This is a genomic window from Clostridium sp. AF36-4, from assembly GCF_003435975.1.
In the GTDB taxonomy this organism is placed as follows: Bacteria; Bacillota; Clostridia; order Lachnospirales; family Lachnospiraceae; genus Eubacterium_F.
In genome coordinates, this window is sequence record NZ_QTVH01000002.1 from 1 (window position 1) to 57,671 (window position 57,671).

Annotated in this window: 52 protein-coding genes and 1 tRNA gene (1 of these 53 running past the window's edge); 40 read left to right on the forward strand and 13 right to left on the reverse strand. The window is 41.3% G+C overall.

All coding sequences use genetic code 11. The annotated features are described in order from the left end of the window. Positions 1 to 57 precede the first annotated feature (57 nt). Genes pfkB through ptsP form a run of 4 tightly spaced genes read left to right on the forward strand, consistent with a single transcriptional unit; the run spans position 58 to position 4,971 of the window. Positions 58 to 972: a 1-phosphofructokinase gene (gene pfkB / locus DW005_RS01170; RefSeq protein ID WP_022377382.1), complete on the forward strand. Its 915-nt coding sequence runs from the start codon at positions 58 to 60 to the stop codon at positions 970 to 972. A 15-nt stretch (positions 973 to 987) separates the two neighbouring features. Continuing rightward, complete coding sequence (locus DW005_RS01175) at positions 988 to 3,036, forward strand: fructose-specific PTS transporter subunit EIIC (protein WP_117477838.1); 2,049 nt, start codon at positions 988 to 990, stop codon at positions 3,034 to 3,036. A gap of 19 nt (positions 3,037 to 3,055) precedes the next feature. Continuing rightward, the gene (locus DW005_RS01180; RefSeq protein WP_022377380.1) at positions 3,056 to 3,313 is read left to right on the forward strand and encodes an HPr family phosphocarrier protein; all 258 of its coding nucleotides are present in this window, start codon (positions 3,056 to 3,058) and stop codon (positions 3,311 to 3,313) included. A gap of 41 nt (positions 3,314 to 3,354) precedes the next feature. Next, positions 3,355 to 4,971, forward strand: coding sequence for a phosphoenolpyruvate--protein phosphotransferase (gene ptsP / locus DW005_RS01185; RefSeq protein ID WP_117477839.1), 1,617 nt, complete (start codon positions 3,355 to 3,357; stop codon positions 4,969 to 4,971). A gap of 167 nt (positions 4,972 to 5,138) precedes the next feature. Here the strand turns inward: ptsP and DW005_RS01190 are convergent, their stop codons facing one another. The 4 genes from DW005_RS01190 to DW005_RS01205 are packed head-to-tail and all read right to left on the reverse strand — an operon-like array spanning position 5,139 to position 8,417. After that, a complete protein-coding gene (locus tag DW005_RS01190) occupies positions 5,139 to 6,005 on the reverse strand; it encodes a phosphatidylserine decarboxylase (protein ID WP_117477840.1) in 867 nt (288 codons plus the stop codon). A 12-nt stretch (positions 6,006 to 6,017) separates the two neighbouring features. Beyond that, a complete protein-coding gene (locus DW005_RS01195) occupies positions 6,018 to 6,641 on the reverse strand; it encodes a CDP-alcohol phosphatidyltransferase family protein (protein ID WP_022377377.1) in 624 nt (207 codons plus the stop codon). Between the two features lie 17 nt (positions 6,642 to 6,658). Continuing rightward, on the reverse strand, positions 6,659 to 7,699 hold the full coding sequence (locus DW005_RS01200) for a lysylphosphatidylglycerol synthase transmembrane domain-containing protein (RefSeq protein ID WP_117477841.1): 1,041 nt from the start codon (positions 7,697 to 7,699) through the stop codon (positions 6,659 to 6,661). Next, positions 7,683 to 8,417, reverse strand: coding sequence for a phosphatase PAP2 family protein (locus DW005_RS01205; RefSeq protein WP_242989334.1), 735 nt, complete (start codon positions 8,415 to 8,417; stop codon positions 7,683 to 7,685). The genes DW005_RS01200 and DW005_RS01205 overlap by 17 nt, the downstream gene beginning before the upstream one ends. Positions 8,418 to 8,570: 153 nt before the next feature. On the opposite strand from DW005_RS01205, the gene DW005_RS01210 reads away from it, so the two are divergent. Beyond that, positions 8,571 to 9,407 (forward strand): undecaprenyl-diphosphate phosphatase, encoded by an 837-nt coding sequence (locus DW005_RS01210; RefSeq protein WP_022377374.1) that lies wholly within the window; start codon positions 8,571 to 8,573, stop codon positions 9,405 to 9,407. On the opposite strand, the gene DW005_RS01215 is transcribed toward DW005_RS01210, so the two are convergent. Then, on the reverse strand, positions 9,396 to 9,980 hold the full coding sequence (locus DW005_RS01215; RefSeq protein ID WP_117477842.1) for an N-acetylmuramoyl-L-alanine amidase: 585 nt from the start codon (positions 9,978 to 9,980) through the stop codon (positions 9,396 to 9,398). The genes DW005_RS01210 and DW005_RS01215 overlap by 12 nt on opposite strands. 66 nt (positions 9,981 to 10,046) lie before the next feature. Here DW005_RS01215 and DW005_RS01220 point away from each other — a divergent pair, with 66 nt between their 5' ends. Together DW005_RS01220 and DW005_RS01225 are read left to right on the forward strand one after the other, a co-directional pair. Further along, entirely contained in the window at positions 10,047 to 10,754 is a 708-nt protein-coding gene (locus tag DW005_RS01220) for a 16S rRNA pseudouridine(516) synthase (protein ID WP_117477843.1), read from the forward strand. 1 nt (position 10,755) lies between these two features. Further along, the gene (locus tag DW005_RS01225; protein WP_117477844.1) at positions 10,756 to 11,343 is read left to right on the forward strand and encodes a ribonuclease H family protein; all 588 of its coding nucleotides are present in this window, start codon (positions 10,756 to 10,758) and stop codon (positions 11,341 to 11,343) included. Here the strand turns inward: DW005_RS01225 and DW005_RS01230 are convergent. After that, positions 11,333 to 13,393 (reverse strand): RNA degradosome polyphosphate kinase, encoded by a 2,061-nt coding sequence (locus tag DW005_RS01230; RefSeq protein WP_117477845.1) that lies wholly within the window; start codon positions 13,391 to 13,393, stop codon positions 11,333 to 11,335. The genes DW005_RS01225 and DW005_RS01230 overlap by 11 nt on opposite strands. Before the next feature lie 4 nt (positions 13,394 to 13,397). Then, positions 13,398 to 14,912, reverse strand: coding sequence for an exopolyphosphatase (locus tag DW005_RS01235; RefSeq protein WP_181974905.1), 1,515 nt, complete (start codon positions 14,910 to 14,912; stop codon positions 13,398 to 13,400). A gap of 173 nt (positions 14,913 to 15,085) precedes the next feature. Here DW005_RS01235 and queA point away from each other — a divergent pair, with 173 nt between their 5' ends. Together queA and DW005_RS01245 are read left to right on the forward strand one after the other, a co-directional pair. Continuing rightward, positions 15,086 to 16,117, forward strand: coding sequence for a tRNA preQ1(34) S-adenosylmethionine ribosyltransferase-isomerase QueA (queA, locus tag DW005_RS01240; RefSeq protein ID WP_117477847.1), 1,032 nt, complete (start codon positions 15,086 to 15,088; stop codon positions 16,115 to 16,117). A gap of 12 nt (positions 16,118 to 16,129) precedes the next feature. After that, complete coding sequence (locus DW005_RS01245; protein WP_117477848.1) at positions 16,130 to 17,023, forward strand: diacylglycerol kinase family protein; 894 nt, start codon at positions 16,130 to 16,132, stop codon at positions 17,021 to 17,023. Between the two features lie 3 nt (positions 17,024 to 17,026). On the opposite strand, the gene DW005_RS01250 is transcribed toward DW005_RS01245, so the two are convergent. Then, a complete protein-coding gene (locus tag DW005_RS01250; protein WP_117477972.1) occupies positions 17,027 to 18,130 on the reverse strand; it encodes a prephenate dehydrogenase in 1,104 nt (367 codons plus the stop codon). Positions 18,131 to 18,272: 142 nt separating this feature from the next. On the opposite strand from DW005_RS01250, the gene DW005_RS01255 reads away from it, so the two are divergent. Beyond that, on the forward strand, positions 18,273 to 19,724 hold the full coding sequence (locus DW005_RS01255; RefSeq protein ID WP_117477849.1) for an aminoacyl-histidine dipeptidase: 1,452 nt from the start codon (positions 18,273 to 18,275) through the stop codon (positions 19,722 to 19,724). Between the two features lie 64 nt (positions 19,725 to 19,788). Here the strand turns inward: DW005_RS01255 and DW005_RS01260 are convergent, their stop codons facing one another. Continuing rightward, positions 19,789 to 20,433 carry a phosphoribosyltransferase gene (locus tag DW005_RS01260; protein ID WP_022377364.1) on the reverse strand — a complete coding sequence of 215 codons (645 nt, stop codon included), beginning with the start codon at positions 20,431 to 20,433 and terminating at the stop codon, positions 19,789 to 19,791. 149 nt (positions 20,434 to 20,582) lie between these two features. On the opposite strand from DW005_RS01260, the gene DW005_RS01265 reads away from it, so the two are divergent. Then, positions 20,583 to 22,439: an alpha-amylase family glycosyl hydrolase gene (locus tag DW005_RS01265; protein WP_117477850.1), complete on the forward strand. Its 1,857-nt coding sequence runs from the start codon at positions 20,583 to 20,585 to the stop codon at positions 22,437 to 22,439. Here DW005_RS01265 and DW005_RS01270 read toward each other — a convergent pair. Continuing rightward, positions 22,436 to 22,627, reverse strand: coding sequence for a hypothetical protein (locus DW005_RS01270; protein ID WP_117477851.1), 192 nt, complete (start codon positions 22,625 to 22,627; stop codon positions 22,436 to 22,438). The two genes, DW005_RS01265 and DW005_RS01270, sit on opposite strands and share 4 nt — an antisense overlap. A gap of 89 nt (positions 22,628 to 22,716) precedes the next feature. Between DW005_RS01270 and DW005_RS01275 the strand changes: the two genes are divergently transcribed. From DW005_RS01275 to DW005_RS01320, 10 genes are all read left to right on the forward strand, one after another. Next, the gene (locus tag DW005_RS01275) at positions 22,717 to 23,163 is read left to right on the forward strand and encodes a DUF5721 family protein (protein ID WP_117477852.1); all 447 of its coding nucleotides are present in this window, start codon (positions 22,717 to 22,719) and stop codon (positions 23,161 to 23,163) included. Positions 23,164 to 23,252: 89 nt separating this feature from the next. Continuing rightward, the gene (gene htpG, locus DW005_RS01280) at positions 23,253 to 25,295 is read left to right on the forward strand and encodes a molecular chaperone HtpG (protein WP_117477853.1); all 2,043 of its coding nucleotides are present in this window, start codon (positions 23,253 to 23,255) and stop codon (positions 25,293 to 25,295) included. Between the two features lie 173 nt (positions 25,296 to 25,468). Continuing rightward, positions 25,469 to 25,541 (forward strand) — tRNA-Thr (locus DW005_RS01285). Between the two features lie 103 nt (positions 25,542 to 25,644). Then, a complete protein-coding gene (locus DW005_RS01290; RefSeq protein WP_117477854.1) occupies positions 25,645 to 25,941 on the forward strand; it encodes a hypothetical protein in 297 nt (98 codons plus the stop codon). 109 nt (positions 25,942 to 26,050) lie between these two features. Beyond that, a complete protein-coding gene (acpP, locus tag DW005_RS01295) occupies positions 26,051 to 26,281 on the forward strand; it encodes an acyl carrier protein (protein ID WP_022377358.1) in 231 nt (76 codons plus the stop codon). Positions 26,282 to 26,427: 146 nt separating this feature from the next. After that, positions 26,428 to 27,360 carry an ACP S-malonyltransferase gene (gene fabD, locus DW005_RS01300; protein ID WP_022377357.1) on the forward strand — a complete coding sequence of 311 codons (933 nt, stop codon included), beginning with the start codon at positions 26,428 to 26,430 and terminating at the stop codon, positions 27,358 to 27,360. A gap of 22 nt (positions 27,361 to 27,382) precedes the next feature. Then, a complete protein-coding gene (fabG, locus tag DW005_RS01305; protein WP_117477855.1) occupies positions 27,383 to 28,126 on the forward strand; it encodes a 3-oxoacyl-[acyl-carrier-protein] reductase in 744 nt (247 codons plus the stop codon). Positions 28,127 to 28,146: 20 nt separating this feature from the next. Further along, positions 28,147 to 29,382: a beta-ketoacyl-ACP synthase II gene (fabF, locus tag DW005_RS01310; protein ID WP_117477856.1), complete on the forward strand. Its 1,236-nt coding sequence runs from the start codon at positions 28,147 to 28,149 to the stop codon at positions 29,380 to 29,382. A 21-nt stretch (positions 29,383 to 29,403) separates the two neighbouring features. Continuing rightward, the gene (fabZ, locus tag DW005_RS01315; RefSeq protein WP_117477857.1) at positions 29,404 to 29,838 is read left to right on the forward strand and encodes a 3-hydroxyacyl-ACP dehydratase FabZ; all 435 of its coding nucleotides are present in this window, start codon (positions 29,404 to 29,406) and stop codon (positions 29,836 to 29,838) included. Between the two features lie 454 nt (positions 29,839 to 30,292). Further along, on the forward strand, positions 30,293 to 30,796 hold the full coding sequence (locus DW005_RS01320) for a CarD family transcriptional regulator (RefSeq protein WP_181974906.1): 504 nt from the start codon (positions 30,293 to 30,295) through the stop codon (positions 30,794 to 30,796). A 60-nt stretch (positions 30,797 to 30,856) separates the two neighbouring features. Here DW005_RS01320 and DW005_RS01325 read toward each other — a convergent pair whose 3' ends face one another. Continuing rightward, positions 30,857 to 32,590 carry a proline--tRNA ligase gene (locus DW005_RS01325; RefSeq protein ID WP_117477859.1) on the reverse strand — a complete coding sequence of 578 codons (1,734 nt, stop codon included), beginning with the start codon at positions 32,588 to 32,590 and terminating at the stop codon, positions 30,857 to 30,859. 173 nt (positions 32,591 to 32,763) lie between these two features. On the opposite strand from DW005_RS01325, the gene DW005_RS01330 reads away from it, so the two are divergent. The 7 genes from DW005_RS01330 (at position 32,764) to DW005_RS01360 (ending at position 40,669) form a co-directional block, all read left to right on the forward strand. Then, on the forward strand, positions 32,764 to 33,417 hold the full coding sequence (locus DW005_RS01330) for an HAD-IA family hydrolase (protein ID WP_022377351.1): 654 nt from the start codon (positions 32,764 to 32,766) through the stop codon (positions 33,415 to 33,417). Between the two features lie 81 nt (positions 33,418 to 33,498). Continuing rightward, positions 33,499 to 33,810 (forward strand): hypothetical protein, encoded by a 312-nt coding sequence (locus DW005_RS01335; RefSeq protein WP_022377350.1) that lies wholly within the window; start codon positions 33,499 to 33,501, stop codon positions 33,808 to 33,810. A 218-nt stretch (positions 33,811 to 34,028) separates the two neighbouring features. Next, positions 34,029 to 34,433, forward strand: coding sequence for a hypothetical protein (locus DW005_RS01340; protein ID WP_117477860.1), 405 nt, complete (start codon positions 34,029 to 34,031; stop codon positions 34,431 to 34,433). Between the two features lie 68 nt (positions 34,434 to 34,501). Further along, positions 34,502 to 35,332: a prolipoprotein diacylglyceryl transferase gene (locus DW005_RS01345; protein WP_117477861.1), complete on the forward strand. Its 831-nt coding sequence runs from the start codon at positions 34,502 to 34,504 to the stop codon at positions 35,330 to 35,332. Between the two features lie 65 nt (positions 35,333 to 35,397). Continuing rightward, positions 35,398 to 36,681 (forward strand): serine--tRNA ligase, encoded by a 1,284-nt coding sequence (gene serS, locus DW005_RS01350; protein ID WP_117477862.1) that lies wholly within the window; start codon positions 35,398 to 35,400, stop codon positions 36,679 to 36,681. Between the two features lie 124 nt (positions 36,682 to 36,805). Then, positions 36,806 to 38,251 (forward strand): NlpC/P60 family protein, encoded by a 1,446-nt coding sequence (locus DW005_RS01355; protein WP_117477863.1) that lies wholly within the window; start codon positions 36,806 to 36,808, stop codon positions 38,249 to 38,251. Between the two features lie 228 nt (positions 38,252 to 38,479). After that, positions 38,480 to 40,669 (forward strand): hypothetical protein, encoded by a 2,190-nt coding sequence (locus DW005_RS01360; protein WP_117477864.1) that lies wholly within the window; start codon positions 38,480 to 38,482, stop codon positions 40,667 to 40,669. Positions 40,670 to 40,763: 94 nt separating this feature from the next. Here DW005_RS01360 and DW005_RS01365 read toward each other — a convergent pair whose 3' ends face one another. Then, positions 40,764 to 42,032, reverse strand: coding sequence for a diaminopimelate decarboxylase (locus DW005_RS01365; protein ID WP_117477865.1), 1,269 nt, complete (start codon positions 42,030 to 42,032; stop codon positions 40,764 to 40,766). Positions 42,033 to 42,064: 32 nt separating this feature from the next. Then, positions 42,065 to 42,940, reverse strand: coding sequence for a phosphoribosylaminoimidazolesuccinocarboxamide synthase (locus tag DW005_RS01370; RefSeq protein ID WP_117477866.1), 876 nt, complete (start codon positions 42,938 to 42,940; stop codon positions 42,065 to 42,067). A 393-nt stretch (positions 42,941 to 43,333) separates the two neighbouring features. Here DW005_RS01370 and DW005_RS01375 point away from each other — a divergent pair, with 393 nt between their 5' ends. The 12 genes from DW005_RS01375 to fliD form a co-directional block, all read left to right on the forward strand. Further along, positions 43,334 to 43,567, forward strand: a complete 234-nt coding sequence (locus DW005_RS01375; protein WP_117477867.1) for a hypothetical protein — start codon at positions 43,334 to 43,336, stop codon at positions 43,565 to 43,567. Positions 43,568 to 43,806: 239 nt separating this feature from the next. Next, positions 43,807 to 45,735: a DNA gyrase subunit B gene (locus tag DW005_RS01380; protein ID WP_022377342.1), complete on the forward strand. Its 1,929-nt coding sequence runs from the start codon at positions 43,807 to 43,809 to the stop codon at positions 45,733 to 45,735. 15 nt (positions 45,736 to 45,750) lie between these two features. Further along, positions 45,751 to 48,033, forward strand: coding sequence for a DNA topoisomerase (ATP-hydrolyzing) (locus tag DW005_RS01385; protein WP_117477868.1), 2,283 nt, complete (start codon positions 45,751 to 45,753; stop codon positions 48,031 to 48,033). A 110-nt stretch (positions 48,034 to 48,143) separates the two neighbouring features. After that, on the forward strand, positions 48,144 to 48,413 hold the full coding sequence (gene flgM / locus DW005_RS01390; RefSeq protein ID WP_022377340.1) for a flagellar biosynthesis anti-sigma factor FlgM: 270 nt from the start codon (positions 48,144 to 48,146) through the stop codon (positions 48,411 to 48,413). A 20-nt stretch (positions 48,414 to 48,433) separates the two neighbouring features. Beyond that, positions 48,434 to 48,949, forward strand: a complete 516-nt coding sequence (locus DW005_RS01395; RefSeq protein WP_022377339.1) for a flagellar protein FlgN — start codon at positions 48,434 to 48,436, stop codon at positions 48,947 to 48,949. 83 nt (positions 48,950 to 49,032) lie between these two features. Continuing rightward, positions 49,033 to 50,856, forward strand: a complete 1,824-nt coding sequence (gene flgK / locus DW005_RS01400) for a flagellar hook-associated protein FlgK (protein ID WP_117477870.1) — start codon at positions 49,033 to 49,035, stop codon at positions 50,854 to 50,856. A 4-nt stretch (positions 50,857 to 50,860) separates the two neighbouring features. Continuing rightward, positions 50,861 to 52,741, forward strand: coding sequence for a flagellar hook-associated protein FlgK (gene flgK, locus DW005_RS01405; RefSeq protein WP_117477871.1), 1,881 nt, complete (start codon positions 50,861 to 50,863; stop codon positions 52,739 to 52,741). A 56-nt stretch (positions 52,742 to 52,797) separates the two neighbouring features. Continuing rightward, a complete protein-coding gene (gene flgL, locus DW005_RS01410; RefSeq protein ID WP_117477872.1) occupies positions 52,798 to 54,285 on the forward strand; it encodes a flagellar hook-associated protein FlgL in 1,488 nt (495 codons plus the stop codon). Between the two features lie 16 nt (positions 54,286 to 54,301). Further along, a complete protein-coding gene (gene fliW, locus DW005_RS01415) occupies positions 54,302 to 54,757 on the forward strand; it encodes a flagellar assembly protein FliW (protein WP_022377335.1) in 456 nt (151 codons plus the stop codon). A gap of 1 nt (position 54,758) precedes the next feature. After that, the gene (gene csrA / locus DW005_RS01420; protein ID WP_022377334.1) at positions 54,759 to 54,983 is read left to right on the forward strand and encodes a carbon storage regulator CsrA; all 225 of its coding nucleotides are present in this window, start codon (positions 54,759 to 54,761) and stop codon (positions 54,981 to 54,983) included. Between the two features lie 124 nt (positions 54,984 to 55,107). Further along, entirely contained in the window at positions 55,108 to 55,521 is a 414-nt protein-coding gene (locus tag DW005_RS01425) for a flagellar protein FlaG (protein ID WP_022377333.1), read from the forward strand. Positions 55,522 to 55,532: 11 nt separating this feature from the next. Beyond that, a protein-coding gene (gene fliD, locus DW005_RS01430) for a flagellar filament capping protein FliD (protein ID WP_117477873.1) crosses the window boundary here: on the forward strand, positions 55,533 to 57,671 show its 5' portion. Its footprint extends 12 nt past the window's final position; only the first 2,139 of its 2,151 coding nucleotides appear in the window; the start codon lies at positions 55,533 to 55,535; the stop codon falls past the right edge of the window.

Genomic DNA, 57,671 nt, shown 5'->3' on the forward strand with positions numbered 1-57,671 from the left:
AAAGGAGAATAATCCATTACCCTCAAAAGAGGATAATTGGATTATACGTGACAAAGAATGATTTACACGGTAACATTTAATCCTTCCTTAGACTACACCATTCATGTGGAGAATTTTGAACTCGGCAAAGTAAACCGCACGGTGCAGGAAGATATTTATGCCGGAGGAAAAGGAATTAATGTATCTATGGTGCTCAAAAACCTGGGATATGAAACGACGGCATTTGGTTTCCTTTCCGGATTTACCGGACAGGAGATTGAGCGGCTTCTGAAAGAAAAGGGAATCTCAACCGAATTTATTCATATTGAAAATGGAACTTCGAGAATTAACCTTAAGATTCGTTCCGATGTGGAAAGCGAAATCAATGGAATGGGACCAGTGATTCGGAAGGAAGATTTGGAATTGTTGTATGAGCAGCTGGATACATTGAAAGACGACGATGTGCTTGTTCTTGCGGGAAGCATACCTTCCGGAATGCCGCAGTCGATTTACAGAGATATCATGTCAAGGCTTCAGAGCAAGCGGATTAAAATTGCTGTGGATGCGACAAAGGATCTTTTGATGAATGTGCTTGCGTATCATCCATTCGTGATAAAGCCAAATAATCACGAGCTTTCGGAAATTTTTGATATCATGATTGACAGTAAAGAAAAAGCGGTTGTATATGCAAAGGAATTGCAGAAAAAGGGAGCACAGAATGTCATTGTTTCCATGGCTGGGGAAGGCGCTGTATTTGTTGGCAGTGATGGCAGCGTATTTACCAGTGAGGCACCGCATGGTGTTGTGAAAAATTCAGTGGGAGCAGGAGATTCGATGGTAGCCGGGTTTCTTGCCGGGTATTTAGCCAAAGGCGATTATGCGGAAGCCTTTAAAATGGGACTTTGCACGGGAAGCGCAAGCGCATTTTCAGACCAGTTGGCAACGAGAGAAGAAGTGGAGCAGGTACGACGTTCACATATATTTGATTTTTAAGAAAGGAGAATTAGTATGAAAATTATTGATTTATTAGATGACAGAAGCATTTTGCTGGATGGTAGAGTGGCAGACAAAAAGGCAGCACTTGACCAAATGGTGGAACTGATGGATGCGAGCGGAAAGTTGAGGGACAAAGAGACGTATCGTCAGGGTGTGTATGCAAGAGAACAGGAAGGAAGCACTGGTATTGGTGAGGGAATTGCTATTCCGCATTGCAAATCGGATGCGGTTATCAAACCGGGACTTGCAGCTATGGTTGTAAAAGATGGGGTTGAATTTGAATCGTTAGATGGACAACCGGCACATTTGTTTTTCCTGATTGCGGCACCAAACACAGAAGATAATGTGCACTTGGATGTGCTGAGTCGTTTGTCAGTTCTTCTGATGGATGAAGATTTTACCAATAAACTTCGTCAGGCAACGAGTGTTTCTGAATTTAAACAGATTATTGAAGAGGCAGAAAAAGGTTCGGAAAATGAGAATGATACTGTTGTAGAACAGTCGAATTCCGAACACTATATTGTGGCAGTGACCGGATGTCCTACGGGAATTGCACACACCTATATGGCGGCAGAGGCACTTGAGAAAAAGGCGAAAGAATTAGGTTACTCGATTAAGGTAGAGACAAGAGGAGCCGGCGGTGCAAAAAATGTATTGACGACAGATGAAATTGAGCGTGCCGATGGTATTATCGTAGCGGCAGACACGCAGGTGCCGATGGATCGTTTTCAGGGAAAACCAACCGTTGTTACTAAGGTTGCCGATGGAATTAATAAACCGGAAGAATTGCTTCGTGAAATCGTAGACGGAAAAGCACCGTTATATGAGGGCGGCGGAGAAACTGCTCCGAAAGAAGAAGCAGCGGAAAAAGAGGGTATTGGACATGCGACCTATAAGCATCTGATGAGTGGTGTTTCACACATGCTTCCATTTGTAATTGGTGGCGGTATTATGATAGCTATTGCATTTTTGATTGATACACTTTGTGGCTATGGTGGTACCGGTGGTGGAAATTTTGGCACATGTACACCATTATCCGCATTGTTTAAGTATATTGGCGATTTTTCCATGGGACTTATGGTTCCGGTATTGGCCGGATATATTGCCTATTCAATTGCAGACAGACCGGGACTTGCTGTTGGTTTTACCGGTGGTTTGTTAGCAGCAAATGGAAATGCAGTCCTGGCGAAATATGTATTTGCCAATGAAAGTCTTGGTGGATTTTCAAAATTCATTTCAAATTTTGCTTTTGTTGGAGAAAATGGTGGGAATACCGTATCCGGATTCCTTGGTGGTATTGCAGCCGGCTTTGTGGCAGGATTTATCGTTTTAGGACTAAAGAAATTGTGCAGTAAATTGCCGGATTCCTTGGAAGGAATTAAACCGACACTGATTTATCCGCTCGTTGGTATTTTCCTGATTGGTATATTGATGACAATGGTATTTAATCCACTGATTGGTTTGATTAATACAGGACTTAGCAATATGCTGACAAGCATTTCCGATGCCGGTATGATTACAGTTCTTGGTTTGATTCTTGGTGCTATGATGGCGATTGATATGGGAGGTCCGATTAACAAGGCAGCTTATGTATTTGGCTCCGGTATGTTAGCAACCGCATCGCAGATGATGGCACAGGGAGCACAGGCTTCTGACCCGGCAGTTCAGGCATGTTATATGGCAATGGCTTCCATCATGGTAGGTGGTATGGTTCCACCGGTTGGTATTGCAGCAGCCTGCAAATTGTTCCCTCGGAAATTTACAAAAGCAGAGCAGGGTTCCGCCGTTTCCAACATTGTAATGGGATGCTCGTTTATTACCGAAGGCGCAATTCCATTTGCAGCATCTGACCCACTGCATGTCATTCCGTGTACAATGGCTGGTGCCGGTGTGGCAGGTTTGTTATCCGCCCTCTTTGGATGTACCTTAATGGCTCCGCATGGTGGTGTGTTCGTATTCGCTACCGTTGGACAGCCGTTATTATATATTGTCGCATGGCTGGTTGGTTCCGCTGTGACGGCAGTGATGTTAGGATTTATCAAAAAGGATGCGAAAGCATAAGTAAAAGGAGGAAATGAAGATGAAAGAGTTTAAGTATGTAATTAAAGATGAGCAGGGGATTCACGCAAGACCGGCAGGAATGTTTGTAAAAGAGGCAGCAGCCTTTTCAAGCAAAGTAACAATTAGTAAAGATGGCAAAGAAGTGGATGCCAAAAGAATCCTTGGTGTTATGGGACTTGGCGTAAAGAAAGACCAGGAAATTGTACTGAGAGCAGATGGTGATGATGAAGACGCAGCAATTGAAAAATTGAGCGCATTTTTACAGGAAAATCTGTAATGTGTTAAGGTAATTGTTAGATACCTTAGATTGGAGGTACTATGATTGTATTGGATGGAAAAAGTGTTTTTGGTGGAATCGCAATCGGAAAAATCGCCCTTTTTGAAAAGGGCGATGACCCGGTAAAACGTAAGACAATTGAAGATACAAATGAGGAAATCAAACGCTTTGAGAATGCAAAAGAAAAAGCAAAAGAGGAATTAAAGGCACTGTATGAGAAGGCACTCCTAGAAGTAGGAGAAGCCAACGCCATGATTTTTGATGTACATCAGATGATGTTGGATGATTTGGATTATATCGAATCTATCCGCAATATGATTGAGACACAAAAGGTAAATGCAGAGTTCGCAGTGGCAACGACAGGAGACAATTTTGCTGCGATGTTTTCCGGTATGGATGACGCTTACATGAAAGAGCGTGCAGCGGATGTAAAAGATATTTCCAATCGTGTGATTCGTGTTTTAATGGGAAAGCAGAGCGGTGGAATAACCGGAAATGAGCCGGTGATTCTTGTGGCAGAGGATTTGGCACCAAGTGAGACGGTACAGCTTGATAAAAGTCTTGTCCTTTCGTTTGTTACAAAACACGGTTCGACCAATTCCCACACAGCAATTCTAGCCCGTACAATGAATATTCCGGCATTAATCGGCGTGGATTTTCCGGGAGATATTTCCGGTAAAATGGCAATTGTTGATGGATTTGACGGAAAGGTTTACATTGAACCGGATGAAGAAACACTTGAACGCTATCAGAAACAGAAGGAAGAAGAAGAAAAGAAACAGAAACTTCTTCTGGAACTGAAAGGCAAAGAGACTATTACAAAGGGTGGAAAGAAAATCAATCTGTATGCCAACATTGGCGGTGTATCGGATGTTGCCGAGGTGCTGGCAAACGATGCCAATGGAATTGGTTTGTTCCGCAGTGAGTTTTTGTATCTGCAAAGCGAGACATTTCCAACGGAAGAAGAGCAGTTTCGGGCTTATAAGACAGTTGTAGAAACGATGGCCGGTAAAAAAGTAATCGTAAGAACATTGGATATTGGGGCGGACAAACAGGTAGATTATTTCGGTTTAGACAAAGAAGACAATCCGGCACTTGGATATCGTGCGATCCGTATCTGCTTAAAGCAACCGGATATTTTCCGCACACAGCTTCGTGCCATTTACCGTGCGAGCCACTATGGTACATTATCGATTATGTTTCCGATGATTATTTCAGTCGATGAAGTGCGAGTGATTAAACGAATTGTAAATGAAGTCAAGAGCGAACTTGATGAGCAGGAAATTCCGTATGGAACAGTAGAACTGGGAATCATGATTGAGACGCCGGCAGCGGTAATGATTAGCGATTTACTTGCTAAAGAAGTTGATTTTTTCAGCATTGGAACCAATGATCTGACTCAGTATACGTTAGCAATTGACAGGCAGAATCCGAAATTGGACGACTTTTATAATTCTCACCATGAAGCAGTTCTCCGCATGATCCGTATGGTCGTTGAAAATGGACATAAAGAGGGATGCTGGGTTGGTATTTGCGGAGAACTTGGAGCAGACACGTCCTTGACAGAAACATTTGTTTCAATGGGAATTGATGAGTTGTCCGTGAGTCCGTCGATGGTTTTAAAAGTTAGAGAAGCAGTCAGAAATATTGAAGATTAAAGAGAAAAAAGCCAATAAAAAAGTGCACGTTTTATTGTACACCTGTCTGTGATATCATCCTCTCATAAAATATGTGAGAGGATGATTGTTATGTTGAATGAATTTCATGATATGTTGATTTTAGCCTGTGGCTTTAGTGTGATTTTGGCGTATTTAATCTTTCTTCATTAATGAGGAAGAATACCAAGTGGATGTGCCTGAAGGACTTTTGTCTCATAGCCGTTTTTACTGTTTGTCAGCAAGTCAGAACGAGGTGTAACACGGCCTTTCTGAGTGAGCACGACGATTGTAGAACCACCGTACTCAAAGAATCCTTTTTCTTCTCCACGGGTTACGACTGTGCTTTGTTTGTGGTTTGAAATTTTGCCAACTAAGAGAGCACCGACTTCCATCTGAAGTACATCGCCAAATTCTTTTGAGCGAATCACTGTGTATTCGCGCGTGTTTTCTTTATAAATTGGAAGGTAATCGTTGGCAATCGGATTTACCGTGTGGAAAGTTCCGTCGATGTGATAATTTTTCGACTGTTTCCCGGACACAGAGTAAAGATAGCGGTGATAATCTTCCACGGTTAAGCGGAGTACGTAGGCATACCCGCCACGGAAACGTTTTGCTAAGCGTGGACTGCGAAGCAGAGAACGCAGGGTGTATTCTGTATTTTTGATGGAAAATGTTGTGTTTTCCTGAATCGGATAAACCGTTGCCAGACAGTCACATGGACTGATAAGCACGTCAAGGTCTTCCGGAACAGGCCGGCAGTCCGGCTTAATTTTTCTGGTGAAAAAATCATTAAAAGAAGAGTAGTCACACTCTTCATAAATATCCATGTCAATTTCATTGCGCTCAATAAATTTAGGAATCAGCCATTTCGAGAGGGCAGACGAAAGATAGCGTCCGGCAAGTTTGGAAACCTGCGGCTGAATCAATGGTTTTAAGAGCATACGCCCCAAAATGTTGGTGTATAAAAAGGATAATAATTTATCCTGGTTTGTTATATTACTTACTTTTTTCCCTTGTAAATCAATGTAATCCATAAGTCCTCCTTATTATTCGACAAATAAAATGCAAACCATCACAGCGGTCACAAGTACCATCATGGCTGCAATTACACTGTTGCCCGGTTTTTTGAGTTTAAAATCAAGAACGTACAGGAAAGCAACTACGATGTGCATGATGGCAAGGAATAAAAGAAATGTTTCATGGCTGACCAATGGGTGAAACAAATATACAATTGGATAAATAATTGTAATTGTTGTAATTGGCAGACCACGATAGCCTTTTGCCTGGTCGGTTTCAGGATTGGTATGTTTTAATTCTTCCAATACATTAAAATAAGCAAGGCGGATTACACCACATAGAACAAACAAAATTTCAATTGCAATACCCCAGACAGAATTCAGACCCATCTGATAGGAAATGATAACCGGAGTTACTCCAAAGCACACCATGTCGCAGAGAGAGTCGATTTGAATGCCGAAAATTTCCATTTCTTTTGTCCGGTTTTTCATAGCACGTGCAATTTTTCCATCGAAAGTATCACAGGCGCCGGCAAGTGCCAGACATAAAATGGCAAACTTAAACTGACCGGTGCTGGCAAGTGCCATACCGCTTACGGAAAGCGCTACACCTATGTAGGTAACAATTACTGAATAATTATAAAATCCAATCATAAATATCCTCTTTTCTTTTACTCTGTTTTTTTACTTTTATCTGTGACAGTCAAATGTGTGATAAAGGAAACAATACCACTAACAATTACAAGGATGTAATAACTGAATCCGCGGCTGACAAGCAGCGAAGCGGTTGTCATAGCCGTTCCGTGGAAAATCGGGGTAAAGATACGCAGGTAAAGTCCCTCGCTGATTCCCATTCCACCCGGCAGTGGTAACATATCAACAGAAATGGATATGACTGCCTGTAAAATTGTAATAGTGAAGAAAGTCTCCGTATTCAGCCCAAAGCTTCGGTATACAACATAAGTAATCGCAAAAAGGAAGAAGCGCTGGATAAAAGAAATAATCGTTGTGTTAAAAATCGCAAGTTTATTTTCCTTTAAGAAGCGAGAGGCTCCCTTATAAGTTTCCATCGACTGCTCTAAGCGCTCGGTGCGGTTATTTTTCTCTTTCATCAGGTGAAGTTTCTTTAAGAGAGCAAATCCCTTGGTGATTAAATATTTTGCCGTGCCGGGCAGGAATACCAGTAAACTCATAAATAGTACACAGAATACGTTGAGTGCAATTCCTAAATAAAGAAAAAACTGAACGTCAACACTCAGCGATGTGATAAGATCCTGTCCGAATATGGCAACCGCCAATCCGATGAAAACAAGTACAAATTTATATTCAATCGTTACTAACATTAATATGATAGTAGCCGTTGGAATATCAATGTTTTGTTTTTTCATGTAGTAAATCTGCATCGGCTGTCCGCCTGTTGCTGACGGGGTGATACAGCTGTAGAAAAAACCTACAAAAGAATAACGGATGCAGTTAAATAAAGGAACTTTAATCTGCACGGTACTTAACAGGTATTTAATAATAACAGACTCACTGCACACATACACAATTACCAGAATAAAGCCAGCTAACAAAAATCCCGGTGCAATCTGGGAGAGTGTGTGTAAAATAACGCCAAAGTCCTGGTCTTTAAAAACAGCCCAGATGGTTAAACCAAGCAAAGCTACCAAAAATAGAGCGTTAAATAAATTTCTTTTAGTTTTTTTGCTCACGTGCTACTCCTTTTGTTCGAATCAATACATAAAGCAACCGCCGGTTTACCCAAGTGAAGATTAACTTTGGTGCGCGATACCAGCTAACTCTGCGTGTGAGAAGTGAAAGAACTTCTGCGAGCAGGATACCGGCAATGGCATCGGCAATATAATGCTGTTTAGTGAACTGTGTTGAAAGGACAACCAGCAGAGCAAAAATGCAGGAAAATGCACGGTACCAGGCAGGTACTTCTTTGCGTCCCCGGATGCCGGTGTAACAAAACCAGCTTACCAGACAGTGAATGGATGGAAACAGGTTTGTCGGCTGATCCAATCCGTATAAAAACTGAAGCAGAAAGACACTAAATCCTGTGCCTGTTACTTCCGGTCGTACATTTGTTGTTGGAAATACCATAAAAATAACTCCGCAGACAAGGCGGGAAATCATATCGGCTGCAACAAAACGATAAAACGTGTCCGGGTCATTCCGGTTAATTCTGGCAACCATAATATAATTCACAGTCCAGAACAGGAAACATCCAAAGTAGATGTGCATCCAGCCCGGAACAAGTGGTATTGCCTGATCCAAAGAAGTGGTAAGGTCATAATGATACCAGTCTGCACACATTACCATCGTTCCACTGTAAATAAGCATATTTAATCCAAAACAGGATAACAGTGGCAGGATGGCAAAAAGTGGACAAATTGGATCAAGGTACTTTTTCATCCATTGATACATAATCATATCCTCTTTTTTGTTCATTTTGAAAACATACTCTTCTTATTCTACAATATTTTTTTTCTTTTTGCAACTTATGATTGTTTTGAGACAGGGGATGTGCTAAAATATGGGACAGTAGAAAATATATTGCTTAGCAAATGGAGGATAAAAATGGGAATTTTCGATGTTTTCGTTGCGGTGATCTGGGGTATTGTGGAAGGAATTACCGAGTGGCTGCCGGTAAGTAGTACCGGACACATGATATTAGTGGAAGAATTTTTGAAATTTCAGGATGAACAGTTTTCTCAAATGTTTTTGGTTGTTGTGCAGTTAGGTGCTATCTTAGCCGTTGTTCTTTTGTTTTGGAGCAGGATATGGCCATTCCGTTTTACAAAGAGAGAGCGGGGCGAATCCATTATTGACTGGAAGATTATGCAGATGTGGTTTAAGATTATCGTGGCATGTCTTCCGGCAGCAATTGTAGGCATTTTGTTTGATGACTGGATTGACGAGGTGTTCTACAATGCGTATGTTGTGGCAGGTGCGTTGATTGTTTATGGTATTTTATTTATTATTGTTGAGAACTGGAATAAGGGAAGAAAACCGGCAATTACTTCGGTAACGGAAATCGGATATGACACTGCGCTTATCATTGGTATTTTTCAGTTATTAGCGGCTGTTGTGCCGGGAACTTCTCGTTCCGGTGCTACCATCATTGGTGCCTTGCTTCTTGGTGTGGCTCGTGGTGCAGCAGCAGAATTTACTTTTTATCTGGCAATTCCGGTTATGTTTGGTGCAAGTGTCTTAAAGATTATAAAGAGTGGATTAAGCTTTGGTGCCATGGGTTATGTGACCTTACTCGTTGGTATGTTAGTTGCCTTTGTGGTGTCTCTGTTTGTAATCCGATACCTCATGAGTTATATCCGTAAACACGATTTTAAGGCATTTGGTTATTATCGAATTGTGTTAGGTGTTGTTGTCCTTGTTTACTTCTTCCTATTCAAATAAAGGGATTTGAGGAAGACCAAGGTAATTCAGAAGACCAACATAAATGGCATAAGCAAATTCATATGGTTTATCGGCTAAGAGGGCGGCGTCGCCTTCATTTGAGAGATAAGCCAGTTCAATGAGGACGGCGGGCATATTGGTCCGCCGTAATACGTAGAGGGAAGGACGGGCATAGATACCGTTGTTTTTTGTACCTAAACGTTTTACAATTTCATTTACGATATTGACGGCGAGTTCATAAGAAGGCGTGTTGACGGCATAGACGTATGCTTCCGTACCGTTGATGGCGGGATTTACATTGGCATTTGTGTGAATGCTTAAAAAGTAGTCAGCCCCCCATTGATTTGCCTGCTCGGTGCGGGTTCTGAGACTTGAGTTGGTGTCGTAACCTAAAATTTCATCCGGTGATGTGCGGGATGTGATAGCAGTGAAGCGGGAATCCGCATTTAAAATGTTTGCAAGATAAGCACCAACTAAATAGGTGATATCCTGTTCCCGTAATCCAAATCCTTCGGCACCGGCGTTAAAACCATAGGGATTGTGTCCCTGGTCGATATAAATACGAATGGGCATAAGTTTGCTCCTTATCCGGTAAAAGAGTTTGCTATCAATATATGCAGTTAGAAAGGTGCGGTGAAAATGGGGAGGCAGATGAGGTTAGACCAGTATATTTCTACTTATGTAGAATTAACGAGAAAAGAGGCAAAAGAGGCGATTCGGCGCGGACTTGTCTGCGTGGCTGGAACAGTCGTAAAACAGGCGAATTGTAAAATTGACAGGGAAGAAGATGTGACTTACTGCGGAAAAGAGATTAGGGCAGAAGAGTTCGTTTATTATATGTTAAATAAGCCGGCAGGTGTGGTTTCGGCAACAAAAGATGAGAAGGAGCGTACCGTCCTTTCCTTACTGCCGGAGATGAAACGGGAATTATTTCCGATGGGGCGTCTGGACAAAGATACGGTGGGCCTTCTTATTTTGACGGATGATGGAATGCTTGCACACCGTTTGTTATCGCCGGCTTATCATGTGGCAAAAGTTTATGATGTGATTTACGAAGGAACTTTGCCTGAAAATGCAGTAGTTTTGTTTGCGGAAGGATTGGAAATTGGAGAGCGGAAAAAAACGCTGCCTGCAAAACTGGAACTCATGAAATCCGGGCACGCAAGGCTTACGATTTCGGAAGGAAAGTTTCACCAGGTAAAGCGGATGTTTGCTGTTTTTGGGGCAAAGGTGACAAAATTAGCAAGGGTATCATTTGGTGGAATAAATTTGGACCCTGCCTTAAAACCGGGGGAATACCGGAAATTAACAGAAAATGAAATCAACCAATTAAAAGAGGGAGAATAAGATGGCGAAGAAAAAATATTATGCAGTGAGAGCCGGAAGAACGCCGGGAATTTATACAAGCTGGGATGCGTGCAAGGCACAGGTGGATGGATTTGCTAATGCGTCTTTTAAAAGTTTTCCGACAAAAGAAGAAGCGGAAGCTTTCTTAGGAAATAATACGAAAGAGAATAAGATAGAAGATGAAGCACTTGCCTATGTAGATGGAAGTTACAATGTCGAGACCGGTGAGTACAGCTGCGGTGTTGTGTTCTTTTTTGAAGGGGAAAAAACAGAGTACTGCGAAAAGGGAACCGACTCAGAACTTGCTGCTATGCGGAACGTGGCAGGCGAAATTCTCGGAGCACAGGTGGCAATGAAGATGGCGGTAGAACAGGGGGCGGAAAGTCTTACGATTGTCCATGATTATCAAGGGATTGCCTCGTGGTGTACCGGAGAATGGAAAACAAATAAAGAGGGAACCAAAGCCTATAAAGCATACTTTGATTCCCTAAAGGATAAACTAATCATTCATTTTCAAAAGGTCAAAGGACATTCCGGAGATGAGTACAATGACCTTGCGGATGAACTGGCAAAAAGCGTTATTTTTTAGCGTTTGCCATTGCTTCTTCGCAGAAATACAGCTGTGAATTCAGAGGAGTTTTTCCTCGCTGGTCTACCTTCACGTAGTGTCCATCCGGCATGAGAAGGTGGGCTTTTTTTGTATCCGAGAGCTGTATGTGTAAAATGTGGTAAATCTCTTCCTGCAATATAGGATCTTCAACCGGGAATAAGATTTCTACACGTTTGTCTAAGTTTCTTGGCATCCAGTCGGCACTTCCCATATAATATTCGGCATTTCCATTGTTCTCAAAGTAGAAAATGCGGGAATGTTCCAAAAAGGTACCAACGATGGAGCGCACACGGATATGTTCACTTAAGCCTTTGATTCCGGCACGCAGACAGCAGATGCCGCGTACAATCAAATCAATTTCCACGCCTGCCTCGCTGGCATCATAGAGTGCTTCAATAATTCCCGGATCACACAAGGAATTCATTTTTGCGATAATTCTTGCCGTGCGTCCATTTTTGGCATGTTCTTTTTCACGTTCAATCAAGGACAAAAACTTGCCGCGCAGCCACAGGGGGGCTAAGGACAGTTTGTTCCATACAAGCGGCTCAGAATAGCCGGAGAGCATATTAAAGACAGCCGTGGCGTCTTCCCCGTAGCGGGTTTTACTTGTAAACATACCCATATCGGTATAGAGTTTGGCGGTGGAGTCGTTATAGTTTCCGGTTCCCAAATGGACATAACGGCGGATGCCGTCTTCCTCTTTGCGGACAACCAGTGTAATTTTGCTGTGAGTTTTTAAGCCGACTAGTCCATAGATAACATGGCACCCGGCTTTCTCTAATTTCTTCGCCCACACGATATTATTTTCCTCATCGAAACGTGCTTTTAATTCAACGAGCACAGACACCTGTTTCCCATTTTCTGCTGCCTGCGCCAGAGAAGCAATAATCGGTGAATGACTGCTGACACGGTAAAGTGTCTGCTTAATTGCAAGTACATTTGGGTCGCTTGCCGCCTTTTTTACAAAATTGACAACCGGGTCAAAGGTTTCATACGGGTGATGAAGCAAAATGTCATGTTCCCGTATCTGCTCAAATAAATCTCTTGAGGCATCCAGCATTTTTGGCTGCTGTGGTGTATATTTTGGTTCTTTTAAGTGGTCAAAACCTTCGATGTCATATACTTTCATTAAAAAAGTCAGGTCAAGAGGACCATTAATTTTGAAAATGGCATCTTCACTTAAATTCAATTCCTTTCGGAGCGTTTTCAGCAGCCGCTTATCGATATTATCTTCGACTTCTAAGCGGATTGCCTCGCCCCACTGGCGTTTCTTCAACTGTTTCTCGATTTCAATTAAAAGGTCTGCTGCCTCGTCTTCGTCGATGGAGAGGTCGGCATTTCGCATTACCCGGAATGGAGCCTGGCAAAGAACTTTATAATTCAAAAATAGTTTTTGAATGTTCTTTTCGATAATCTGCTCCAAAAGGATTACAGTGGTGCAGTTATCGCCATCGGTCGGAATTGTAACAACGCGCGGCAGAACGGATGGAACCTGCACGGTGGCAAAATCAATGGTTCCCTTTTTCTTTTTATCCATCAACAGTGCACCGATGTTAAGCGAGCGGTTGCGGATTAACGGAAAAGGTCTGGAAGAATCCACAGCCATCGGAGTGAGGACAGGGAAAACTTCTTTCTGAAAATAGTTGTCAACGTAGTCTGCCTGTTCTTCCGTTAGTTTTTCAAATTCTGTGACGATTTTTAAGCCATTCTTCTTTAATGAAGGAAGAAAAGAACGGTTGTAGGTATTATACTGAGCTGTTGTAAATTTGTGAGTTTCCTTCAAAATCGCATCAATCTGTTCTTTACTGGTCATACCGGCAATATCTTTTTTTGTGTAACCGGCATTTACCTGGTCTTTCAGAGAGGCAACGCGGACCATGAAAAATTCATCCAGATTGGAGGCGGTAATGCTTAAAAATTTTAATCGTTCCATCAACGGAAGATGGTTGTCTTTTGCCTCGGACAAAACACGCTTGTTAAAGGCTAACCAGCTTAACTCGCGGTTAGTAAATCGTTCGCTTTGGGTCATATCATCATCCTCGCTTTCCTGTTCGTTTTTGTTTTAGTACCGGCCGGATACCAAAGACTTCCTCAAAGACATCTGCTTTATGTAAGAAGAGTCCTTTTTCCAAGGTGATATCCGCCATGGTGTCCGCCGTGATTGTCAGTATTCCATTTCGCTCGGATACACCGACATTTTTAATTTTCTGACGATTGCTTTTGTCTAATACATTAGCAATTTTTAAAATTGCATTCAATTTTACGATTGTAATATATTCTTCTCTTGAAAAATCACCGTCCAATTCTTCAAAGGAAGGAAAAGATTCATCGTTATAGCGAATCATATTGGCAACGATGAGACGTTCTTTATGAGAGATTCCGATAATCTCCGTTGACAAAAGAATGTGATAGGAACATTCTCTTGCGTGCAGTGCATTGATATAGGCACCACAGCCGTGAAGAATGACACCGAGCTGTAAAAGTAGGCGCTCGCGTTTTCCAAGACCGTGTATTTTTTTGATTCGGTCAAAAATCTGGAGTGCCAGGGTCTGCACGGTGTCGATGTGGCTTAAGTCAACTTCGTATTTCTGTGCCACATTTCTTGAAGCACTCAGAATATCCTCTGTAAAATCATGTCCACAGGAAAGACGGAACTTTTGCTCTGCATAATCAGCGGCCAATCCATCACAAAGATTAATCGGAGAGAGAAGAATATTCTGGCAATCCGTAAGCTGTGTGATTTTGCGCATTAAAAGCAAAGTAGGCAGAAGTGACTGTGCATGGATATTACCCATTAATTTTAACATTTTCTTTTTGGTAAATATTTTATCCGGCAAAAAGCCTTCAAAGTCTTTTTTTGTTTCCTTCATGTGGTAGTAGGTTTCCGGAATCATTTCACCGGCTGCCAAAATACAGTGAATCTCTTTTTTATCTAAATTCAGCCGTTTAAATAAAGACAAATCCTTTTCAATGTATTCATCAATCAAAGCATCGTAATCATAGGCTTCATCCTGCATTGCATACAGCAGTTCCTGAATACGTGAAGAACCAAGTAAAAGGTTTTGCGTCAGCTGCAGATGTCCGTTCTGAAAAAGAGAGAGCTGGACACTGCCGGCACCGATATCGAGAACGAGACACCCTTCTTCACTGAGTGGTTCAAATTGTTTTTCATTGTGAACCATTCCTTTGAAGTAAAGGAATCTTGCCTCGCTGTTACTGAAAAGTTTTACTTTGAATCCTGTCTGGATTTTTATCTGGTCGGTGACAACTAAAACATTTTTTGCCTCGCGCATTGCGCTGGTGGCACAGACGTCCCAGCTGTCAGTATGAAATTCTGTCATAATCCGTTTGAAATCGTTTAGTGTGTTGCAGATTTCTGAAAGTGTCTGATAGGAAATGACTCCTTTGGTGTACGATTCCGCACCAAGACTGAGCGGGTGGCGTACATAAGTGAGCTGACGAATTCCATTCTGACGGGACATTTCATATATTTTCATACATAATTCATTTGAGCCGACATGAATTGCCGCATAAGTTGTAGAAGCCATAAATACCTCCATTCTGAAACCAATTTCTTTGTTTCTATTTTACAATGAATTTGCAAAAATGGAAAGACGTATTTATCTGATTTTCACGTAAATTTTATGTAAAATTCGAGAATTGAAAACCATCATCGCATGTGCTACAATAGGGGAACAGAAAAAAAGAGAGGATGAGACGGTTGAAAACAAGTGATTTTTATTATGATTTACCAAAAGAATTGATTGCGCAGGACCCGCTTGAGGACAGAAGTTCATCGAGACTTTTAGTACTGCATCGGAAATCCGGGCGCGTGGAGCATAGAGTGTTTACGGATATTGTAGAGTATTTAAAGCCGGGAGACTGCCTGGTGCGGAATAATACGAAAGTAATTCCGGCAAGATTATACGGAACCAGAGTGGATACCGGGGCAACAATTGAACTTCTGCTTCTCAAACGCATGGAGAATGATGTTTGGGAAACTCTTGTAAAACCGGGAAAAAAAGCGCGTAAAGGAGCTGTGATTTCTTTTGGGGATGGAATTTTGACAGGAGAAATTATCGATGTCAAAGAGGATGGGAACCGTTTGATTCAGTTTCGATATGAGGGGATTTTTGAAGAGATTTTAGATCAACTCGGACAGATGCCGCTTCCGCCTTATATTACGCATACATTGAAAGATAAGGACCGTTATCAGACCGTTTATGCAAAATACGAAGGGTCGGCAGCAGCCCCAACGGCAGGGCTCCATTTTACGGAGGAACTTTTTCAAAAATTAGAGGAAAAAGGAGTACTTGTAGCAAATGTTACGCTTCATGTCGGGCTTGGTACTTTCAGACCGGTAAAAGTGGATGATGTGTCGAAACACCATATGCATACTGAATTTTATCAGGTGACAAAAGAAGAGGCAGATAAAATTAACAAGGCAAAACAGGCCGGTGGACGGATTGTCTGCGTGGGAACAACAAGCTGCCGGACGATTGAGTCGGCTGCCGATGAAAATGGTGTGCTTAAACCGGGACAGGGCGATACCGATATTTTCATTTATCCGGGCTATTCTTTCAAAATGATGGATGTGCTGATTACGAATTTTCATTTGCCGGAATCAACGCTTTTAATGCTTGTTTCTGCACTTGCAGGAAAAGAGCAGGTTATGCGTGTGTACGAAGAAGCAGTGCAGGAGAGATACCGGTTCTTCTCGTTTGGAGATGCGATGATTATATTGGACGACTAGTGAGGGATTTTTATGGAAAAAGAAAAGGTATTATTCGTTTATAATCCGCGTGCCGGAAAGGGGACTTTGCGGAACAAACTTGCCGATATCATAGATATGATGATGAAAAGACAGTGGGATGTTTCGATTGCGGCAACACAGAAGGCTGGAGATGCAGTCGAATATATCATACAAAAGGGAATCGGCTGTGACCGTGTGATATGCAGCGGCGGCGATGGTACACTGCATGAGGTGATTCATGGATTGATGACTCTGCCACCCGATATGCGTCCGGCCTGTGGTTATATTCCAACCGGAACGGTGAATGATTTTGCAAATAGTATCAGGCTGCCAAAACGAGTGATTCCCTGTGCACAGATTGCGGTGGGGGACAAAAAGAGTGCTTATGATGTCGGGGACATGAACGGTAATTTCTTTTCTTATGTAGCGGCATTTGGAGCTTTTACCTCGGTTTCTTATGAAACACCACAGGCGACGAAAAACTTGTTTGGAAAGACGGCCTATATTTTAGATGGTGCGGTAAAGTTGGGAAAAACCAAAAGTTATCATATAAAGGTGCAGACAGATTTGGAAACTTGGGAGCAGGATTGTATTCTTGGTATGGTGACAAATGCAAAATCGGTAGCAGGATTAAAATTATATAAGAAAAACAGTGTCAGTTTAAAAGATGGTCTGCTTGATGGGATTTTTGTGAAAACACCGAAAAATCCGATTGAGTTGAATCAGGTAATGGCATTTTTACTGCACGGAAAAGCAAATTCGCAGGTGAAGGTGATACACAGTTCCCATGTGGAAATCAGTTGTAAGGAAGCGTTAGCGTATACGCTGGATGGGGAAAATGGTGGAAAACATAAAAAAGCGGTGATTCAAAATCATCCGCAGGCAATTACTTATTTTTGTGGATAGGTGTTAATCCCTATCCACAATATCATATCGATTCTGGATTAAAAGCTCTCTTGCTTTTTTCTCATCATCTTCTTTGTAAAGTTCCAGTTTCATAACACCATCTACATATTCACGGTTATGAATGATGCCGATATTTTTGATGCTGATGCCGTTCACGGACAGAATCGTGGCGATTGTGGCAATGGCGCCGGCACGGTCATCGATGTTTATGAATAAATCATACGAACGGGCAATTACACTGCTTTTCTTTGCCGGGATGGAATCCCTGTAGTCGCCTGCTGTGTGAAATTCATCCTGAATGGAAGCACCGTCTTTTTCTGCTATCATGTGGCGGAAATCTTCAATCTGCTTTTCAAAATGGGAGAGAAAATAATCAATGCTTTCGCTGTTTGCTAAGCAAATATCCTGCCACATTTGTGGAGAGGACGAGGCAATTCTTGTAATATCTTTGAAACCGCCGGCGGCAAACGCTTTCATATTCTGCTCCTCGTTGTCACTTGTGCGAACCATATTAACCAGGGAAACGGCGATAATGTGTGGCACATGGCTGATGGCAGCAGTGATTTTATCATGTTCCGATGGTGATAAAACGACACAGTTTGCACCGGTTTTTGCTACCAATTCTTTTAACAGAGACAAGTTTTCTAACGGCGTCTCCTCAAATGGTGTCAATAAATAGTATGCATTTTCCAACAAAATATCAGTGGAATTTTCGAACCCCGTTTTTTCGGAACCGGCCATTGGGTGTCCGCCGATAAACTGGCGGCTAAGTCCAAGTTCGGCTGCCTTTTTGCAGATATTTCCCTTTACACTTCCAACATCGGTAAGAATGCAGCCAGGTTTCAACAGCGGTTTTAAGACGGACAGATAGTCTGTATTTTTTAGAACCGGCGCACAGAGAAAAATGATGTCGCAGGTGGAAAAACGCTCATCAATTTCATACCAGATAGAATCAATAATTCCTTCCGCCATGCCCTCATCAAGTGCCGGATTTTTTCGTCTGGAATAGACGTGTACAGACACATCCTCATTTTGTTTTTTGAGTGCTCTTGCGATGGAACCGCCAATGAGTCCGAATCCGACAAAGCCAAGTTCTAAATGTTTCATAGCATCATAATCTCCATTCTTTGCAAAGTTAATAAACATAGTTTAGCACCTTTTTGGGTAAATTACAATTGCTTGACACGGAGAATGTGGATTCATACAATAGAAGTGAAAAAAGTTTACACAGAGCAAGGAGGAATTGACAATGAGTGTTTTGGGAGCATTAGAACCGGCACGTGTGATGCATTATTTTGAAGAAATCTGTGGCATACCGCATGGTTCGGGAAATACGAAAAAAATCAGTGATTATTGTGTTTCTTTTGCAAAAGAGCATCACCTTACTTATTTGCAGGATGAATATAACAATGTGATAATATGGAAAGACGGCATAAAAGGATATGAGAATTCGGCTCCGGTTATGCTGCAGGGACATTTGGATATGGTCTGTGAAAAAGAAGAGGGCTGTGACATTGATTTTGAGACGGAGGGACTTTGTCTGCAAGTGGAAGATGGCATTGTGACAGCAGAAAAAACAACGCTTGGCGGAGATGACGGTATTGCTGTTGCGTATGCCCTTGCTTTATTAGAGACGGATGAATATCCACACCCGCCGTTGGAGATTGTGTTTACAGTAGATGAAGAAATCGGAATGTTAGGTGCCACAGCTTTGGATACTTCACCTCTTCGTGCAAAAACGATGTTGAATTTGGATTCCGAAGATGAGGGGCATTTGTTAGTCAGCTGTGCCGGTGGTGTGACAGCGCAGGTGGAACTTCCACTTTCCTTTGAGACAGGCGATGGGGAGAAATATGTTATTTCGGTCAGTGGTTTAATGGGAGGCCATTCCGGTGTTGAAATTGATAAGGGGCGCGCCAATGCCTGTCAGATAATGGGAAGGGTTCTCTATGAACTGTATAAAGAAATTCCATTTTCTCTGTGCTACTTAAATGGTGGATTGAAAGATAATGCCATTCCGAGACAGGCAGAAGCAGTTATTGTATGTCCGGAAAAATGGCAGCCTGAAATCAATACTAAGATTGCTGAGATTTCCTCTGAAATAAAACATGAGTTTTTGGAAACAGACCCATTGATTTTGGTGGAAGTAAAGAAGACTACAATCGTAGAAAAAGAATTGGCAATGACGAAAGATTCTGCGGATAAGATGATTACCGCCCTTCTTTGTCTGCCGGGAGGAATTCAGAAGATGAGTTTTCAAATGAAAGGACTTGTTCAGACTTCGTTAAATTTAGGAATTATGAAGACGGAGAGAGACCATGTTTCACTGTCATTTTCGGTGCGAAGCAGTGTGGAGTCGGAAAAGCGGGCGCTGCTTGACCAGATTGCCTGTCTGACAAAAACATTAGGCGGCACGGTTACCACAAATGGAGATTATCCGGCATGGGAGTATCTGGAAAATTCACCGCTGCGTGATTTGATGTGCCGGATATTTGAAGAGCAATATGGCAGAGAACCTATTGTGGAGGCACTTCATGCAGGGGTGGAATGTGGTATTTTTGCCGGGAAAATACCGGGACTTGACTGTGTCTCGTTTGGACCGGATATGAAAGATATCCACACGCCGAAAGAGAGTATGGATGTGGAAAGCGTGAAACGAACGTGGGAATATCTGCTTGAAATATTGAAACAGTTGAAATGACAAAAAACGGTAAATCATCTAGGAAACCTATTTCCGTTGATTTACCGTTTTTATTATGTACGATTTACAGTTCGGAATATCCGAATCCGTTTACAATCGCATCGATTTTTTCTTTGTTTTTGCAGTGTGGACATTCACTTGGTGTGAAGGTGTTATAGTCCGGCAAATCCTCTGTTGAGAAGATGCAGTGGACAGGCTCACCGTAAATTTCTTTTGCTGCGCTGAAAATTGCTGAAATGCCTTGAATGATACCGCCGTAGTACTGAATGCACTCCAGACTTCTGGCGATGGTACGTCCGGTTGTTGCGGATGCTAAAAGAAGAAGGATGTTCTTTCCTCTTACCATCGGCTGTAAGTTGTCGCGGAAAATCATCTGTCCGTTTCCGTCAAACTCCGGTGTAATGACATACAGACTGTCATGCTGGTTTAATGACATAATACCGTTTTTGTTCAGTTCTTCTGCTAAGCAGGCACCGATGATTTCACAGCCGTCCATGCATACGATGGTGTCAATCGGTTTGCTGTACTGGTATTCTTTTGCCATTTCTCTTGCTACTTCATAAGCTTCCTTTTGGCGAACTTTTAAGGTGGTCATATCCATATAAAAATTAATGTGTGAAGATGTCGTTGCAAAATGTCCCGGAACGACTTTTAAATTAATTTTGCTGTTCGTTTTGGAAGGTACTTTGTATTCTCTGTCTAATAACATAAAAAATCTCCTTTCCCAGATTTGTAGATTATTTGTGTCGACTTCTATTTTATCATATTTTTCTTGTTACTTCCACTCTTTTTCGGTATAATAAAAGAAAAGTTCTTAATTTGAACGAATTGTTTTAGAAATTACGGAGGAAGGATTGCATGACATTATTCGAGATGATAAAGACAAGACCATATGAGATGCAGCAGGAATTTTCATGCGGTGTCAGAAAACAGAATGAAAATGAGGTTTTGGTTTCTGTCTGGCGGCCGAAAGCGAAGAAATGTCAGTTGGCAGTCATAGAAGAGGGAAAGCGGAAACTGTTTCCGATGTATCCGGCGAAAATATGCGGGATGGAAGATTATTTTACAGTTGTCTTACAAGCGGAGAATTTGGCAGACAGGCTTCAGGGAATGCCTTATTTTTTTGTGGCAGATGGTGAAACTTTTTGCGATTCTTATGCCAGAATGATTACCGGAAGAGAGCGCTTTGGCAGACGTCAGGGAAAAGTGAGAGCTTGTTTTGATTTTCAGGAATTTGACTGGACAGGAGAAAATTGGAAAAAGATTCCGGCGCGTGATATGATTTTATATCAATGCCACGTCCGTGGATTTACGAAACATAAGTCGTCAAATGTAAAAAATCCAGGTACATTTTCCGGTATGGAGGAAAAGCTTTCTTATCTGAAGGATTTAGGGGTAAATACGCTGTTACTCATGCCGGCATATGATTTTAATGAATGTATGCATGATGAAAATGGCGTGGATTTAAAGAAAGTTAATTACTGGGGCTATACAGAGGATGCGTTTTATTTTGCTCCAAAGGCCGGTTATGCAGCAAAAGAGGGTGAACAGGCAAAGGAGTTTCAGAAGCTGATTAAAGCAGTTCATTCACAGGGGATGAACGTGGTGATGGATTTTTATTTTAAGGATGTTTCGCCTGAATTTATGCTGACTTGTATGCGGTATTATGCACTGCGTTTTCATATCGACGGTTTTCGGTTTAATCAGGAGTGTGTGTCTGTTGAATGGCTGCGACAGGACCCGGTTCTATCCCATTTGAAATTATTTGGTTATCACTGGGATGAATGTGGCTATGAAGCCGGTCAGGAAATGTTCTGCGAGATGAATGACCGTTTTTTGGTGACGGCAAGACGTTTTCTAAAAAGTGATGAAGGACAGGTTGAGGATTTTTATTATCAATTCCGCGAGCAGAAAAAAGGAGTTGCCATGGTTCACTCGATTACCGGGCATAACGGATTTACTCTGCGGGATTTGGTGTCTTATGATGTGAAGCATAACGAGGCAAACGGAGAAAAGAATCTCGATGGAACAGAGTATAACTACAGCTGGAATTGTGGGGCAGAAGGACCTTCGAGAAAAAAAGAAGTCCGTGAAAAACGTGCCAGTCAGGAACGAAATGCATTTCTTATGCTTATGCTTGGTATGGCATCGCCTAGAATTTTAGCTGGGGATGAATTTGGAAATACACAAAAAGGAAATAATAATGCATATTGTCAGGATAACGCGATTACGTGGCTTGATTGGAGTCTGTTAGAGAAAAATAAAGAATTATTTTCCTATGTAAAGAAGCTGATTGAGTTTCGTAAAGAACATCCTCTCTATCAGAGCAGACGGTATTTGACCGGTATGGATTCTGAGGGGCTTGGTGCACCGGATGTATCCTGTCACGGAGTAGAGCCGTGGAATGCGAGGTTTTCTTATTATAGCAGGGAACTTGGTGTTTTGTTTTTCGGTGGCTATTACGGCGGAAATTCCTTGTATTTTGCATTTAATTTTCACTGGGAGCCACATGTATTTTATCTCCCGGAAATTGAAAAAAATAAAGAATGGAAACGGGTATTTGATACTTCAAATACTATGGAAATGGCAGTGGATGGAAAGAAATATGAACTGGCACCGCGCGCAATTGCCGTTTTTGAGAATGTACCGGTTAAAAAAACTGCCGGGACTTCCGGTAAGAAGAAAATCCCGGCAAAAGGGCATAAAAATGCCTAAAGATTGTGGTTTTCCACGATTGGATCGAACAAGTCCAAAGAACAATGTTTGTCAGACGTAAAATGTTTACATGTTACGCAGGAAACATTGACATTGCCGGATTTGTTGCTGCAGCTACAGCAGTCCTTGACTTCATAGGCACTACAGTTTTTTGCTACCTCGCGGTAAGTTTGTTCATCTGCACGCATAATTGGCCTCCATTCTTTCACTACATAGAGTGAATTTTGTTACTTTGCAACAATGCTAGTATGAGCAGTTAGGAAGGATAATATACGAAATGATTGTATTGGAAATTGACAGCGTAAAAGAATTTATGCAGCATATGTTTCAGGGCAGTATGTTTGACCGTTTTCATCTGCGTTCCTGCGAGGTGACAACATTTGCCACGTTTCATATTGACGGCAGATGTTTTGATGATTGGTTTGACAGTGATGAAAAACGGACAGATGAAACCGGTCTGGTTACATGGAATATGATGAAAACATTTGTTTTTTCGTGGATAAAAGGAAATAAAGTGCCACAGAAGATGCTGTTTGATTTTTGCCATTATATGCCAAATGGAGATGTCGGATCGATTCAAATCCGCTATGAAAAGGAAAAACTTCAGTTTGTGACCGGATATATGCAAAAAGAGTTTTCTCTGGATAAAAAAGGGCAAGAAGCGTGGGATGACAATTGTCTGCAATTTATAAAGAAACATGAAATTATTAGCACTCAACTTTAATGAGTGCTAAATTTTTCTTGACATTCGATTGTGACAGCGTTATCATATCTGTTAGAACAAGATTGAATTACTAATTGGAGGTTGATAACATGACGAATGAACAAGGAAATTTAGCGATTAATTCAGAAAACATATTCCCGATTATTAAGAAATGGCTGTATTCAGACCATGATATTTTTATCCGCGAGGTTGTAAGTAATGCTTGTGATGCGATTACGAAATTGAAAAAATTAGATCTGATGAGTGAGACTTCTCTGCCGGATGATTACAAAGCTAAAATTGAGGTGGAAGTAAATCCGGAAGATAAAACAATTACGTTTACCGATAATGGACTTGGTATGACGGCAGACGAAGTGAAAGAGTATATTAACCAGATTGCTTTTTCCGGTGCTGCTGATTTCTTGGAAAAATATAAAGATAAAGCAAATGAAGAGCAGATTATCGGACATTTTGGTCTTGGCTTTTACTCTGTATTTATGGTAGCGGACTCTGCAGAAATTCATACCCTTTCTTATAAAGAAGGTTCGGAAGCGGTTCATTGGGAGTCTGACGGTGGTTTGACGTTCGAGATGGGACCATCCGATAAAGATACAGTAGGTACCCGGATTATTCTGCATTTAAATGAGGACAGTTACGAGTTTGCCAACGAATACCGTGTTCGTGAGGTGCTTGATAAATATTGTTCCTTTATGCCGGTTGAAATTTTCCTTACAAAGGCAAATGCTGAGCCGGAGTATGAGACAATTCCGAGTGAAGAAGTGACAGAGGAAGATACGGTTATTGAGGAAATTGTGGAAGAGCCAAAAGAGGATGATAAAAAAGAGGGCGAAGAAGCAAAAGAGCCGGTTAAAAAGACCAAAATTTTGAAACGTCCGGTATCCATTAGTGATACGCACCCACTTTGGGCAAAACATCCAAATGAGTGTACCGAAGAGGAATACAAGACATTTTACCGTAAAGTATTTAATGATTACCGTGAGCCGTTATTCTGGATTCATTTGAATATGGATTATCCGTTTAACTTAAAAGGTATCTTGTACTTCCCGAAAGTAAACTTAGAGTATGAGAATGTTGAAGGTATGATTAAGTTATACAACAATCAGGTATTTATTGCGGATAATATTAAGGAAGTAATTCCGGAATTTCTGATGTTGTTGAAGGGCGTTATTGACTGCCCGGATTTGCCATTGAACGTAAGCCGAAGTGCTTTGCAGAATGATGGTTTTGTGAAGAAGATTTCGGATTATATTACGAAAAAAGTGGCAGATAAACTTTCCGGTATGTGCAAAACAGACCGCGAGAATTACGAGAAATATTGGGATGATATCAGCCCGTTTATCAAATTTGGCTGCTTGAAAGATGAGAAGTTCAAAGAGAAAATTAAAGATTATGTTTTGTTCAAAGACTTAGACGACAAATACAGTACATTAAAAGAGTATTTGGAGACAATTCCGGAGCCGGAAGTGGAAGCAGAAGTGGTTGAAGAAGGTAAAGAGGATGAGAAGTCCTCGGAAGAAACTGAAGCGCCAAAGAAGATTGTTTACTATGTGACAGATTTGCAGCAGCAGAGCCAGTATGTGAAGATGTTCCGTGAGCAGGATATGAATGCAGTTGTTCTTCTTCATAACATTGACCAGCCGTTTGTATCGGCATTGGAAGCCGGCGATGACGATGTGAAATTCCAGCGTATTGATGCCGATTTGACGGATGCTTTCAAAGAAGAAGGCGATGAGGAAAAACTGAAAGAAGATACCGAGACTTTGAAAGAATTGTTCCGCAAAGCAACCGGAAAAGACCAATTAGAGGTTAAAGTGGAGAAATTGAAAAATGATAAAGTTTCTTCTATGATTACCTTGTCTGAAGAGGCCAGAAGGATGCAGGATATGATGAAGATGTATTCCGCAAATGGCATGGGCGGTATGGAACTGCCGGATGTCGGACAGACACTTGTTCTGAATGCAAACAATGATTTGGTTCAGTATCTGCTGGCGAACAAAGATGGCGAGCACAGCGATATGTTCTGCAAACAGCTTTATGATCTGGCAATGATTAGCCATCAGCCACTGCAGGCAGATAAGATGACAGAGTTTATTAATCGAAGCAATGAGATTATGATGCTGCTTACTAAGTAATGTAAGGTATCATGATTAGGAGAGCACCACCGGTGCATGAGAGGCAGGACTTGCTTTTTATGTGCCGGTGGGTGTTTTTGCTTATTTGAAAAAAATGACCAAAAGTATGAATGAATTACTTGACAAAAAAATTAGGAATGTGTATTATATATTCTGTCGGTTATACACCGTGTGCTTCGATAGCTCAGTCGGTAGAGCACTTCACTCGTAATGAAGGGGTCGAGGGTTCAAGTCCCTTTCGAAGCTTCCTTTATTTTGTTTACAATATACTATTTTGTATACTATTTTCGAACTGCCTGCATTTACAGTAAAGTAGATGCAGGCAGTTTCAATAAGAAAGGAGAAATAAATGGCAGATAGAAAATTTTCGCAGGATATGGCAGGCGCGTGGGGGCTTATGAGACAGAAAGAAAAAGTGCTCATGATTTTACAAAGTATACTGACTGCCATATTGTTAATCTTTATCATTATCGATGTGGGCATGGGGATGAATAAGGGCTGGATGTTAAAAACGGAGCTTGGAATTGTTATTGTGCTGTTTGTTTTAAATGCCCTGAAAGCCTATCCGGAGAGGAAGAAAGCAATCGTTTTTTATGTGCTGCTTACCTTGGCGGCGGTGGTTTGTTTTACACTCCAGTTTATATAAATGGAAAAATCTTGACAAACGTATGTGGATACGCTACAATACATAGTGATTCAAAGTATATTTTTGAACGAATAAAAAAAGAATTTAAGTAAAAAGGAGAAATCGTATTATGTTAGAAAAAATGCAGGAACTTATCGCAGATCAGTTGAGCGTAGATGCAGACAGCATCACAGAAGCATCTTCTTTCAAAGATGATTTGGGAGCAGATTCTCTTGATCTCTATGAATTGATCATGGCTCTTGAAGAGGAGTATGATGTTGAGATTCCTACGGATGATTTGGAAAGCATCAACACAGTAGGCGACGTAATTAATTTCTTAAAGAGCAAAGGTGTAGAGTAAAACAATTGCACATAACCTGATAAACAGGTCAAGATTGACACCAAGAAGGTTTGACATAGTCCGCTTCTCTTGGTGTCAATGTTTTAGAGTGCAATGTATACGCACCAATGATGAGAGAATGATGAAAGAAAGGCTAGGATAGAACTATGGGTAAAATTGCATTTGTCTTCCCCGGACAGGGAGCACAGGTGGTAGGAATGGGACAAAATGTTTATGAAAATTCAGCAGTGGCAAAAGATGTGTTTGAACAGGCATCTAAGGCAGTTGATTTGGACTTGAAAGCACTTTGTTTTGAAGAAAATAACGACATTAATATTACAGAATTTACGCAGGTATGTCTTCTTACAACCAGTGTGGCAATTATGGAAGAATTGAAAACCAGAGGTGTAAAGGCGGATGTGGCAGCCGGACTTAGCCTTGGTGAATACTGTGCGTTAGTAGCAGCAGGTTCTATGAATTTTGTAGATGCTGCAAAAGCAGTTCGTAAACGTGGTATTTTCATGCAGGAAGAAGTGCCTGCCGGAAAAGGCGGTATGGCAGCAATTCTTGGTATGGATGCCGCAGAGATTGATAAAAATATTGAAGAGTTTGATAAAGTTCAGGTTGCAAACTATAACTGTCCGGGACAGATTGTAATTTCCGGAGAGACTGAACAGGTAAAACAGGCAGCAGACAAATTAAAAGAAGCCGGAGCAAAAAGAGCCGTTCTTTTAAACGTAAGCGGACCATTTCACTCAAGCCTTCTTACAGGAGCCGGTGAAAAATTAGAGGCTGTATTAAAAGAACTTACGATTGAAAAACCGCAGATTCCTTATGTGGCAAATGTAGACGCTTCCTATATTACAGAGCAGGCAGACATTATGCCTCGTCTTGTAAGTCAGGTCAGCCATTCGGTACGTTGGCAGCAGTCAGTGGAAAAGATGGTAGAAAACGGTGTTGATACCTTTATCGAGATTGGACCGGGAAGAACATTGGCAGGATTTAATAAAAAAATTGCCAAAGCCATTGGCAAGGAACTGACTACATATAATGTGGCAACAATGGAAGATATTGACAAGGTTGTAGAAGCGCTCAAATAGTGCTTTATGAAAGAGAGGCAGTATGTTATTACAGGACAAAATAGCAGTCGTTACCGGTGCCAGCAGAGGAATCGGAAGAGCAACTGCAAAAGCGCTTGCCCGCGAAGGTGCAATGGTAATTGTTAATTATAATGGTTCCAAAGAGCGTGCCGACGAAGTTGTTTCTGAGATTGAAAAAGATGGTGGGAAAGCAAAAGCCATTCAATGCAATGTCAGCGATTTTGATCAGGCAAAAGAATTTTTTGGCGGCGTAGTAAAAGAATATGGAAGAATTGATATTTTGGTAAATAATGCCGGAATTACAAGAGATAATCTGATTATGAAAATGTCGGAAGAGGAATTTCAGGATGTTATTCAGACAAACCTTGCCGGTGTATTCAATGGCATTAAATTTGTGACGCGTCCGATGATGAAACAGCGTCAGGGACGTATTATTAACATGGCTTCCGTATCGGGTATTATCGGTAATATGGGACAGGCAAATTATTCCGCTTCCAAAGCCGGTGTAATTGGTCTTACCAAAGCGACGGCAAAAGAATTGTCATCCCGTGGTATCACAGTAAATGCAGTAGCACCTGGATTTATTGCAACAGAGATGACGGACAAGCTTTCGGATGCGGTAAAAGAAGAAGCATGTAAAACGATTCCACTTGGTGCCTTTGGTACGGTAGAAGATGTAGCGGAAGCAGTTGTATTTTTAGCATCTGACCATGCGAAATACATTACCGGACAGGTATTGTGTGTCGATGGCGGTATTGCGATGTAACAAAATGAATGGAGGAAAGAATGAGTAGACGAGTTGTAGTTACCGGTATGGGTGCAGTAACCCCAATCGGAAATAATGTAAAAGATTTTTGGGAAAATGTAAAAAAAGGAACCGTTGGAATCGGACCAATTACGAAGTTTGACACAACCGATTACAAAGCACATTTGGCTGCAGAGGTTAAAGATTTTGATCCGACGATTGCGATGGATAAAAAATCCGCACGACGTATGGAAGATTTTGCACAGTATGCGGTTGTAGCTGCAAAAGAGGCACTTGAAGACAGTGGACTGGATATGGAAAAGGAAGATCCATTTATGGTAGGATGCAGCGTCGGCTGTGGAATTGGAAGTCTTCAGTGTGTGCAGAAAAATTATGAGAAAATTTTGACAAAAGGACCAAACCGTGTAGCTCCGCTTATGATTCCGATGCTCATTTCCAATATGGCAGCCGGAAATATTTCAATTCAGTTTGGGTTAAAAGGTAAAAATATCAACGTGGTAACAGCTTGTGCAACAGGTACTCACTGTATCGGTGAGGGATACCGATCCATTCAATATGGTGAGGCAGATGTTATGGTTGCCGGTGGCTCAGAAGGTGCGATTACCGAGCTTGGTGTTGCCGGATTTACCGGATTGAATGCATTGAATACAACAGATGACCCGAAAAGAGCTTCGATTCCGTTTGATGTAGACCGTGGTGGATTTGTTATGGGTGAAGGTGCTGGTATTTTAGTTCTTGAAGAATTAGAGCATGCCAAAGCACGTGGTGCTCATATTTACGCAGAAGTTGTTGGTTATGGTGCAACGAGTGATGCACATCATCTGACAGCACCGATTGACGACGGAAGCGGCGATGCAAAAGCAATTGAGTTTGCAATCAAAGATGCGGGCATCAAACCGGAAGATATTGATTATATCAATGCACACGGAACCAGCACACACATGAATGATGCATTCGAGACTAAGGCAATTAAACTTGCGATGGGAGATGCGGCTTACCAGTGTAAAGTTAATTCAACAAAATCCATGGTAGGACATCTGCTTGGTGCTGCCGGTGGTGTTGAGGCAATTACTTGTGTAAAATCTATTATGGAAAACTATGTACATGCCAATATTGGTCTTGTAAATCAGGATCCGGAATGTGATTTGGATTGTCCGAAAGAGGCTGTTGAAACAAAAGTTGATGTAGCACTGAGTAACTCTCTTGGATTTGGTGGACATAATGCTGTATTGATTTTCAAGGCATTTGCAGAATAAAAAACGGAAGGGAAAAACGAAATGTTATTAGATATCAACGATATTCAAAAGATTATCCCACACCGTTATCCGTTCCTCTTAGTTGACTGCGTCGAAGAGATGGAGCCGGGAGTAAGAGCGGTAGGATATAAAAATGTAACGATGAACGAGCCATTTTTTCAGGGCCATTTTCCACAGCAGCCGGTAATGCCGGGTGTGTTAATCATTGAGGCATTGGCTCAGGTTGGCGCGATTGCAGTATTAAGCCTTCCGGAAAACAAAGGGAAACTTGCCTTCTTTGGCGGAATCAAAAATGCCAAATTCAGAAAGCAGGTAATTCCGGGCGACCGTCTGCGCTTAGAGACAGAAATTATTAAATGCAAAGGACCAATGGGCATTGGCAAAGCAGTTGCAACAGTAGATGGTAAATTAGCAGCAGAAGCAGAAATCAGCTTTATGTGTACGGATGCTAAGTAAAAGGCGTCGAAATAATATAATTATGAAATAGAAAAAAGAAATTCATTTGTCTTGAGACAGGATAATGTTTCACATTATAGTCTCTCGCCAATTGAATTTCTTTTTTTCTATTTTAACTGTATTGTTCGACTGTGCTTTTGTAAAAGAGAGAGGGGGATGTGTCGCCAAACGACCAAATAATGCTTAACTAGTTTTTAGTGGGAAGTTTGTGCCAAGTGTTTGATGCTAATCTTTTAGGATTCCAGTAAATTAGTCGCAAAACATTTTCGACTAATTTACGGACCCTAAAAAACAACCATCAAGCACTTACCCCAAACGAATATCAAAAAGGTATCAAAAAGAAATTAAAAAAAATCTTACGATAACAGCAAAAAAGTGGTATACTAATAGTGTAGACAGAAAATATAAGCGCCTCTTATAGTCGTGGCGCAGTCGGCAGAAAGGATGGATAGACTTGTTTGAAATAGGAGACTATGTAGTGCATGGGAATAGTGGAGTCTGCCGGGTAGAATCGATTCAAAATATGGATGGCATAGATGGTGCCCCACAGCGCACGTATTATACGCTGGTTCCGATTTATACTTCGGGCAGTAAACTGTTTGTACCAACGGATGGAAAAAGAGTAGTAACACGTCCGGTTATGACGAAAAAAGAAGCAGAGACATTATTAAAAGAGTGGGACGAAATTGAGACACTCTGGGTAGAGAACGATAAGAAGCGGGAAGAGGTGTACAAAGAGGCACTCCGTTCCTGTGACAGCAGACAGTGGGTTAAACTGATTAAGACGTCTTATCAGAGAAATCAGGCCAGATTACAAAAAGGAAAAAAAGCAACAACAAGTGATGAGCGTTATCTGCATATGGCAGAGGATAATTTGTTTGGTGAATTAGCAATTCCTTTTGAAATGACAAAGGGAGAAGCAGAGGAGTATTTTGTAGCACAGATTCGTGGAGAGTAAATGAATTTATTATGAAAAAAAGCCGGTTCGCTTTTTCGCAGACCGGCTTCATTTTTTTTGTTATTTTGATTCAATTTCTTTTGTCATCTTAGCAATCAATTCTTTTACTGCTGGTACAACATCAGCAAGTGCAACTTTATCCTGTACAGACTTATCACGGCTGGAAAGCTCTACAACTGCATCTTTCATATTTCTTGGGCTGACTACAAGACGAATCGGAACACCAAGTAAATCTGCGTCAGAGAACATAACACCCGGGCGGACATTTCGGTCGTCATAAATAACTTCAATGTGTTCTTTCTGCAGACTTGCATATAATTCATCAGCAAAAGCTTTTGCTTCGGCATCGTCTGCACGCAGACAGCACAGGTGAACCTGCCATGGGGCAATGGTAATCGGCCATACCGGACCGTAGTCATCGTGATGTGCTTCACAGACAGAAGCAGCAAGACGTCCAACGCCAATACCATAACAGCCCATAATTGGATAATGGGATTCGCCATCCGCATCCAAATACTGCATATTCATAGATTTTGTATATTTCGTTCCGAGCTGGAAGATGTTTCCTACTTCAATACCGCGGGAAATGTGGATGGTCTTTTTACCACAGTGTGGGCAGATGCCGCCATCAACGATTTTTGCTAAATCCACATATTCGGCATCGACAACATCACGCTCCATGCAGAGTCCCGTGTAATGATATTCTTCTTCGTTGGCACCACAGGATAAATTATTTGTTCCCTGAAGTGATTTGTCATAAAGCACGGTGTAGTTGCCATTTACGGTAAGATTTACCGGGCCGATATAGCCGGCATTCAGACCACAGTCGCTTGTTATAACAGCCGGATGAACTTCTTCACCGAGATAGTTTGTTAATTTGGTTTCATTTACATCTAAATCGCCGCGGATGAAAATAACAACAAAATCGTCTGTCATATTTTTCTGGTAAACAACAGCTTTACACGATTTCTCCAATGGAGAATGAAGAAAATCACAGATTTCTTCAATGGTGTGAATGTTAGGTGTGTGAACTTTTGTCAGTGGTTCATCGGCTGCATCTTTCGCATTTTCAATAACCGATTCAGCAGCTTCCATATTTGCACGGTAATCACAATCGGAACAGATGGCAATCGAATCCTCTCCAATTGGTGTTAAGAGCATATATTCATGGGAAAGACTTCCACCCATCATACCGGAGTCGGAGGCAACAGTAACTACTTCCGGGATACCGGCACGTGCAAAAATGCGGTTATAAGCATCATAACAAATTTGATAATAACGCTCTAAGTCTTCCTGTGAAGTGTGGAAAGAATAAGCATCTTTCATAGTAAATTCGCGGACACGGATTAAACCGGCACGTGGACGTGCTTCATCACGGAATTTAGTCTGAATCTGATAAATCATAAAAGGATAACTGTTATAACTTTTTGCATAATCGCGGACAAGCTGAACGGCAGCTTCCTCGTGAGTCATTCCTAAGACCATTTTTGAGCCGTTGCGGTCGGTAAAACGTAAAAGTTCACTGCCGACACTTTCGTAACGTCCGGACTCATCCCACAAAGATGCCGGAAGAGCAACCGGGAACAAAACTTCCTGTCCGTCAATGGCATCCATTTCCTCACGGATAATCGCCTCTATTTTCTGGCAAATGCGCTTTAATGGGGTAAATTGTGAGTAAATTCCCTTGGCTACATCTTTCATATAGCCGCCGCGCATCATCAGTGCATGACTTTCAACGACGCAATCGCTTGGTTTTTCTTTGAAGCGTTCGCCTACTAATTTGTCTAGTTTCATAATTGTCATTTCCTCCAAAAATAAATTCGTACATCAAATGTAAGTGCTCAAAATCGATTTTGAACAATTACATTTATGTTAGCATTTAGCCGGGCAAATGTCAACTTGCACAAACCAAAAGAGAGTGGTACAATGTGCGTAATTTGGAGCGAATGCAGAAAGGATGAAAGAATATGACATATCAGACAGCAGTTTTTGATTTGGATGGAACGTTATTAAATACATTAGAAGATTTAGCGGACGCCGTGAATTATTCACTTAAAAAAAACAAAATGCCACTTTGTACAATTACGCAGGTGTGTCAGTATGTGGGAAATGGAATTGTAAAGTTAATGGAGCGTGCGGTTCCATCCGGCAAGGATAATCCGGTATTTGAGCAGGCACTTTCTGATTTTAAAGAATATTATGCAGAACACTGCCATGACAAAACAGCACTGTATCCGGGGGTTCTTGCGCTTCTTCAAAATTTAAAGAAAAAGGGTGTGAAAATGGCGGTTGTATCAAATAAGGCAGATTTTGCGGTAAAAGAATTGATGCCGGTTTATTTTCCGAATTTGCTGGATGTGGCACTCGGAGAGATGGAAGAAATGGGGATCCGAAAAAAGCCGGCACCGGATATGGTTTATAAGGCATTGGCAGAGTTACGGTGTGATAAGAAAAATGCTGTTTATATTGGTGATTCGGATGTTGACTTAGCGACAGCAAAAGCCAGTGAAATGGACTGCATTGGTGTGAGCTGGGGATTTCGGGGAAGAACTTTTTTAGAAGAGCATGGTGCCGATTACATTGTCGATAAACCGGAAGAAATTGAAAAATTTTTCAAATAAAAACAAACGAATAAAAACAATAAAATGGGTCACAATAGCATTGTAAGAAACGATTTATTTGTAGAAAGTGAGGATATTTCAATGAAAAAAATAGTAGTTTTTGCAATGCTTGTTGTTTGTTTGTCCGCTATGGTAACCGGGTGCGGCAATAAAAATAACAGCGCAACGGACCCATCTGCTTCCCCGGAAGCAACAAATGAAGCGACACAGACGCCAACGAATGAAAATAATAACACAGCAACGCCAAATGCGACGGATGACAACAAAAACGATGATAACGATTTATCGGATGATGTAAAAGACGGCGTGGATGATGCTGCTGACGGTGTAAACGACGTAATTGACGGTGTGGATGACGCCGTTGATGATGTGACGGGAAACGATAAAAATTAATAATGGGATGAAAAAGAAGCAGCAACGGGATTGACCGAAACTGCTTCTTTTTTGTACATATATATTTTTATGCGAAATAGTTAAGGTAAATGAAAAAAATGTAAAATATGTAGTTTTTTTGTCAAAATTTTTATTGCTTGGAATATATTGGTATGGTAGAATATAAATTGTTATAGGGAGTTTTATGGGATAAATAATTGAGGAAGGAGGATATTTTTATGGAACAGAAAAACGGAGCAGCAACAGCTTCTACCATTCTTGGTATTGTGAGCTTAGTGCTCGCTATCATCGGAGGAATTACCTTTGGTGTAATTGGTGCCGCAATTGCTTTGATTTTAGGTATCGTAGCAGTTGTTCTCGGTATTAATGCCAAAAAACAGACAGGAGGCACAAAAGGTCAGGCTGGTTTTGTCTGTGGTTTGATTGGTATTATCTTTGCTGTTATTTTTGCAGTAGGATGTTCAATCTGTGGTGCTGTTGAGTCCAGCAGTACCAAAACAAGTTATACTTGTTATGGATGCGTTGGTGGTTCCTGTTTAGTAAGCAGTGATGTTAATGATGCAGCAGATAGTTTAAATGACTTGAGCAATGCATTGAACGACTTGTCAGATGCTTACAACTAAGAGAACAATATAACCAAAATAAAGAAGGTTGCTGCTTAGGCAGCAGCCTTTTTTCTAAGGAGGAGAAAATGTTTCCATCAATTCATTTAGGATTTGCAGATATTCCAACTTATAGCACAATTTTTTTGGCAGGTTTTTTTATAGCCATTGTTATAGCAAGAAAAATAGCAGGCCGCTATCGTCTGGCCAAGGAGGATGTTTTATATGGTGCCATCTATGCGGCGATTGGTATTCTTATCGGCTCTAAACTGTTGTATTGTTTGACAAGGCTTCCGAGCCTGATACAGAAATGGGATGCAGTTGCGGCTGGTTTTGATAAAAATTTCATGCAGACACTGTTATTTTTAATGAATTATTTGTTTGGCGGGCTTGTTTTTTATGGTGGCCTGATTGGTGCCTTTTTGGGGATCTTTTGTTACTGTAAGCAGTATCATTTATCCTATGTTTCGTATATGGATGTGTTTGCACCATTGATTCCATTTGTTCACGGTATTGGAAGAATTGGATGCTTTTGTTCCGGGTGCTGTTATGGCATTGAATACCATGGCCCTTTTGCGATACAGTTTCCGTATAATGAGGCTGTTCCGCAATTAAGTCAGGTGCCGCGTTTCCCCGTGCAGCTTTTAGAGGCGCTTATGAATTTTCTTTTGTGTGGTATTTTGTTTTGCCTTATGAAGAAAAAGAATTTGAGAAATGGACGGTTGATGGGAATTTATTTGATTTATTATTCCATTGCCAGATTTTTGTTAGAGATGCTTCGCGGGGATAAAATCAGAGGAAGTATCAGCATTTTTTCCACCTCGCAGTTAATTAGTTTGATTTTACTGCCGGTTGGAATTGTTTTGGTGCGTGGAAAATGGGTGGAAAAGCATTGCAAGGAAGAAAAAAGTGGTGTATAATTTTCCGTAGAAAAATGCCGGCGGGACAGGATGACCGGTGAGAAAGATATGGAAGGAAGAAAATTATGTTAGATATCAAATTTGTAAGAGAAAATCCTGATGTTGTAAAACAAAACATTAAAAATAAATTTCAGGAGCACAAACTGCCACTCGTGGATGAAGTGATTGCACTTGATAAAGAGCGCCGCGAGACACAGCAGAAAGCAGATGACCTTCGTGCTCTTCGTAAGAAAAATTCAAAGATGATTGGTGCGCTGATGGGTCAGGGCAAAAAAGAAGAAGCTGAGGCAATGAAGGAAGAGGTTGCCGGTTATGCCAAAGAACTTTCTGATTTAGAAGCACGAGAGGCAGAAATTGCAGAGGAATTGAATAAGCGCATGATGGTAATTCCAAACATCATTGACCCGAGTGTTCCAATTGGTAAAAATGATACTGAAAATGTAGAAATTGAGAAGTTTGGTGATCCGGTGGTTCCGGATTTTGAAATCCCATATCATGCACAGATTATGGAATCATTTGATGGACTGGATTTGGATTCGGCACGTGACGTTGCAGGAAATGGATTCTATTATCTGATGGGCGATATTGCAAGACTTCATTCTGCGGTTATTTCCTATGCAAGAGACTTTATGATTGACCGCGGATTTACCTATTGTGTGCCGCCGTTTATGATTCGTTCAAATGTTGTAACAGGTGTTATGTCGTTTGATGAAATGGATGCGATGATGTACAAAATCGAGGGTGAAGATTTGTATCTGATTGGTACGAGTGAACATTCTATGATTGGTAAGTTTATCGATAAAATTATTCCGGAAGAACAGCTGCCAAAAACTTTGACCAGTTATTCTCCATGTTTCCGTAAGGAGAAAGGTGCTCACGGAATTGAGGAACGCGGTGTTTACCGGATCCATCAGTTTGAAAAGCAGGAGATGATTGTTGTCTGCAAACCGGAAGACAGTAAAATGTGGTTTGATAAATTGTGGCAGAACACCGTTGATTTATTCCGTACATTGGATATTCCGGTACGTACGTTAGAATGTTGTTCCGGTGACTTGGCTGATTTGAAAGTAAAATCGATTGATGTAGAGGCATGGTCTCCACGCCAGAAGAAATATTTTGAAGTGGGAAGCTGCTCGAATTTAGGAGATGCGCAGGCACGCCGTTTGAAGATTCGTGTTGTCGGCGAAGGTGGTAAGTATTTTGCCCACACCTTAAATAATACAGTTGTTGCACCACCACGTATGTTGATTGCGTTCTTAGAAAATAACTTATGTGAGGATGGTTCAGTTAAGATTCCGAAAGCATTACAGCCATATATGGGCGGTAAAGAAAAAATTGAAGTGAAATAAAAATGACACAGTGTGGTTTTATAGTGAGACTGCACGATGACAGAAGATTCTGCTATCGTGTAGTCTTTGTTCTGTGATTTAAGGAAAGATAAATATAAAAATTTACAAAGAAAGGTGAGAGGAAATGCGAAGCAGCAAAAGGTATTTTGCACTGTTATTTCTTCTGTTTGCTTTGGCATTTGCCGGAGTGAATCAGACGAATTATGTGCAGGCAAAGGAGACGACACAAAAGATTTGTCTCTACTTAGGACAAAAGATTACTCTTGCGGATTTGCCGGAAGGGGAAGTGGTTTTAAGTAAAGAGCATGTGGTTGAGGTATCGGCAAACAAAGTTGTTACGACGATTGGTGCAGGTACGGTTACGATTTCCGTGAAAACGAAGGCGGAGACAGTTGATTATGCAGAAATTGAAGTAAAGAAAAATGAGATTCTTTCAGATTTGAGTTTTAACAGACAGTCTTTTGCAGCACATCCTTTGGGCGGTGGCTCTTTTCAACTGCCGATACCGCAGTTTGAATCGATGACGTGTGTATGGCAGGCAAGAACGCCGGAAACAGCCACAGTTACACAGGAGGGAATTATTACGCCGGTTTGTGCAGGCTTTGCAGAATTTTCTGTTACGGTTACGGATTCATATGGCGGTGTGTACTCTTTTGTGCTTGGTGTTGAAATTTTGCAGCCCCAATTTACAATCCAAAAGCAGAATTTAGCGAAGGGCTGTCAGACAACACTTTTGTTAGAATCTGTTGCAGGAAATCCGGTTGTTTATCAGACAAGGGATACTTCCATTGTTTCGATTGTTTCCTATAATCAGGCGGGTGTTGTAGTTAAGGCGAAAAAAGTAGGTTCTACTACTGTAGTGGCGCAGGTGGATGGCGTTCAGACCGAATGTGTGATTACGGTCACAAACCCGAAAATAAAAAAGGCATATGGTTTTTATCAGAAAAAGAAAAAACTGGCGGTCAAGGTGACTGGGTTAAATGCAGAAAGCCGTCCGCTCTTTCGTTCGTCTGATGTAAAAGTTGCTGTTGTGACAGCTTCAGGAAAGGTGACAACGAAAAAGTATGGAAGTGCCGTGATTTCCTGTGAGGTTGATGGAAAGACGATAAATTATTATCTGGCAGTAAGTACGAAAACGGCTGTACGGGCGATGCGGTATGGTTATAAACAGATAGGAAAGAAAAAGTACAGTCAGGCAAGGCGGATGGATAAAAACTATTATGACTGCTCCTCTTTTGTTTACCGGACCTATCGTGCGGTAGGAAGATATCTTGTCTGCAAAACAAGCTGGGCGCCGGTGGCGGCGGACATCGGCCACTATTATGTGAGAAAAGGAAAGTGCATTAAGGCAAAGAAAAACTATTCTGAAAAGAAAATGAGACCGGGAGATTTGATTTGTTTTGGCGGTTCGAAAGCTAAAAAGAATGGACGATATAAGCGAATATACCATATTGCAATTTACATCGGAAATGGTAAGACGATGGAAAGCAGTTCAACCTATAATAATGTTGTAATAAGAGACAGAGGAGTATTCAAAAAGAGCGAAATTCCGGTCGTTGTACGCCCATAATTTGTAAAAAAAGTAATTGACGAGTAAAATATCACGTGATACAATAAAGTTCCTTTCGAAAGGAACAGCAAAAAGCAGTGTTTCTCATGCGCAGGGGAGGCACTGCTTTTGCTTTATCAGACGGCGTGGTGTTTGTCTGGTGAATCTAATTTCATTTTATCTGTTTATCTGGTAAATGAGAATCGCAGCTATTTACATGATATATAAAGACAAGAGGGAGGACTGTCTATGAATTTAAAAATGAAAAAAGTAATTGCATGGGTGCTTGTGTGCCTGTGTGTGTTTGGCTCGATGCCAAAGGAAATGGTGAAAGCAGCTTCAAGCAGTACGATTTATTTTGTGCCGAAGGGGCAGCAGGGGCGGTATACGGACAATCTTGATGAAGCATTACAGAGTTGTTCATCACGTGGTGGAGAGATTATTTTGGAAAAAGATGTACATTATGATTTCCCAGATTTTATTTATTATGATACAATAAATAAGGATACTACTCTTGTAGTGTCGGAGGGCGTTACGTTGACAATCGGAAAAAAAGGATTGCGGATGAATGGAACTTTGCAGCTTCGCGGCGGAACAGTAGACTTGGAAAAATCGGAGGGGATTTTATATGGTTCCGGAAACGTTCTGGTGTTAGATGGACGTGTGATTAAAAAATCATATTCCGTAAATAAAAACAACAGTTCCATCTGCCTTGAAGCAAAAAGTATTTCATACGGTCAGAAACTGAAAGAGGCACAGATTCCCGAGGATAAAGTTGAGTGGTCAGTGCCGGTTGAGGGAACGTGGCAGTTTGTGAAAGGAGACTTAGTCCCACAATCGGGAACATCCAATCAGGATATTGTATTTGTGCCGAAATATCCGATGACGTATGATTCCTTATTCTTTACAAAGAGTGGGAAAGTAACGGTAAATACTGTTATCCCAAGACGACAGGATGAAAAAGAAGTACAGATTTTTGCCGGTCAGAATTTAATGAAAATTCATCCGGACTTGATGTATGTAAGTCCGGTTACCGGCGAAAAGGTAGCAGGTGAATTTAGCTTTTCTACGGATGCCAAAGAGTATGATGTTGGAAAACATGAGATATCGGGTGTGTTTACGCCACAGGATAATAATTATCAGTCGGTTACGGATACAGTGGTCGTTGATATTGTATCGGTGAAACCGGAGCAGGCAGCACCACCGGTTGTCCGCAATTATGGAATCTATGGGGACCGTTTGAATCAGATACGCTTCCTTGAAGGAAAATATAAAAATCCGAAAACGGGGGAAATCATCAAAGGAAGTTTTGAGTGGAAAGATGGCAGCCAACCATTGAAACTTGGAACCTGCGGGTACACAATGTTATTTATCCCGGATGGGAAAGGTTATGAAACTGTGGAGAGCGAAGTTTTGGTGGAAACACTGCCAAAAGAGATGGAGGAATTTGAGTGGCCATCGTGCTCCAATCTTTCCTTTGGTGAGGATTTGTCGAATTCTTCTCTTAGTTTCCAGAAAAACGAATATGGTATTTTCTTCTGGGAAGATGAGAAAGTTCAGCCATCGGTTAAAAATTCAGGTGTCCATGTTGTGTTTCGTCCGGCAGACACCATTCGGTATGACTGGAGCAAGGTGGCAGGGTATGATGAGAAGACAAAGACAATTACATGCTCAATTCCGATTACTGTGTGTCCGGTGAAAGGAAAACTGCCAACGATAAAAGCTAAGGAATGGAAAGAAGGCGAAACGGTTTCCGGATGCGCATTGTCGCTTGAGCCTGCGAAAACGGGAACGGTGACATGGAAAAATCCGGTGCAGAAAGCAGATAAATCAGGCTGGTATACGGTACTCTTTTGCCCGGCAGACTCCGATAATTATGACTGGAGCAGTTATGAGCAGGATGAAAAGGGAAATATCTGTATGCAGGTGTATCTTACTGTGGTACCAAAGCCGACGCCATTGCCAACGCTGACTCCAAAGCCGGTACCGACAGAGAAACCATCCCTTACACCATTGCCGGAATCAACGGAAGTACCGTGCACTACTCCTGTCGTACGAGAGAAAAATACATCCAAACAGGGCAGTAATGGAGTGGCGGGGACAAAACCGACGACAACTTTTATGATTACGCAGCTTGTATCAAAGACATCGAAGATTCAATCTCCGATTGTTCCGAAAACATCTATTTTGAAATGCGGCAGGAAAGGCAAACGAGTGCTGCTTCGCTGGAAGAAAAAGAAGGGTGTTTCCTATCAAGTTCAGTGGAGCACAAATGTTAAGTTTAAGAAAGCACATAAAAAGAAAGTGAAAAAGAATTACTATGTGATATCGAACAAAAAGATTGGAAAGAACTATTACGTGCGTGTCCGTTGTGTGAAAAAGAAAAATGGAGTGATTTATTATGGAAAATGGAGCAAGGTGAAAAAAGTATCCGTGTAACGATTTAGAAATTTTCTGTTAGAAAAAAGCAGGGAACAATGATTTTGTGCGAGCACAGTTATTGTTCCCTGCTTATGTTTGAATTCGTTCTATTTTAGTATTTCATATCTTTTAAAATATCACAGAAGTCAAAGGTTGCAAAATAATCCTGTGGAGTTTCTCCACGGCGAATCATCTGCACGCTGCCATCTTCTTTGAGAAGAAGCTCCGGCGATTTCAGTTTGCCGTTGTAGTTATAACCCATAGCATATCCATGAGCACCGGTATCGTGGATAACCAGATAATCTCCAATGTCAATCTTTGGTAGCATACGGTCTACGGCAAATTTATCATTGTTCTCACAAAGAGAACCGGTGACATCGTATTTGTGGTCGCAAGGTGCATCTTCTTTGCCGAGGACGGTGATATGATGATAAGCACCGTACATAGCCGGACGCATCAAATCGCAGGCACAAGTGTTCAAACCAACATATTCTTTGTAAATATGTTTCTGATGAATGCATTTTGTTACGAGATTGCCATAAGGTCCAAGCATGAAGCGGCCAAGTTCAGTAAAGATAGATACATCACCAAGTCCTGCCGGTACCAGAATTTTCTCAAACTGTTTGCGGACACCTTCACCGATTACCGCAATGTCGTTTGGTTCTTTGTCTGGTGTATATGGAATACCAATACCACCGCTCAAGTTGATAAATGTAATATTGGCACCTGTTTTCTCTTTCAATTCTACTGCGAGTTCAAACAGGATGCCGGCAAGCGTCGGATAGTATTCGTTGCTTACGGTGTTACTGGCAATGAAAGCATGAATACCAAAGTTTTTAGCACCCAGTTTCATTAATTTTTTGTAGCCCTCAATTATCTGCTCTTTGGTGAAGCCATATTTGGCATCGCCTGGGTTGTCCATGATGTCTGTACCGAGTTCAAATACGCCGCCTGGATTGTAACGGCAGCAGATGGTCTCTGGAATGCCGACATTCTCTGCTAAAAAGTCAATGTGAGTAAAATCATCCAGATTGATGTAAGCACCGAGTTTGCTTGCTTTTTCATATTCAGCAAGTGGTGTCACATTTGAGGAAAACATGATGTCATTATCATGAAATCCAAGGGATTCTGAAAGCATTAATTCGGTCAGAGAAGAGCAGTCAACTCCGCAGCCTTCTTCCTGTAAAATTTTAAGGATAAATGGGTTTGGTGTTGCTTTTACTGCGAAATATTCGCGATAACCCTTGTTCCATGAAAATGCCTTTTTCAAAGCGCGGGCATTTTCGCGGATTCCTTTTTCGTCATAAATATGAAATGGAGTCGGATAAGTTTTTTCAATTTCCTTAACCTGATCCAAAGTTAAAATTGTTTTCTTTTCCATGGTGAAAATTCCTCCAAATGATGTAGTGGGAATTACTTTAATTTCTCGCCGGTGAGTAATTCGTAAGCCTCCAGATACTTGTCAATCGTTTTCTTGGCAACATCTTCCGGAAGTTCCCAATCGTGGTTTCCTTCATTTTCTTTGAGCCAGTCTCTTGCAAACTGTTTGTCAAAGGATGGCTGGCCGTGACCCGGCTCATATCCTTTGGCAGGCCAGAAACGGGAACTATCCGGTGTCAGCATTTCGTCACCGAGAACAATGTTCCCATTTTCATCAAGACCAAACTCAAATTTTGTATCGGCAATGATAATACCTTTTTTCAATGCATAATCTGCACATTTTTTATAAAGAGCGATGGTATAATCGCGAAGCTTTTCAGCATACTCTTTTCCTTTGCCAGGAAATTCTTTTTCCAGTACATCAACGCTTTGCTCAAAAGAGATATTCTCGTCGTGATCACCGATTTCAGCTTTTGTGGAAGGTGTGTAAATTGGTTCCGGCAATTTGTCGGATTCCTGTAAACCTTCCGGAAGCTTGATGCCACATACGGTTCCGTTCTTTTGATAGCTTGCCCAGCCACTGCCAGTGATATATCCGCGCACAATACATTCAATCGGAAGCATAGTCAGTTTGCGGCACATCATGCTGTTGCCATCATAGGCCGGTTGCTGAAAGAATTCCGGCATATCTTTTACGTCGGCAGAAATCATGTGATTTGGGACAATGTCTTCAGTAAGGTCAAACCAGAATTTCGACATCTGGGTTAAAACAGTTCCCTTTTTAGAAATGATGTTTTTCAGAATTACGTCAAAACAACTGATACGGTCAGTTGCGACCATAATCAGACTGTCACCGTTGTCGTAAATCTCTCGTACTTTACCTTCTTTGATTGGTTTCCATTCGCTCATAGCGGTACCTCCATCTTTTATATGTTCGTCATTTACATAGTATAAATTTTTTTAACGAACCTGTCAACAAGGCAAAGCAAATCAAGTTCATTGCATTTTCAAAAAAAGGTGTCCGCAAATTTCCCATTCAGGAACGCTCCCGCTTAGGTGAACACACGTAGCGGTGCATGAGGGTATACTACGCCCTCTATGCACCGACGGTGTTCAAAATCCTTCATGGTGAAATTTGCGGACACCTTTTCTTGAAAAATTACAATTGAATTAATTTAGTCAAATCTTTCTTGATTTAAGTTACTGTCTGAAAGTGCATGCAACCTAAATTGCTGCCAAACAAAAAAAGAGTTGCATAGTTTTTTATTATTTTCTGAAAAAAAACAACCACGGAGAAGAAAATTGGCAAAAAACGTTGTTTTGCAGCCCAATTTTCTTTACTCAATCGGGATAATGTCCCAAAAATGCAACCATAAAGGACAAATTAAAGAAAAAGAGTTGTCTGGTGAGGAGATGGCAGGTGTGTGCAGGATTTTTTTGCATATTTACTGGTTTAGAGATTTGCCCACAGGAAGTGCTTTGGGAGTTTTCAGAATTTGTAATTTAGTGGAACCGCTTGGGAAGAGTGGGTTTTGAGTGCGTCATCAGGAGGCACTGGTGGTTTCAGTGCCCCTGATGTTACGCAGCTCAACGAGTGAGAACGCCCACGAGACACAAGCGGTTCCACTAAATTACTGAAACCTGAAAATTGACACACCACCCACCCCATGATTTACTTGAAAAAAACAAATGTTTGCTTTATACTAATAACGATTGAGCAAAAAAAGGCATATGTGCCGATAAAAGGCTAGTTTTAGAATGAGAGGTTTATCTTTATGAGCAATTACAGCGGCAGTGATATTGTAATCTTAGAGGGGTTAGAGGCAGTTCGCAAACGTCCGGGAATGTATATCGGAAGTACCGGAACGAGAGGACTTCATCATATGATATGGGAAATCCTTGACAACGGAATTGATGAGCATCTTGCCGGATTTTGTAACGAACTTCATTTAACGTTGTTAAAGGATGGCGGCGTTGTTGTCGAGGATAATGGACGTGGCGTGCCGGTTGACATTCACCCGACAAAGAAGATTCCGACGGCACGGGTTGTATATACCGTATTGCATGCGGGTGGTAAATTTAATAGTGATGTGTATAAAGTTTCCGGTGGTCTGCATGGTGTGGGTGCATCGGTTGTAAATGCGCTGTCAAGCCACATGATTGTGGAAATAAGACGAGATGGAAAAGTGTACCGGGATGAGTATAAAGATGGCGGTAAGCCGGTGACAAAATTAGAAAAAGGACTTTTGCCGGTTGTTGGAACCTGCATGAAAAATAAGACAGGCACGAAAGTTACTTTTTATCCGGATGATTCCATTTTTGAAACGGTGGAATTTAAGCCGGAGACGATTCGTAAAAAATTAAAAGAAATTGCTTACTTGAATAAAAATCTCAAAATTGTTTTCAAGGACGAGCATACGGGAGAAGAGCAAACATATCTGGAGGAGTTTGGAATTCAGAGCTATATCAAGTACATTAATCGTGATACTGCGGTTCTCCATGATGATGTTATTTATATAGAAGGAAAAAGTGGAGACATTGAGGTAGAAGTCGCTTTTCAGTATACACAGAATTATAGCGAGCAGATTAACGCTTACTGCAACCGTATCAATGTGGCAGACGGTGGAACGCTGGTTACCGGTTTCAAAACGGCACTGACACGAATTATGAACCAGTATGCAAGAGAATTAAACTTCTTAAAAAATAAAGAAGACAATTTTGATGGAAAAGATATCAGAAATGGTTTGGTTGCGATTGTTTCCATCAAACATCCGGACCCGCAGTTTGAGAGCCAGACGAAAAACAAACTCGGTAATACGGATGCAAAAACCGCAGTGGATGAAGTATTTAACCGTGAGGCACAGCGTTATTTTGATAAAAATGTGGAAGTGTTAAAACGAATCCTTGAAAATGTACATAAATCTTTTAAGGCGAGAACAGCAAGTGACAAGGCGAGAAAAGGTGTGATGAAACAGCTCCTTGATGTGGATACCAAAAGTAAACTTGCAGCATGTTCTTCAAAAAAATCAGAGGAATGTGAAATTTATATTGTCGAGGGTGATTCTGCGGGTGGTACTGTTAAGACGGCGAGGAACCGAAGAACACAGGCGGTTCTTCCACTTCGCGGAAAGATTCTGAATGTAGAAAAAGCACCACTTGAAAAAATTTTGGTAAATAACGAAATTAAAACAATGATTGCTGCTTTTGGCTGCGGAATCGGTGAAAATTTCGACATTAAAAAACTTCGTTACGATAAAATTATAATTTTAACCGATGCCGATGTCGATGGGGCACATATCAGCACGCTGCTGCTTACATTTTTCTACCGGTTTATGCCCGAACTGATTTATCAGGGAAAAGTATACCGCGGTCTGCCGCCGCTGTACCGGGTATCGTATGAAGATAAAAAAGGCAAGAAAAAGAATAAAGTATCCGAATATTTGTTCAATGATTTTGAACTTGAAAAATTCCGAAAGACCGGGAAAAAGATTTTGGAATTGCAGCGTTACAAAGGTCTCGGAGAGATGGATGACACGCAGTTATGGGAGACGACCTTAGACCCGGAGAGCCGTATTTTAGCACAGGTATCTATCAGCGATACGGTAGAAGCCGATGAAGTAACTGATATTTTGATGGGAAGTAACGTTCCACCGAGACGACAGTTTATTATGGATGAGGCGAAATACGCCAATCTGGACATTTAACGGGAGGAAAATCAGATGAGTGAAGAAAATATTATACAGTTGGATTTTTCAGAAGAAATGAAAACATCTTACCGCGATTATGCAATGAGCGTTATTGTGGCACGTGCTCTCCCGGATGTCCGTGATGGGTTAAAACCGGTTCAGCGCCGTATTTTGTATGCTATGAAAGAACTCGGATTGTCGCCGGACAAGCCACATCGAAAAAGTGCGCGTATTGTCGGTGATACGATGGGTAAATATCATCCGCATGGTGACAGTTCGATTTATGATGCGCTCGTGCATATGACAGAAGATTATTCATTGAATGCACCGCTTGTTGACGGTCACGGAAATTTCGGCTCAATTGACGGAGACGGTGCGGCTGCCATGCGATATACCGAGGCACGTTTGTCAAAACCTGGTATGATGCTGTTGGATAATTTGGACAAAGGTCTGGTTGATTTTTTACCAAACTTTGATGACAGTGAAAAAGAACCGGCCGTACTGCCGGCCACGCTGCCAAACCTTTTAATTAACGGAACAACAGGAATTGCCGTCGGTATGGCAACAAACATTCCGCCACATAATCCGACGGAAGTCATAGATGCCGTAATTGCGTACATGGACAGACCGGGAATTTCCATTGATAAATTGATGGATTACATTCCGGCACCGGATTTTCCAACCGGTGGAATCATTATCAACGCTTCCGATATGCGGGATATTTATGAAAAAGGAGAGGGAAAAATCCGTCTGCGTGCCCGCACAGAAATTGAAAAAGGAGATGCCGGCAGAACAAACATTGTTATCACGGAAATCCCTTACACCATTTCCGGAAATAAATTAAAACTCGTGGAAAGTTTAGCTGCGCTGGCAAAAGATAAAGTATTTGATGAGATTTATGATGTGCGCGACGAGTCCTCCAAAGAGGGTATTCGTATCGTTGTCGAAGTAAAAAAAGGCCGCGATATTGACAATCTTTTAAATGGACTTTATAAGAAATCCCAGATGGAGGATACCTATGGCGTAAACCTTTTGGCAATCCGTCCGACGGAAAATGGAACCGGACAGCCAAAAGTATTTAATTTGAAATCATTGATCGAGGAATTTGTTTTATTCCAAGAGGATTTGTATACAAGAGAGTATCAGTTCCTTTTGGAAAAGGCAAAAAAACGTCTGGAAATCGTTGAAGGGTTGATGAAAGCAACCGATGTAATCGATTTGATTATTGAAATTCTTCGTGGTTCTTCCTCCGTGAAACAGGCAAAGACGTGCCTTATCGAGGGAATTACGGAGGGAATCAAGTTTAAGAGTAAGGCATCGGAAAAAGAAGCAGCCACACTTTCCTTTACGGAAAATCAGGCGGATGCCATTCTTACGATGCAGTTGAGCAAGTTAATCGGACTTGAAATTTTAAAACTTCATGAGGAAAATGATACATTGATTGCGAATATTGCAGAGTATGAAAAGGTTCTTTCGGACAGTAAAGAACTTTATAAAGTTATTAAGGGAAGACTTCGTGAATTTAAGAAAATCTTTAATTCGCCACGCCGGACAAGCCTTATGGATACGGTGGCTAAAGCCTATGTTGAAAAAGTGGTTATTGAAGATTTGTATGTCTGCTTTGACCGCTTTGGCTATACCAAGGCAATTGATGCGGCTGCATTTGGACGGGCAAGCGAGGAAACAAAGAAAGATTTCAGTTTTGTACTGAAAATCAAGAACACGGATAAACTCTGCATTTTTACAGACAAAGGCAATATGCATCAGGTGAAGATGGAGAAAGTGCCAAGATGTAAGATGAAGGATAAAGGTACATTGATTCACTCACTGTGTAAAATGGAAAATGACGAAGAAGGACTTCTCTATGTCAGCTTTGAAGAATTGTTTGAGTCCATTTTGTTATTTGTGACAAAGAACGGTTATATTAAGTTAGTGTCCGGAGCGGAATTTGAGACCGGACGCCAGATGATTGCGGCGACAAAACTGGATGCGGACGATGAAGTAGTTGGTGTAATAATGCTTTCGGCAAGCGATGTTCTCACCGGAACAAAGAAAGTAATTCTTTTGACAAAAGACGGTCTTTCTCTTGGATTCCCGCTTAGCGAAGTGAGCGAACTCAAAAAGACAAGCCGAGGCGTAAAAGGAATTACATTGGAGAAAGAGGATACAGTTGCATTTGCAACGGTTGTTCATCCGGCTGCGGAAACATTTGAATATGAAGGAAAGACTTTAAATGCACGCAGGGTACGAAACCGCAAGCGTGCGGCGAAGGGGCAGAAAGCGAATTTGATGCAGAATACGCTTACACTTGAATAAGAAAATGAAACTTTTTCAAATTTACGTTAATGTTTTTATGCCTTCGTCCGATAAATATAGTAAGAAACGGTAAATGCGTTTTAATATAATAAGAATGGAGGCGTTGTTTTATGAGAATTGATGCGTATATGCAGGTAAGCCAGATTTACCAGGCAAACAAAACCAAAAACGCTCCAAAGACAGGAAAGGCAGGCAGTCGTGATTCCTTAGAGATTTCCAGTTTCGGAAATGCTTATCAGGTAGCAAAACAGGCTGCGTCACAGGCATCTGATGTCAGAGAAGACAAAGTGAAAGAGATTCAGGCACAGATGGCAGCAGGAACCTATTCTGTATCAATTGAAGATGTCGCAGACAAGATGGCAGATGCACTGCTTTCTTAATGACATAGGAGGGTATACATTTGGCTAGTTTGATGGAGGAACTGATTCAGACGCTGGATGCAGAAGAAAAGTGTTATTCTCAATTGATTCCGATTGAGGAAGAGAAGACGAGGGCGATTATTGCAAATGATTTAGAAGCTTTGCAGGATATAACCGTCAGAGAACATGATTTGGTGGATGAGACATCTGCCTTGGAAAACAAACGGGAACGAGTGGCGATTGATATTGCTACTGTTCTTGGGCGTGACCCGAAGACGATTACACTTGAGCAGATTGCATCGGTGTTGAAAAATCAGCCGGCAGACCAAAAGAAACTGCAGGAAGTGCATGACCGGTTACGGAGAACCGTTTCACGACTGCAGGAATTGAACAATCAGAACAAACAGCTTTTAAAAGAAGCAATTGACATGGTTGAATATAATATGAATGTGATACGAAGTACACGGATGTCTTCAGGAAGCAGCAACTATTCCAGTGATGCGTCCGAGGTGGCAGGTATGGCACCTCAGCATGGGATGTTTGATGCAAAACAATAACAGGCGCATGGATGCGATAGCCACCGCCTGTTTTGTTTTCGAGGACGGTTGTACTTTTTTTTATAAAGAATGGAGATGAGAACATGGGTAATCTGATGACAAGTTTTAATGCGGGTGTTTCGGGACTTCACTCCGCACAGCAGTCGCTGACTGTTACATCGCATAATCTTGCCAACGCGGGAACCGTAGGCTATACAAGACAACAGGTTCTTGTGACGGATTCCTTTTATCAGAAATCGTACGGAGTACATGACAATGTTATGGCGGTTGGTACCGGAACGACGATTTCATTGACAAGACAGGTTCGCAATACCTTTTTGGATGATCAGTACCGGCTGCAGGTTGGACGCCAGCAGTTTTATCAGGCGAACAGCAATGCGGCACTGGAAATAGAAGATATGTTGGGTGAGCTGCACGGCGAAGAATTTCAGAGCAGCATTACAGACCTCTGTGGTGCGTTGAGTTCTTTGGCAACCCACGCAGACGATATTGTATATAAAGACCAGCTTGTAATGATGGCATCCCAGTTTATTGAACGGGCAAAGGTGTTGCAGGATGAGTTAAATACCTATCAGACGAGTCTGAACACGGAAGTAAAAAAACAGGTGGATACGATTAATGATTTGGTTGGAAAAATCAAAGAGTTAAACAGAGATATTCAGAAATACGAGGCGACCGGAGAGCCGGCAAATGACTACCGTGACAAGAGAAATGAGTATTTGGATGAACTCAGCCAGTACATAACATTTGAGACGAATGAGCAGCCGGATGGAACCGTTATGATTTATTCGGAGGGTGGATATCTTTTGGACTCAGTCAATCAGTATTTCCTTACAACGAAATACGAAAGTGACACCTCCAAACTTTTAAAACCGGTCTGGGAGACCGGCGAGAATTATTACCGCTATGACAGCCTAGAGTATTCCAGTGAAAATAATACGGATGTAGGCGGGCTTCGCGGACTTTTGGTGGCACGAGGCAGTTATGCGGCAACCTATGTAAATGTTCCGCAGAAACCAAAGGAAGAAGATTACAAAAATGGCGGCGTGCTGGATGTGAATGCTTATAACCGCGCTATGGATCAGTTTAATGATGATTTGGAAGTTTATAACAAAACCATCGGTGCTTCCGTTGTGATGACGATTCAGAGTGAATTAGATACTTTGATTCATGGGATTGTAACAACCGTCAATGATGTGCTCTGCCCGAACAAAGAGATTACAATCGAAGTTGAGGACAAAGATGAAAATGGCGTTGTGACCGGAACACATACCGAAAAAATTAAAGTACTGGATGAAGAGAAGGCACTGATTGGTGATGATAAAAACCGTACGATGGGAACAGAATTATTTTCCCGCCGTGGTGTGGAACGCTACACCAAAGAAAATGTAACAGTTGTAAATGATGATGGTACGACAAGTGTAGTGCCTGTTTACCGTTATCAGGAAGAGGATCCGTCCGATGTGTATACGATGTATACGACGAGCCAGCTTGTGCTGAATCCGACTGTTGGAAGAGATTCTTCCACACTGCCGACGATGTACAGTGATAAGAGCGATGGTAAGAAAGGTTATGCAAATAATGAACTGCTTGGCATTGCACAGGCGTTTGACGAGTCCATTGGAACACTAAATCCAAATTCATTGACAACATATGATATTAAACATTTTTATGTTGGTATGGTAACTGAACTTGGTACACAGGGCAATGTTTGGAATGGTATTATTGACAACCAGAATATCACAGTAAATACCATTGACAATGAGAGACAGAATGTAATGGGAGTTTCTACCGAGGAAGAACTCTCTAATATGATTAAATATCAGCAGTGTTATAATGCATCATCAAGATACATTACGACAGTGGCACAGATGTTAGAGTATTTGATTGAACGGTTAGGAGGATGATGATATGGCATCAACATTTGGTTCTTTGGAGATAGCAAAATCCGGTATGATGGCGTACAATGCAGCGTTGCAGACAACGGCACATAACGTGGCAAATATTGAAACAAAAGGCTATTCCAAACAGACAGTAAATATGGTTTCGTTAGTTGGCAATAAAACTTCTGTAACAGTTCAGGGGTTCGGTGTAAATGTTGCAAGTATCACAAGAAACCGAAACGAATATTACGATACGAAATATCAGCGCACGCAGTCAACTTACAATTACTATCAGACACAGTCCTATTATCTGAAAGCATTACAGGATCAGATATGCGGAAATGTAACCAGTGATGAGAAGTCAAGACTGACCGATGCATTTGATGATTTTTTTAGTGCGTTAAGTAATCTTAGAGGAAATGCCAATAACAGCACCATTCGCCGTCAGGCAGTAACAGTAGGTGAAACATTTACCGATTATGTGCAGAATGTGGCAACCGGTCTGCAAAAACTCCAGGATGAAGCAAATACACAGGTGAAAACCTGCGTTGATCAGATTAATGCATACGCAGAAAAAATCGTGGCGTTGAATAAACAGATTGACACAGTAGAGGCGTATGGCGGAATTGCGAATGACCTTCGCGACCAACGATCCCTTTTGATTGATGAGTTGTCCCAGTATTGTGATGTGGAGACAAAAGAAATCCCACCGGATAACGGCGTAGGTGAAAATCAGTTCTATGTTTATATCAATGGGGGAACACTTGTGGACACCTATAAAGTGAACGCACTGGTAACTAAGCAGAAAGACACCTATGTAAACATTAACGATATCACTGGTTTGTATGATGTCAGCTGGGCAGATGGAAGTACCTTCAATATGCATAGTACAGCAATTGGCGGACAACTTCAGTCGTGTATTGAGACTCGTGACGGAAATAATGCAACAAATCTTCATGGCACTGTTGACTCAATTGCGAACGATGCCGATGGAAAACTTGTTCTTACTGTTACCGGAACAAACTGCAATGATGTGCAGGTGTTAAATATTCCGGCACATGATGGTGAGATTACTATTAATAACCGCACTTATGCGTATGATAATTTTGAAGTAAAAGTGGATGCAGCAGGTAATTTTACGTATGACTTTACGTTGAAAGGTACAACAAAAGCTGCTGATGCGAAAGCACTTCAGATTGCGGTGGCAAATGGTTATACCGCACAGGTTGGTGATTCGATTGACAACCGTGGTGTTCCGTATTATATGGCACAGTTAAATGAATTTGTCCGTACATTTGCACAGGAATTTAACCGTGTTCAGAATGGCGGTTATGATTTGCATGATAATCCGGGTGTTGACTTCTTTAATGCAACGGTCAAAGCAACCGGCGACAACTATATTTTCCAGGAGTCGGTAGACGGAAAAGACGCTTCCTTTACTTCGGAGGCGAAGAAAAATGCAGACGGCACCTACACCGGTTCTTACTATTACATGACTGCATTGAACTTCTCGATTACAAAGAAAGTTGCGGATGACCCGGGATTACTTGCATGCAAGGCAAAAGCAAATCCGGATGACAATGTAGGAAGTGATAACGGTGATAATTTGCAGAAACTGACAGAAATCAAGGACAACTCGAAAATGTTTGTCCACGGTGCACCGGATTCCTTTATTCAGTCACTGACTGCACTGCTTGGTGTTGATGCGAAAAAAGCGGATACGATGGAAAAGAGCCAGAGCAATCTTTTGTATGCCATTGATACCAACCGTAAATCGGTATCCGGCGTAGATGAAGATGAAGAAGGTTCGGATATGATTGTGTTCCAGAATATGCTGTTTAACCAGTACAAGATGTTAAATGTGTTAAATGAAGTACTGGATAAATTGATTAATGAAACCGGCGTGTGATGCCGATAAATAAAGTATAAAAAGATGAATTTGAGATTCGGAAACGGAGGGCTGACATGAGAGTAACGAATACGATGATGCGTAACAATTCCATGTTGAATATGCAGAAAAATAAGGTGGCATATAATAAATATCTGACACAGTATAATACGCAGAAAAAAATACAGAGACCATCGGATGATCCGACGATTGCGGCACGTGCCCTCAAATATCGTACAACTTTGGCAGAAATTGATCAGTATCTGACAAATATCAAGGATGCAACATCCTGGATGGGTGCGACAGAAACTTGTTTGAAAACTGTTAATACAAAACTTACGGATATGATTGATTACTGCACACAGGCGGCTACCGGCACTTATAATGAGAAAGACCGTGCGGATATTGTGACACAGTTAAAGCAGTTTTCAAAATATATCTATGAGCAGAATGCCGATGCGGATTATGCCGGACGTTATCTGTTTACAGGATTTCGTACCGATGTGCCGATGCTTTTTGATAAAGAGGAGACGGGGACTACTTATACGATTACAGAGAATATTGATATTAATACCATTAATAAATATCAGTATGTATATGGAGAGGCGTCTTACAATGCGGGAAGCAGTGCGGCGGATTATGCCAATCAGGCATCCGAGTTTGCAACGACGCACCGTGCACTTTTATCTTATGATAAATTAGATGATAACCAAACAGTAAAACTTACTTATACGGACTCGACCGGAACACAGCAGACAGTTACTGCAATTACGAAGAGTGTAGCAGCGGATACAAAGTATAATGAGCATCTGCACCCGGGAGCTGATGAGGTGTATTTTGTTCCGGAAACCGGTGAGCTTGTATTTGGTGACGATGTTTATGACAGTATTCGTGCCGGAAAAGATTTGAGCGTTGATTACAAGAAAACAGAATTTGCTGCAAAAGATGTGCGTCCGGAACATTATTTTAACTGTACGGCAGTGGATAATACAACCGGAGAGGTATCGAATTACCGCACAGCAGGTACTCAGAATATGATGTACCAGATTAATTTTAGTCAGACTTTGGTTGTTAATACAGAAGGCTGTGATTCCATTAATCTGGCAGTTGGCAGAACGATTTCTGATATTACAAATATCTGTAATGACTTGGATGTGATGGAAGCCAATCTGAAGTCTGTGGAGAAGCGGATTAATGACTGTGATGAAAATGATAAAACAACATTGGCCAATCTCAATGAGTTAAAGAGCCAGATTGAGACAGAGATTCAGCTTCAGAAGACGGTGCTTGGAAAAACGCTGGGCTCTGCGATTACGACCTGCCAGTCAGCAAAAGATGAATTGAATGTGGCACTTGCTGACCATGGTTCCCGTTATAACCGTATGAGTATGACAAAATCGAAACTGGAACAGCAGCAGAATGATACAAAAGAAGCAAAATCCGATAATGAAGATGCAGATTTGGGAGAGGCTTATGTAAACTTCTCGGAGGCGGACCTTTTGTATCAGGCGACTTTGAATGCGACATCGAAGATACTCGGTCAGTCACTGCTTAACTTTATTTAATTAAGGAGGAATTGGGATGTTAGTAAAAACAAAATTTTTTGGGGAAATCGATTTACCGGAGGAAAAAATCATTACTTTTGAACGCGGTTTGATTGGGCTTGCTGATTATAAAAAATTTACGATTTTATATGACTGTGAAAAAGAGAACAGCAACATTTCCTGGTTACAGAGTGTTGAGGAACCAACTTTAGCACTTCCGGTTGTAAAACCATGGATTATAAAGGAAGATTATAATCCGGTTGTTGAAGACGAGCTGCTTTCTCATATTGGAGAACTGACGGAAGAGAATCTTGTGATTTTAGTCACAATGACAGTTCCGGAACAGATTGAACAGATGTCAGTGAATTTAAAAGCACCGATTATTGTGAATGCTGACACAAGAAAGGGTGCCCAGATTATCTGTGACAATAACGATTATGAGGTGAAATACAAAATATATGACATCCTCAATGCAAAAAAGGGGGATTGTTGATATGTTAGCATTAGCAAGAAAAGTAAATGAATCCATTATTTTAAATGATAATATCGAAGTCACTGTTTTGGAAGTAAAAGGGGATCAAGTGAAAATTGGTATTAACGCACCAAAAGATGTTCCGATTTACCGCAAAGAACTTTTTGTACAGATACAGGAGGCAAATGCAGCGGCGGCCAATACGGTAAATCCGGCAGCACTTGGTGAGCTGTTAAAAGACAAATAAATAGGACAAAAGAAGAAGCGTTTCACGAATTTTGGTAAAGGGGTTAATTTTTTTGAAAAGGTAGCCGATATTTACTTTAAGTTAGGGAAAACGTTTCTTTTTTATTACACATGGAGGTGTTATTATGGATATGGAAAGTATTAGTAGTGTTAATTCAAATTATAGCTCGACAGAGAGTGTTAAGGTTAAGCGTGCACCGGTTGAAAGTGCACATACAGCAGCGCAGTCTGTTTCCGAGGCTTCTTCTGCAGCTGTGAGGACGGTATCTGAATCCGGAGAAGCGACGAATCAGAACTGTGGAAACAAAGAGCATAACCCAAGCGAAGCAACGATTGACGATGCGGTAAAAAGCGCAAACCGTCGTATGGAGCATACGCGTTGTGAGTATTCGTATCACAAAGAGACAAATCGTGTTTCGATTAAAGTGATTAATGAGGATACCGATGAAGTCATCCGTGAAATTCCACCGGAAAAATCTTTGGATATGCTCCAGAAGATGTGGGAGATGGCTGGTATCTTAGTAGATGAGAAAAGATAGGAGGTATCACTATGGGAATCAGAATGAGTGGATTATCATCCGGTATGGATACAGAGGCAATTGTAAAAGAATTGATGTCCGCCCAGAGTATGAAGAAAAATAAAGTAGTGAAGGCAAAAACAAAACTGGAGTGGACACAGACTAAATGGTCAGAGTTGAATACCAAGCTGACAGGTCTTTATAATAATTTTGTGTCTAAAATGCAGTTATCTACTGCTTATAAGACAAAGAAAACAACAGTTTCGGATGCGACAAAAGCAAGTGTTGCAGCAAAGACAAGTGCTGCGAACGGAAATTATTCGATGGAAATTAAAAATGTAGCAACTTCTCAGTATTTGACCGGCGCTAAAATTAATGCAACTGCATCGGACAAATTGACAGATATTGATTCTTCGCTTTTGAATAAAGAAATCAGTATTACAGTTGGTGCCAAGACAACAAAGTTTGCTGTTACTGCAGACACTACATTAAAAGACTTCACGAGTGCTTTGCAGAGTGCGGGTCTAAATGCAAGTTTTGACGATGCACAGAAACGTCTGTTTATCAGCAGCAAAGAAAGTGGTCTTGAAAATGCTTTTTCTATCACGACATCAGGTATTACGGATGCGGAGGTGAATGGCAGAAAGGCACTTCGCGATGCGGCCGGTTACAGCAGTATGACAAGCAGCAATAAGAAACTGTTTGATTCTGCAATGGAGAAACTGCAGACGTCGGGCGTAGGAACCGATGATTATAACAGTGCGTTAAATACGATTGCAAAGCTTTCCTATGAGACGAAGAAAACGTCAGCGGAAAATGCTGCGACGACTTACGTAAAAGCAAAAATTTACAGTGAGAAGTACAGTGAGTATGAAGAAAAGGCAAAAGAGAAGTTAAAAGACACCTATTTTGAAGAAGATGGCAGTCTGAAACCAGGTAAGACACAAGAGGCTTATGATGCAGCAGTGGCAAAACAGGCTGATGCTGATACAACTTCGTATGTAGGAACGCAGTTAAAGGAAAGCGATGTGAAGTTGCAAATTGATGAAGCAGCTTTTTCCGGCAAGACGGAAGCGGATATGGCTGATTTCAGTGAAGAGGCAGTAAAGAAATATTATGGTGAAACGGTAACCGCCTTTACCGGTATGGATGGCGTAGATGAGGAGAGCGAAAAAAACCGCCTTACTTCCTATGTACAGGATTATGCTTCTATTTCTGACCGTGATGAGGTTCTGGCAGGTTCCGCCTTATCCGGACTTGGTATGGCTGATATCGCAGTCGATGCAGATGGAAATGTTACGGTTAATGGTGGAGCAAATGACAGCAGTAATTCCACGATTCCAAAGGGTATGGCGTTGATTGAAGCTTCTGACAGCAAGATTATTTTGAACGGGGCAGAGCTTACATCCTCTTCCGCCGTTGTTTCAGCGAATGGATTGGATATCACACTGACCGGATTGACAAAAACAGATGAGCCAATTACTTTCTCTGTAACAAATGATACGGAGAGTGTTTATAATTCCATTAAGAGTTTCCTGAAAGAATATAATTCTGTAATGAAGGAAATGAACACACTTTACAATGCGGATTCTGCCAAAGGTTATGAGCCATTGACCAGTGAGGAAAAAGAGGCAATGTCAGATGACGATGTGAAACTTTGGGAGGATAAGATTAAAAAGTCCCTGCTTCGCAGTGATTCAACATTGAGCAGCATTATGAGTTCAATGCGTTCGGCTATGATGTCAACAGTTGAGTATGATGGCAAAACATATGCGCTTTCCAGTTTTGGTATTATGACATCAACGGATTATACAGAAGGTGGTCTGCTCCATATTTATGGAGATGCGGATGATTCTGTATATTCGGCAAAAGATGATAAACTCAAAAAAGCACTTGATGAAGATCCGGATGCTGTAATTGCAACATTGACCGGTGTCTTTGGCAAACTTCGTGAGACTATGAGCCAGAAGATGTCGGCAACGAAATACAGCAGTTCCTTGACTTTCTACAATGATATCAAGATGAAGAGTGATGTGAAATCGTATGAAGATGAGATTGAGGACTGGGAAGACAGACTGGCTGAGATGGAAGACAGTTACTACAGTAAATTTACTGCGATGGAGACTGCGCTTGCAAAACTGCAGTCACAGCAGAGTTCCATGTCAAGTCTT

Excerpts from the sequence above, each read along its gene's own strand:
- DW005_RS01190 (WP_117477840.1), bottom strand. The coding sequence starts at position 6,005 with ATGGATTACATTGATTTACAAGGGAAAAAAGTAAGTAATATAACAAAC.
- flgK (WP_117477870.1), top strand. The coding sequence starts at position 49,033 with ATGGGTAATCTGATGACAAGTTTTAATGCGGGTGTTTCGGGACTTCAC.
- DW005_RS01425 (WP_022377333.1), top strand. The coding sequence starts at position 55,108 with ATGGATATGGAAAGTATTAGTAGTGTTAATTCAAATTATAGCTCGACA.
- fabF (WP_117477856.1), top strand. The coding sequence starts at position 28,147 with ATGAGTAGACGAGTTGTAGTTACCGGTATGGGTGCAGTAACCCCAATC.
- DW005_RS01175 (WP_117477838.1), top strand. The coding sequence starts at position 988 with ATGAAAATTATTGATTTATTAGATGACAGAAGCATTTTGCTGGATGGT.
- flgL (WP_117477872.1), top strand. The coding sequence starts at position 52,798 with ATGAGAGTAACGAATACGATGATGCGTAACAATTCCATGTTGAATATG.
- DW005_RS01340 (WP_117477860.1), top strand. The coding sequence starts at position 34,029 with ATGGAACAGAAAAACGGAGCAGCAACAGCTTCTACCATTCTTGGTATT.
- flgK (WP_117477871.1), top strand. The coding sequence starts at position 50,861 with ATGGCATCAACATTTGGTTCTTTGGAGATAGCAAAATCCGGTATGATG.
- csrA (WP_022377334.1), top strand. The coding sequence starts at position 54,759 with ATGTTAGCATTAGCAAGAAAAGTAAATGAATCCATTATTTTAAATGAT.
- DW005_RS01365 (WP_117477865.1), bottom strand. The coding sequence starts at position 42,032 with ATGGAAAAGAAAACAATTTTAACTTTGGATCAGGTTAAGGAAATTGAA.
- DW005_RS01260 (WP_022377364.1), bottom strand. The coding sequence starts at position 20,433 with ATGTTATTAGACAGAGAATACAAAGTACCTTCCAAAACGAACAGCAAA.
- DW005_RS01325 (WP_117477859.1), bottom strand. The coding sequence starts at position 32,590 with ATGAAACTAGACAAATTAGTAGGCGAACGCTTCAAAGAAAAACCAAGC.
- acpP (WP_022377358.1), top strand. The coding sequence starts at position 26,051 with ATGTTAGAAAAAATGCAGGAACTTATCGCAGATCAGTTGAGCGTAGAT.
- DW005_RS01330 (WP_022377351.1), top strand. The coding sequence starts at position 32,764 with ATGACATATCAGACAGCAGTTTTTGATTTGGATGGAACGTTATTAAAT.
- DW005_RS01225 (WP_117477844.1), top strand. The coding sequence starts at position 10,756 with ATGGCGAAGAAAAAATATTATGCAGTGAGAGCCGGAAGAACGCCGGGA.
- pfkB (WP_022377382.1), top strand. The coding sequence starts at position 58 with ATGATTTACACGGTAACATTTAATCCTTCCTTAGACTACACCATTCAT.
- DW005_RS01385 (WP_117477868.1), top strand. The coding sequence starts at position 45,751 with ATGAGTGAAGAAAATATTATACAGTTGGATTTTTCAGAAGAAATGAAA.
- DW005_RS01275 (WP_117477852.1), top strand. The coding sequence starts at position 22,717 with ATGATTGTATTGGAAATTGACAGCGTAAAAGAATTTATGCAGCATATG.
- DW005_RS01180 (WP_022377380.1), top strand. The coding sequence starts at position 3,056 with ATGAAAGAGTTTAAGTATGTAATTAAAGATGAGCAGGGGATTCACGCA.
- DW005_RS01230 (WP_117477845.1), bottom strand. The coding sequence starts at position 13,393 with ATGACCCAAAGCGAACGATTTACTAACCGCGAGTTAAGCTGGTTAGCC.
- DW005_RS01290 (WP_117477854.1), top strand. The coding sequence starts at position 25,645 with ATGGCAGATAGAAAATTTTCGCAGGATATGGCAGGCGCGTGGGGGCTT.
- DW005_RS01220 (WP_117477843.1), top strand. The coding sequence starts at position 10,047 with ATGGGGAGGCAGATGAGGTTAGACCAGTATATTTCTACTTATGTAGAA.
- DW005_RS01235 (WP_181974905.1), bottom strand. The coding sequence starts at position 14,912 with ATGGCTTCTACAACTTATGCGGCAATTCATGTCGGCTCAAATGAATTA.
- DW005_RS01345 (WP_117477861.1), top strand. The coding sequence starts at position 34,502 with ATGTTTCCATCAATTCATTTAGGATTTGCAGATATTCCAACTTATAGC.
- DW005_RS01370 (WP_117477866.1), bottom strand. The coding sequence starts at position 42,940 with ATGAGCGAATGGAAACCAATCAAAGAAGGTAAAGTACGAGAGATTTAC.
- DW005_RS01355 (WP_117477863.1), top strand. The coding sequence starts at position 36,806 with ATGCGAAGCAGCAAAAGGTATTTTGCACTGTTATTTCTTCTGTTTGCT.
- DW005_RS01195 (WP_022377377.1), bottom strand. The coding sequence starts at position 6,641 with ATGATTGGATTTTATAATTATTCAGTAATTGTTACCTACATAGGTGTA.
- fabZ (WP_117477857.1), top strand. The coding sequence starts at position 29,404 with ATGTTATTAGATATCAACGATATTCAAAAGATTATCCCACACCGTTAT.
- DW005_RS01215 (WP_117477842.1), bottom strand. The coding sequence starts at position 9,980 with ATGCCCATTCGTATTTATATCGACCAGGGACACAATCCCTATGGTTTT.
- fabD (WP_022377357.1), top strand. The coding sequence starts at position 26,428 with ATGGGTAAAATTGCATTTGTCTTCCCCGGACAGGGAGCACAGGTGGTA.
- DW005_RS01250 (WP_117477972.1), bottom strand. The coding sequence starts at position 18,130 with ATGAAACATTTAGAACTTGGCTTTGTCGGATTCGGACTCATTGGCGGT.
- serS (WP_117477862.1), top strand. The coding sequence starts at position 35,398 with ATGTTAGATATCAAATTTGTAAGAGAAAATCCTGATGTTGTAAAACAA.
- ptsP (WP_117477839.1), top strand. The coding sequence starts at position 3,355 with ATGATTGTATTGGATGGAAAAAGTGTTTTTGGTGGAATCGCAATCGGA.
- DW005_RS01210 (WP_022377374.1), top strand. The coding sequence starts at position 8,571 with ATGGGAATTTTCGATGTTTTCGTTGCGGTGATCTGGGGTATTGTGGAA.
- fliW (WP_022377335.1), top strand. The coding sequence starts at position 54,302 with ATGTTAGTAAAAACAAAATTTTTTGGGGAAATCGATTTACCGGAGGAA.
- flgM (WP_022377340.1), top strand. The coding sequence starts at position 48,144 with ATGAGAATTGATGCGTATATGCAGGTAAGCCAGATTTACCAGGCAAAC.
- DW005_RS01380 (WP_022377342.1), top strand. The coding sequence starts at position 43,807 with ATGAGCAATTACAGCGGCAGTGATATTGTAATCTTAGAGGGGTTAGAG.
- htpG (WP_117477853.1), top strand. The coding sequence starts at position 23,253 with ATGACGAATGAACAAGGAAATTTAGCGATTAATTCAGAAAACATATTC.
- fabG (WP_117477855.1), top strand. The coding sequence starts at position 27,383 with ATGTTATTACAGGACAAAATAGCAGTCGTTACCGGTGCCAGCAGAGGA.
- DW005_RS01265 (WP_117477850.1), top strand. The coding sequence starts at position 20,583 with ATGACATTATTCGAGATGATAAAGACAAGACCATATGAGATGCAGCAG.
- DW005_RS01245 (WP_117477848.1), top strand. The coding sequence starts at position 16,130 with ATGGAAAAAGAAAAGGTATTATTCGTTTATAATCCGCGTGCCGGAAAG.
- DW005_RS01205 (WP_242989334.1), bottom strand. The coding sequence starts at position 8,417 with ATGTATCAATGGATGAAAAAGTACCTTGATCCAATTTGTCCACTTTTT.
- DW005_RS01255 (WP_117477849.1), top strand. The coding sequence starts at position 18,273 with ATGAGTGTTTTGGGAGCATTAGAACCGGCACGTGTGATGCATTATTTT.
- DW005_RS01270 (WP_117477851.1), bottom strand. The coding sequence starts at position 22,627 with ATGCGTGCAGATGAACAAACTTACCGCGAGGTAGCAAAAAACTGTAGT.
- DW005_RS01360 (WP_117477864.1), top strand. The coding sequence starts at position 38,480 with ATGAATTTAAAAATGAAAAAAGTAATTGCATGGGTGCTTGTGTGCCTG.
- DW005_RS01335 (WP_022377350.1), top strand. The coding sequence starts at position 33,499 with ATGAAAAAAATAGTAGTTTTTGCAATGCTTGTTGTTTGTTTGTCCGCT.